Source organism: Streptosporangium sp. NPDC020072 (assembly GCF_040631445.1).
Classification (GTDB): Bacteria; Actinomycetota; Actinomycetes; order Streptosporangiales; family Streptosporangiaceae; genus Streptosporangium.
Genome location: NZ_JBEYAB010000016.1, coordinates 1 through 57,671 on the forward strand (window position 1 = coordinate 1; position 57,671 = coordinate 57,671).

Sequence of the window (57,671 nt, forward strand, 5' to 3'; positions counted from 1 at the left end):
GCGAACGCTTCCAGCCGCTGCCGGGTACGTGTGAGCTGTTCGGGGGTCACATCCGGAGCGAACCATCACACGGTGGCATTGACCAGTCACAACAGACTGACCTAACAAAGCACTACTAGGGGAGCCCGTCCCCCAAGGGCGGGACCTTCGTCCCTGATGGTCACGCCGTACGGCTCCGACAATGGAGGTGACGGCTTCGCGCCCGGAGAGCGGGCGCCGCCACCGTCACGAAGAACGGGGGTTCAGATCATGCGATCCAAGCAGTGGGACGTACGGGTCTCCATCACCGAGGACGGCGACGAGACCTTCGCCAGGGCGGTCCTGCCCATCGCGGGTGCCGGGGAACTGGCGGGGATCGGCCGGGCACGCCGCAACCCGTCCGACGATCCGGTAGCCGAGATCGGCGACGAGCTCGCCGCCGCCAGGGCGCTGGCCGACCTGTCCGGCAGGCTGATGAGCGTCACCTCGGCGGACATCGCCCAGCTGACCGGCCCTACCTCGTGGTGAGGGGGCCCCGCGCACGGACCGGCCCGCCCGCCGTCGCCCTCACGGACTCCGGCGGACGGGCCCCGGTTCACCGCCGGCCGTAGACCTGGTGGACGAACTCGGCGAGCTTGTCGTCGGGCAGGCCCTTGGCCAGGTCGGCCTCACTGATCATGCCGACGATGCGGTGGTTCTCGATCACGGGCAGACGCTTGATCCGGTGCCGTTCCATCATGGTCAGCGCCTCGTCGACGCTGCCTTCGACGTCGATCCAGATCAGCCCCTGGGCGAGCTCACTCGCCGTCGTCTCGTCGAGGTTCCCGCCCTCTGCGCAGCACTTGATCACGATGTCACGGTCGGTGATGATCCCCTTGAGCCGGTCGTCGTCCCCGCAGACCGGCAGCGCGCCCACATCCAGGTCGCGCATCATCCGCGCGGCCGTACGCAGACTGTCGTGTTCACCGACGCACCGCGCGTCCGGGTGCATCAGGTCCCGGACCGTCCTGCCTGTCTCCGTTCTCGTCATCGTCACCCCTCCTGACGGTAGGTTTGTGGGCCTCTATAGCCCTATGCCCGATAAATTCGGATTCAGTGGGGCGATTCTGGAGAGAAAGGCTGTGATCCACGATCACGGCCTTCTCGGCGGGCCACCCGGATGTCAGGATGTCGGGTGTGACCCTCGCGGCGTCGGCGCTTCGCGTGCCACGTGCCATCGTCTTCGCGACGCTGTGCACCGTGGTCTCCGCGGGCGGCCACGCCCTGGCCGGAGGCGGTCTCGTCCCGCCGTTCCTCGGGATTCTCGGCGTCGTCGTCTCCTTCTGCGTCGCCTACCCGCTCGGCGGTCGTGAACGCGGCCCCGAGGTGGTGCTCACGGCCACCGGTGGCGTGCAGCTCCTGCTGCACGAGCTGTTCAGCCGGGCCGCGCACGGGCCGCACACCACGATCCTCGGCGACCACGGCCATCCCACCTCCGGCATGACCGCGGTCCACCTGGCCGTCGCGCTGGGCACCGGCTGGTGGCTGTACCGCGGTGAGAGCGCGGTGTGGCTGATGATCCGCCTGTACGGCCGCCGCCTGCCGGTGATCCGGCTGCTCCTCACCGTCCCCACCGAGGTGGTCGCCCCCGTCCGGCGGCCGGTGACCACCCATGAGGCCACGCCGTACGGCGGGCGGGACGTCCTTCCCGCGTTACGGCGCCGCGGCCCGCCCCTGCCCGCCCCCACCGGCTGAGCCCCACACGGACCCCGGGTGTTCCGTCGCCCCTCCATGACCGGAGCACTCTCCGCTCCTTCGTGACCGGGCGTTCTCTCCGGTCTTCGTGACCGGTATTCCTCCGGCTCCTTCGGGAGCGGAGGTTCTCTCCGGTATTCCAGGACGCCCCTTCCCGGACCCTCCGTGGTCAGGCGCTCTCCCAGTCCCCGGTCGGGAGCTCTCCCCTGCCCGGTGACCGGGCGATCCTCCCGGAGCCAAGGGGCCGGCACCGCCTCCCGCCGAGCCCGTCCCTGGCCCGGCCAACCCGTCATGCCCGGACGTGCCCTACGTCTTCGCTGTGCTTCTTCACTGGGCCCCTTCCCTGGGCTCCTTCTCCATGCCCGAGCACCCCCCCGCAAGCCGTCGATCACCTGTCTGGCGGGCACCTTCCGATGCCCTCGGCCCGTCTTGACCAGCGCCGAAGGAACCCCTATGCCTCCTGTCACACCCATCCCGTCCACCCCCTCCTGGCTCTCCGACGAGCAGGTGACGGCGCTCGCGCTGGCCGCGCGTGCGGGGGCGCCCGACACCGTCGAGGCCTTCGCCCGCGCCGTCTACCCGGACGTACTGCGCTTCGTCGCCCACCTGGCCGGAACCCACGCGGCGGAGGACCTGACGCAGGAGACCTTCGTACGGGCCCTGCTCGCCCTGCCCCGTTTCGCGGGCCGCTCCTCCGCCCGGACCTGGCTGCTGTCCATCGCCCGGCGGGTCGTCATCGACCGCTTCCGGTCCGCGGCCCGCCGTCCGCTCCTCGCCGACCTCACGGACTGGCAGTCGGCGGCCGAACGCCGTCAGCCCCTCGGGCTTCCCGGACGCGAGGACGGAGTCGCCCTGGCCGACCTGCTGTCCAGGGTCCCGCGTGAACGCCGCGAGGCCTTCGTGCTGACCCAGCTGGCCGGGGTGCCGTACGGCGAGGCCGCCGAACTGATCGGCTGCCCGGTCGGCACCGTACGCTCCCGCGTTGCCCGCGCCAGATCCCAGCTGATCGCCTCCCTGACCGCCGCCGACCGGGCCGCCTGACCCCCGTCCCGAACGATCGTCATGCCCTGACCTGCGCGAGAAGGCCAGATCCCCGGATGCCGGCGGCGGGCTCACCGGGACCCGACCGGGCAGAACTCGGCCGACAGGACGTCGGCGAAGACGTTCAGCCCGCTCCAGTCGCCGTTGATCTCGGTGGCCAGCATGTGCCTGCCGTCTCGCCGCCCCATGGCGTACGTCCATGATCCGTAGGTGGCACCGGCGTTACCCCAGACCCACGTGCCGCACGACAGTCTCTGGGTGAAGACGCCGAGTCCGTAACGGGTGCCGGGGATCCAGGCGGGCCCGCCCTTGGTCTCGACGGTGGTGAACATCTCCCTCTGCTGGGCGGCGGGCAGTAATCGGCCGCCCAGCAGCGCGCCGAAGAACCGGTTGAGGTCACCGACCGTCGAGACCATCCCGCCGGCCGACCAGGCGGCGGACTGGTTCATGTCGCCGGCGTCGTAGACCGCCGGGTTGGGTTCCTGGGAGAACAGGGTGGAGTAGTGCACGGGGTGCGGACCTCGGATCCTCGCCTCCGTTCCGGGAAGGTATGTCCCGGTCAGGCGCAACGGCCGGATGATCCGCCGGGTCACCTCGTCACCGAAGGTCCTGCCTGTCGCCTTCTCCACGATCATGGCGGCCAGGATGTAGTTGGTGTTGGAGTAGGCGAAGCCCCCGCCGGGGGCGAAGTACGGTGGGTTGCGCAACGCGATCCCCACCAGCTCCTCCGGCGTGACGACGTCGTAGCGGTGCTCGAACCACGCGGCGCCCCGCCCCTTGGCGAAGAATTCGGGGTCGTTGCCGTAGTTGAAGATTCCGCTGGTGTGGTTGAGCAATTGCCGGACGGTGATCCTTCCGCCGTCGTATCCGTTGCCCCGCACCAGTCCGGGCAGCCAGTGCTGAATACGGTCGTCCAGGCTCAGCCTGCCCTCTCCGGCCAGTTGCAGTACCACGGCGGCGGTGAACGCCTTGGTGGCACTGCCGATTCTGAAACGCTCGTTCGGGCGGCGCCCGCGAGCCGTTTCGGTGTTTGAGAACCCCGCCGAACCGAACCACCGTTTGTTCCCCTCGCGTACCTCGGCGGCGATGCCGGGTGCCCCGTTTTCGGATACGGCCCGGTCAAGCGCGGGCTGTACCTGGGCGGGGCTCGCCACGAGCGCGGCGGCGAGAAGGAGGGATGCGATCACATCGAACTCCGATACACGAGACAGCGCGTGTTTTACAGACACAAAAGCTAGTTTGCATTCAGGGCGCCGTCAATAAAATCCGAGACATTCACCCGGCATTTTGCAATGACAATGAAGGTGAATGCAAAATCCCTACTTGCAATGAGCTGCCAGCGAATGCAATATTTGTTTTCAACGGGAGGAGGCGCAGCGCCGATGCCAGGCGGCAGACTGACATACGAGGAACGCCGGGAAATCGCCAGGGGACTGGCCGAAGGGCTCACCTACACCGAGATCGCCAAATGCCTCGGACGCCCGATCTCCACCGTCACCCGCGAGGTCATCCGCAACGGCGGGGCCGGCGGTTACCAGGCCGACCGGGCCCACCACGCGACCGGGATCCGGGCCCACCGCAACAGGTCCGCCGAGTCCCAGCCGGCGCCGGCGGTCAGAGACGGGCAGGGACGGAATCCGGAGACGATCAGGCAACTGGAAGACGACTTCAGCACCATGCTGGTGGACACCGGACTGCCCCGCATGACCGCTCGGGTGCTCGCCTGCCTCTACACCACCGACAGCGGCAGCCTCACCGCCGCCGAACTCGTCCAGCGGCTCCAGGTCAGCCCGGCCTCCGTCTCGAAGGCCGTCACCCAACTTGAGCAGCAGCGGTTGATCCGGCGCGAACGCGATTCCCGGCGGCGTCGTGACCGCTACGTCATCGACGGCGACATCTGGCACCGGTCGTGGCTGGCCAGCGCCCGCAGGAACGCCCGACTCGCCGAGGTCGCCGACGGCGGTGCCGAGGCCCTCGGTCCGGCCACCCCCGCCGGTGCCCGGCTGAAAACCATGGGCGCGATCCTCAACCGGCTCAGCGACGACATGATCCGCGCGGCCGAGCGCCTACGCGGCGCCGACGGCGATCAGTGAGCTCCGACCGCCGGCACCCGCCTCCTCCCCGCCGCCGCCCGAGGCGTCGACGGACCCGGTCGCGGCTGGGCCGGACCGGGTTCACGCGCGAGCGTCCGGCCCGGCCGAAGGGAAGGGACTCACCGCCGGCCGGTCACCGTTCCTCCTTCATGCCGTCCAGTCGAAGCAGAGCGCTCCGGCCGGTGCTCCGCCACCGCGCAGCCGCGCGTAGACGGACTCCGCGTCCACGGGGGACACCCGTTCGGAGATCATCGCGGCGGTCCTGAACGTTCCCGAGGCGAGACGGCGGAAGTACAGCTCGGTCACCGCGTCACGGTTGAGCGGGCCCGCTGACGGGTCGTCGGAGACGAGGTCGGCGTGCGCCCCGAGGATGGTCAGCGAGTTGCTGACCACGCCGGGACCGAGCGTCTGCCGGGACGGTGTGGGCGTGTCACCGAGCAGGACGACACGGCCCAGCGTGCGCGCCAGCCGTACCGCCTGGGAGAGCACGGCGGGGTTGCCGGTGACGTCGAAGACCACGTCGGCGAACCGGCCACCGGTCAGGTCGGCGACGGCGGCGAGGGCGTCGCCCGCGGTGGCCGCGAGCAGGTCGCTCGCCCCGCTCGCCCGCGCCAGGTCGAGCCGCCTGGCGTCGGTGTCGACGGCGACGACGCGGGAGGCTCCGTGCGCGACCGCGTACTGCACGACCAGCTGACCCACCGGGCCCAGGCCCAGGACCACGACGGTCTCGCCCATGGTGATCGCGGCTCTGGCGGCGCCCGCCGCCGCGGTCACGACGAGGGGGATCCACACCGCCTCCTCGTCCGTCACGCCGCCGGGCAGCGGCCGGGCCTCACGCTCGGTGAGGGTGACCAGCTCCTGGTGGGGCGCGTAGCTCTGCACGCGGTCACCGGGCCGCAACGTCGTGACGCCCTCGCCGACCGCCTCCACGACCCCGGCCATGCTGTAGCCGGGCCGGAACGGGTGACGCACCCACTCCTCCCAGTTGGTGCCCGGATCGAACTCCCCGCGCAGACAGGCCAGCTCGGTGCCGGGGCTGATCAGCGACAGTGTGGTACGGCACAGCACCTCGCCGGGGCCCGGAGGGGCGACGTCCTCATGCGCCACCCGCACCTCGCCCGGACCCGGGAACTCCACGAACAACGACCTCATCGGTCCCTCCCAAGATGTACGGTCCGCCCGTGGGCGGCGCTCTGGTACGCCGCTTCGATGATCCGCATCGAGGTGACGCCGTGCGACGCACCGGGGGTGGGGTCGGCCCCGGCCAGAGTGTCCAGGAACGCACGCATCTGGGCGTCGTATCTGCGCTGGAGCGCCGCTTCGGTGAGCTCGCCGGGAAAGGTCTCCGCGCCCGGCTGCCCGGCCCGTACCAGCGTGCCGGGGAAGGTCTGCGCGTACGCCTCGGTGCCGGACACGCGCACGCTCCCCGTCGGACCCGGCGTGTGCGGATGCCACCAGCCCGACTCCACGCCGGAGGTGACCCCGTTGTCCCAGACGATCGTGAGGATCGCGGTGTCGTCGACCGGCAGGTCGCGGTAGTGCGTCCCGCAGTGCGCGCTCACGCTGACGGGCTGGGGGTCGCCGAGGATGTGGCGGGTGACGTCGATGGCGTGGACGCCGAGGTCCATGAGCGCGCCGCCGCCCGCCAGCGCCGGGTCGGTGAACCAGCCCTCGGGGCCGAACCCGGCGTGGACGGCGTAGGCGGTGGTGTGGACGGGTCTGCCGAGTGTCCCGTCGCGCACCAGGTCGCGCAGCCAGCCGACCTGCTCGTCGAAACGCAGGCAGTGGGCGAGCATCACCCGGGCACGCGGGCCTTCCGCGGCGGCGATGGCCAGGGATTCGGCGACGCTCAGCGCCATCGGCTTCTCCAGCAGCACCGAGACCCCGGCCCGCAGCGCCTTGACCGCCTGCTCGGCGTGCAGGGAGTTGGGCGTGGCCACGATGAGGCCGTCCACGTCGCCGTCCGCCAGGAGACGGTCGAGGTCGAGGTAGCGGCGGGCGATGCCGTACCGCTGTGACAGGGCGTCGAGGGACTCCGGCCGGTGGTTGACCGCGGCGACCAGCACGGCGCCGGCGTCGGCGGCGGCGCGTGCGTGGTAGTCGGCGATGTAGCCGGTCCCGGCGATGGCCAGGCGCGGTGGGCGGTTCATGCGAGTTCGTCCATGCGAACGAGGCGGGCACCGGCGGCGCGCAGACCGTCGATGACCAGCGGCAGGGCACGGCCGGTGGCCTTGGTCCACGGATGGAGCAGCACCACGGCGCCGTCGCCGTGCGCGACGGCCTCCTCCACGACCAGGCGGGCGACGCCCGGCCCGGTGGCCTTGCCACGCCAGTCGAACGGGTCCACGTGCCAGCTCGTCTCCCGGTAGCCGAGCCGGTCCAGCGCGGACCGGATCGCCGGGTCATCGCTGCCGTCTCCGAACGGGCAGCGGAACCAGGGGCTCGGGTCGTGGCCGGTGGCGCGGCGGATGGCGCGTTCGGCGAGCCGTACGTCCTGGTCGAAGGCCTTGGGCGACAGCCAGCTCATCGGCGCGTGGTGGTGGGAGTGGTTGCCGATCAGGTGACCGTGGGCGGCAAGGTCCTTGGCCAGCGCGGGGTTCGCCTGGGCCCAGCGCCCCTGGATGAACATGGTCCCCACGGCCTCGCGCTCGGTGAGCGTCTCAAGCACGTGCCGGGTGCCGTCCGGGTGGGCGGGATGGTCTCCGTGCTCGACGTCGAAGGTCAGCGCCACTCGCCAGGGCGCCGGTTGGGTTCGGGGTGACTCCGTCACGCCTTCTACCTGCCTCTGATTCGGGGGGTGCCGCCTTGACAGAGGTAGCGGCCGTGATCAGTATTGCTGACAACATTATAAGCAATCAACCGCTCGGCAGATTTCGGAAGGAAGCGAACTCCCGATGGCCCGCTATCGGCTCGAAGCCGGTCCGATCCCCCTCCACCACCAGGTCTACCTGGACCTGAGCGCCGCGCTCGACGAGGGGGAATGGCAGGCGGGAGACCGTCTGCCGCCGGAGAGAGAGCTTGCCCGCCGCTACGGATGCAGCCTCATCCCGGTACGGCGGGCCCTGGCCGAGCTGGCCCGCGAGGGCCGTCTGGAGCGCACCCGCGGGCGCGGCACGTTCGTCCAGCACTCCCGGCTCGAAGTCGATCTGGGCACCAGCCAGAGCTTCGCCGACCTGATGAACATGCACGGCCTGGACCCGGACACCAGACTGGTCGCCTCCGGGATCGAGATGCCGGGAGAGATGGTCGCCGCCGCGCTGGCTCTGGCCCCCGGCGCGCAGGTCGTCTATCTCGAACGTCTGCGCATCGCCAACGGCGAGCCGTTGATCCTGGAGCAGGTCTACCTACCGGCCGGCCGCTTCGCCGGGCTGCTCGACCACGATCTTGAGCGCAACTCCCTCTACAGCCTGCTCGGCGCGCACTACGGCGCCAGGATCGTGCGCGCCCGCGAGGTCATCGAGCCGGTACGGCTGCGCGCCCACGAGGCGCGGCTGCTCGACCAGCCCGTGGAACGCCCCGCCATGCTCGTCGAGGGGGTCGCCTTCGGCCCCGGCGACGAGCCCATCGAGTTCACCCGCAGTTACGTGAGAGGCGACAGAGCCCGCCTCTCTTTTGAGCTCTCCATCACCCGCCCCCCGGACCCCCCAGCCTAGGGAGAGACACATGAATCGGTTATGGCACACCCTGGCCGCGATCTTATTGGCCACGACGCTGGCCGCCTGTGGAGCAGACGCCCCTCCCGGCGGTGACGACGCGGCTGTCGAGCTGCGCTGGTACTGCTGCCTCGGCACCGGTGAACAGGCCGAACAGGTCAAGGCGCAGCAGAAGGTGATCGAGAGGTTCAACGCCTCCCAGCGCCGGATCAAGGTCAAGCTGGAGGTCGTCACCTACGACTCCGCCCGCGACACGCTCGCCACCCAGATCGCCTCGGGCAACGTGCCCGACCTCGCCGGTCCCGTGGGGGTCGGCGGTGCGGCCGCCTTCCACGGCCAGTGGCTCGACCTGGCCCCGCTCATCAAGTCCAGCGGCTTCGACCTCAGCCCCTACGCCAAGGGCAGCGCCGACCTCTACCGGATCGGCTCCGTTCAGGAGGGCGTCCCGTTCGCGATCTACCCCTCGACCCTGTACTACAAGGCCGACATGTTCGAGGAGGCCGGCCTGGCCGAGCCGCCGCACAAGTACGGCGAGAAGTACACCTGGCCCGACGGCCGCCAGAGCGAGTGGAACTACGACACGCTCAGGGAACTGGCCCTCAAGCTCACCGTAGACAAGAACGGCAAGGACGCGACCCAGGAGGGCTTCGACCCCGGCCAGATCGTGCAGTACGGCTTCGAACCGGCCCGTGACGACCTGCGCTACCAGGGCGCCGCCTTCGCCGCCGGATCACTGGACACGGGCGACGGCAAGACCGTGAAGATCCCCGACGCCTGGGCCGACTCCTGGCGCTTCTTCTACGACGGCATGTGGAAGGACCGGTTCATCATGACCGGCCCCGTCTTCCAGACCGAGCAGTTCAACGGGGACGGCGCCGCCTTCTTCTCCGGGCACGTCGCGATGAGCGTCAACTTCCTGTGGTCCACCTACGGCGTGGCAGGCGCGGGCGACGACTGGGACCTGGCGGCGATGCCCTCCTACAAGGGCAGGACCACCTCACCCACCAGCGCGGACACCTTCCGGATCCTGGCCGGCAGCAAGCACCCCGCCGAGGCCTTCGAGTTCCTGAGCTACCTGGTCGGCCCGGCCTCCCAGGAACTGCTCTCCGCGTACGGCGCGATGCCCGCCCGCACCGCCGACCAGGACGCCTTCTTCGCCAAGCTGGCCGGGCAGTTCCCCAACAAGGTCGACTGGCAGGTCGCCAAGGACAGCGTGGCCTTCGCCGACAACCCCCACTCGGAGTCGTACACGCCCAAGTACAACCAGACGCTCACCATCCTCGGCACCTACAGGAGCCGCTGGATGACCCAGGGCGGGCTCGACATGAACGCCCAGCTCAAGGCGATGCGCGAGGAGATCCAGGACGTGTGGAACCGCTCATGAGGAGCGAGACCACATCCTGGGTGGCCCGCAGGGAGGCCCGGTACGGGCTCCTGTTCGTCCTTCCGTGGATCATCGGGTTCCTCGCGTTCACGGCGGTCCCGATGGCGGCCACGTTCGTCTTCACCTTCCTCAACATCTCGCTGACCGAGCGGGAGCCGCTCATGTTCGTCGGCCTGGCGAACTACCAGCGGCTCTTCGCCGACCAGCAGGCGTGGGCCTCGCTGTGGGTGACCGCCCGCTTCGCCCTGCTCTGGCTGCCGCTGGTCGTCGTCCTGCCGTTCCTGCTCGCGGTCGCGGTCAACAGCAGGTACGTGCGCGGCACCGGGCTGTTGCGGGTGCTGTTGTTCATGCCGTACGTCGTGCCGTTCGTGGCCAGCGCGCTGATCTGGCAGAACATGCTGGTCGACGACGGATGGATCAACACCGCGCTGCGTGTGCTCGGCGTCGGCGACGCGCCGAGCTGGCTGAGCGACCCCGGCTGGGTGATCCCCGGGCTCGTCATGATCGGCCTGTGGGGGCTCGGCTCGGGCATCATCATCAACCTGGCGGGGCTGCGCGGCATCCCCACCGAGTTGTACGACGCCGCGCGGCTCGACGGTGCCGGATGGTGGCGCCAGCTGTGGCACGTGACGGTCCCGATGATGTCGCCGGTGATCTTCTACACGATGATCCTCGCGGTCGTCGAGGTCATGCAGTACTTCCTCATCCCGCTGGTGCTCTTCGACGGCAGCGGCGACCCCGGCGGCGCGACCCGTTTCTTCAACCTCTACCTGTACCAGACCTTCTTCACCTATCAGGAGATGTCCTACGGCTCGACGCTGGCGTGGCTGCTGTTCGTCATCACCCTCGTCGTGACCCTGGTGCTGTTCCGGCTGTCCAGGCACTGGGTCCACTACACGAGTGAGAGGTGACCCGGTGACCCCGTACGCAGCCCGCCGCATCCGGACGGCGCTGATGACGATCGTGATGTTCGGCATCGTCGTGGCGTTCCTGTCGCCTCTCGTCCAGATGACGCTGTCGTCGCTGAAGAGCGAACGGCAGGTCAGCCAGGCGCACGCGCCGCTGCTGCCGTCCGACCCGCGCACCTTCACCCATGAGGGCCGGCAGTACGACGTGTACCGGGTGCCGCTCGACGGCGCGGTCCGCGAACTCGCCCTGGTGAAGAAGGGTCGCGCCGAGAGCGAGTTCCTCGACCCGGCGGCTCCCGAGAGGGGAACCGTCGTCTGGCGCGGCTCCTGGCGCACCCTGGAACCCAGCTGGGTCCTGGCGCCGCAGTGGTCGAACTACGCCGCGGTCTGGAGGCTGATCGACTTCCCCCGGCTGCTGCTCAACACCATCACGCTGGCGGTGATCAGCACGATCGGGACCGTCCTGTCGTGCACGCTGGTCGCCTACGGCTTCGCCCGGTTCCGCTTCCCCGGCCGCGGGCCGCTGTTCACCCTGCTCATCGCCACGATCTTCCTGCCCACCGCGGTGACGCTGATCCCGACATACACCATCTTCGTGCAGATCGGCTGGGTCGGCACCTGGCTGCCGCTGCTCGTACCGACCTTCTTCGCCAACGCCTACAGCGTCTTCCTGCTGAGGCAGTACTTCCTGACCATCCCGCGCGAGATGGACGAGGCGGCCTCGATCGACGGTGCCGGACCGCTGCGCACGCTGCGTTCGGTGATCGTGCCGCAGGCGTGGCCGGCGATCACCGCCGTCATCCTGTTCAACTTCGTCTACACCTGGAACGACTACTTCACCCCGCTCGTCTACCTTTCCGGGCGGCCCGAGCTCCAGCCGCTGCAGGTGGGCCTGGCCGCCTTCAACGGCCTGTACTCGACGAAACCCGCCTACATCCAGGCCGGCGCCATGATGACGATCGCCGTTCCGGTGATCCTCTTCATCTGTTTCCAGCGCACGTTCGTGCGCGGCATCATGAGCACCGGAGTGGAGAAGTGACCGTGGCGGCCGAGGGCCGGGGAGGCGGGTCGGCGGGGTTCAGCCGAGACGGCGGGCCACGTACAGGATCCGGTCGTGACTCTCCTCGTCGGCCGGTTCCCGCGCCGAGGTCTCCACCGGTCCCCGGGTGGCGACGACGCGCAGCCCGGCCCGTCCGGTCGGAGTGGTGCCGCCGCACGTGCCGCATCGAGACCCGCCGCCAGGTCGTCCCCGGCCGGACGCAGCGCGCCACCAGCCCGGTGGTGTCCGTCCCCGCGTTCAGCTCGTCGTAGCGGGGCGCGATGCCCTCGTACGCCGCCAGTGTCTCGTCCACGTGTGACACGCGCGCCTCCGGTGAGCCGGGCCGGGGGGCCGCGCCGGACCGTCGGGCCCGGCGCGGCCGGTGGGGGACCTACCAAACGCGCCACGCCTGCCGGTTGACCCGGCGGCCGGTGACCCGGCGCATCAGCTTCCTCATGGACTCACCTCCTCTTCTGGTGGCCGTCGGCGGTCAGGACCTGGTGGGGGTACGGCGCAGCCGGAATCCGGGAGGGGTGATGATGCCCGCGACGTGGGGACGTCCCCGGCCGCCGCGCACCTCAAGGCGGGCGCCGTCGGTCACGGCGGAGAGCAGGTCGACGGCCAGGGTCTGGGCGACGGAGGCCCCGGCGCAGGCGAACGGGCCGCTGCCGAAGGGCAGGTAGGGTCCGTGGGGGCCGGAGCCGTCCCAGCGGCCGGGCCGGAAACGGGTGGCCTGCGGCCAGTGCCGGTCGTCGCGGTGCAGCAGGTAGGAGCAGACCGACACGCTCTCCCCCGGCTCCAGGGGCACACCGCCGATCCGGTGGGCGCGGCGCACCGGGCGGCCCAGCAGCCACGCCACGGGCCACAGCCGCAGCGACTCCCGTACGGCCGACTCCGCGGGCACCTCCGCCAGGTCGACGCCCTCGGTCGCGGCCGCCAGCAGCGCCCAGGCGACGACGTGGCCGACCGGTGCCACCGAGGTCCGAAACAGCAGCAGGTAGACCTGGGCGACCTGGGTGGCGGGCGTGCCGGGCGGGGTGGCCCCGAGTACGGCGTCCAGCAGGTCGCCGGGCGGATCCGGCCGCCGCTCCGGCCGGGCCCGCCGGGCGCGCGCCTCGTCGGCGACCGCCCGCACCACGCGCGCCCACAGTGCCCGCTGCGCCGTACGTGCCAGCGGGCCGCCGAAGCGGATCAGGACGCCGCGCCGTACGACCCGCGTCATCAGTTCCCGCAGCGCCGCCGGGCTGTCCGGGCTCAGCAGCGCCTCGTCCAGGAACCGGTACGCGGCGACGCGCCCGGCCGAGGGCCACTCGCTGTCCTCCCCCAGCTCCGCCACGACGGCGGGCAGCCGTTCGCGGTTGGCGGTCAGGTGGGCGCGCAGCGTCGAGCGCGCCGCCCGCCCGATCGCGACCTGCGTCGCCCGTGGCCCCAACCGGCCGCCGCGGACGTGGAAGAAGTCGGACACCTCGTCGTAGTCGCCCTCGGGGTCGTGCAGAATTCGCCGGGCCTCGACCGGGTCGGCCACGCACAGCGACCCGTCGTCGGGAAGCCGGAACATCGGGCCCCGTTCGCGGGCCGCCCACTCGACGAACCCCAGCGGGTCCCGGCGGTACCACCGCGCCGCTCCGCCGGGCGGGCCCGGCGGCGGCCGTCTCCCGTCCTGGGCGGCCTGATCCGGTTCGCCGACCGTCGTCATTCCCACCTGCCCACGCCGTCCGTGATCTCGGATGTCCGCGCGGGTGGTGCCGTCCGCGCCCTGCCGGGAGAGCCGCGTCGCCTGCCATCTCACCGGATCCACCGAACACGGCAAAGATGGAAAGACAACACCAAACCAGGAACAGTCGCAGTTTATACCCATAGATCACCCATATTGGTTATTGAGTGAAAAATGAGAAATATCGATACTCGACGGAATGCCATGGCGGACATATCCCAGGAAAAGGTCACCCGATTCGAGCCGGAGAAAGACCCGGTGAGTCCAGGCCACGGGGCCCTTCCAGGGGTTTTCCGGCGACCGCCCGTCCCGGTCCGGCGCCGAGTGAACGAGTGGCTCAAGGATATGAGGCCGCGGATCGGACGCGTTTCCGTCGGCTCCCGGGAAACGCCGGGAAACCGGCCGTACGGGTGACTCCGGTGAGGGAGTGCCGGGCTTACCTGTACGGCCCGCGCTTCGGACCCCCAGCCCTGGCGCGGGCCGCACAGGAGACCCGGCGGTCAGCGTTTGCGCCAGCCGGAGACGAGGACCCAGACCAGGTAGACACCGCCGAGGGAGCCGGTCATCACCCCGACGGGAAGCTGGGTCGGGGCCAGCAGGCGCTGGGCGGCCATGTCACCGGCGACCAGCAGCAGCGCGCCCATGAGGCCCGACAGGACCAGGACGGGGGCGGCGGACCTGGCGAGTCTTCGGGCCAGCTGGGGGGCGGCGAGCGCGACGAACGGGATGGGCCCCGAGGCGACCGTCGCCACGGCGGTGAGGGCGACCCCGAGCAGCATGAGCCAGAGCCGGGAGCTCTCCACCCGCACGCCCAGGGCGGTCGCCAGTTCGTCGCCGAGTTCCATCAGCTTCAGCCGCCTGCCGAAGGCCAGCGTGACGGGGACGAGGACCAGGAGCGTGCCGACCAGCAGGTTCACATGACCCCAGCCGCGCCCGTTGAGGTTGCCGGTCATCCAGGTCGCCGCGACGTGGGCGTCGGCGAACTCGGCGCGGGCGATCAGGTAGATGTTGGTCGCCACCAGCCCCCCGTTGACGGCGATGCCGACCAGGATCAGCCGGTAGCCCTGTACCCCGTCCCGGAAGGCGAGGAGATACACGACGAGGGAGGTCAGCAGGCCCCCGGCCAGGGCGCCGCCCGCGACGGCGACCATCCCCCCGCCGAGCACGATGATCTGGATGAGCGCGCCGGTCGCGGCGCCCGTGGTGAAACCGACGATGTCGGGGCTGCCCAGCGGGTTGCGGGTGAGGCTCTGGAAGACCGCGCCCGCCAGGCCGAGGGCCGCGCCGACGAGCAGTCCGGTCAGCACGCGCGGCAGCCTGAGCGTCTCGACGACGAACATGTGGGCGCGCTGGCCGTTGCCCGCGAGGGCGCGCAGCACGTCTCCGGGGGCGATCGGGTACTGCCCGGTCCCGATGGCCAGGACGGTCAGCGTGGTCACGGCCGCCGCGAGCACGGCCCCGATCAGCACGACCCGGAGGCCGACGCGGAAGGAGGCGCGACGCCCGGGGAGGGTGACCGTGAACCCGGGGCGCTTCGTGGTGTTGAGCGCGTTCACAGCTGGGCGATCCTCCTGCGGCGGACGAGGGCGAGAAAGACCGGCATGCCGACGAAGGCGGTGACCACCCCGGCCTCCAGCTCCGCGGGCCACAGCACCAGACGGCCCACGATGTCGGACACCAGCAGCAGCACGGGGCCGAGCAGCACCGAGTACAGCAGCACCCAGCGGTTGTCCTGACCGACCGCCAGCCGGGCGGCCTGCGCCACGACCAGGCCGACGAACCCGATGGGCCCGACGGCCGCGGTCGCCGCGCCGCACAGCAGGGTGACGGCGATGACACCGAGCACCCGGGTACGGCCCGGCCGTACTCCCAGGGCGCGTCCCGCGTCGTCGCCGAGCGCGAGCGCGTTCAGGGAGTTGCCCAGCGACATCGCCACGATCAGGCCGCCGACCATGAAGGGGACCGTCCTGGTCACGACCGTCATGTCGTGGCCGCTGAGGGCTCCGGTCCCCCAGTAGCGGTACTGCTTGAAGGCCTCGGGGTCGGTCAGCGCGATCGCCTGGGTCGCCGAGGCCAGGGCGGCGCTGACCGCCGTCCCGGCCAGGGCGAGCCGTACGGGGGTGGCGCCGGAGCGCCCGCTTGAGCCGATGAGGTAGACGACGACCGCGGCGGCGGCCGAGCCCGCGAAGGAGAACCAGACGAGGCCCCCCAGGTCCTGCAGCCCGAACAGGCCGACGGCCGCCGCGATGGCGATGACCGCGCCCGCCTCGACGCCCAGGATGCCGGGGTCGGCCAGCGGGTTGCGGGTCAGCGCCTGCATGAGCGCGCCCGCCAGGGCCAGGGAGGCGCCCACCCCGATCCCGAGCAGGGTCCTGGGGACGCGCAGGTCGTGGATGACGTGGGCCGCGTCCGAGTTGTCCGGGTGCAGCAGGAGCCTGACGACGTCTCCGGCCGGGATGGCCTTCGAGCCGATGGCCAGGCTCGCGAGCACCGCCAGGACCAGCAGCAGGAAGGCCAGCAGCGCGCCCGCGGAGCGCAGCGCCGTGCCGCGCGCCCGGCCTCCCTTCGGCCTGACCGGCGGGGGCGCCAGGAGTCCGACGCCCTCCCCGGCGGTCATGACGGCGCCTTCGCGGACGCGGTGCGGGTCACCGACGGTAAGGGGAGGTCCACTCGGTCCTCTTCCTCCTTGTGAACGCTCCGGTGAACGTCCTTGTGAACTGACGGTCGCCTAGGCGAGCTTGGCGAGGATGGCTTCGAGCTGGCCGACGATCTCCAGGACGCCCTTGTAGCTGTACTGGTAGCCGTACTTGATCGGGTAGACGTGCCCCTCCTTCGCGGCGGGCAGCAGCTTCCACGATCCCTGGCCGAGCAGCTTCTGCGTCGCGGGGTCGACGCTGCCGTCGGGCTGCGCGCCGTACAGCAGGACGGAGGTGTCCTTGAAGCGGGAGATCTGCTCGTAGGAGAGCCGGACGCCTCGGTTGGCGCGCTCGTCGGTCGCGACCTTGGAGAACTTCAGGCCGGTCTCCTCCATGAACAGGCCGGGCCAGGAGACCGGGGAGTTGGCGACGAAGCCCTCGGGGCCACCCTCGACGTAGTCCCAGGTGGTCTTCTCCAGGACGGCGGAGTACTTGGACTTGATCTCGGCGATCTTCGCCTCGTACTCGGCGATCTTCCCGGCCATCGCGTCCTTCTTACCCAGCGCGTCGGCGATCTCGGGCAGGGCCTTGCGGACGTCGGCCGGGTTCTCCGTCACGAAGAAGGCGGTCGGCGCGATGGCGCTGAGCTTGTCGTAGCCGAAGTCCTCCTCCCTGCGCTGGGTGCTGACGATGAGGTCGGGCTGGAGCTGGGCGAGCTGCTCGTAGTTGATCGACGTCTCGTCGGTCCCGATGACGGGGATGGTCTTGACCTTCGCCCAGTCCTCGGGCGAGTAGTCGCTCTCGGCCTCCTGGAGGACCGCGATGGGGGTGATGCCCAGTTCGAGGACGGCCGCGGTGGTGTTGAGCAGGGAGACGACTCTCTTGGGCTCGGTGGGAACCTGGACGGCGCCGTGGACGGTCTGGACGGTCCTGGTGGCGGCGGCGGGTGCCCCCGAGGGGTCGCTCGCCGAGCCCGCGGAGGGGGCCGAGGAGGGACCGCACGCGGTGGTCAGGGCGACCAGCCCGGCGGTGAGGAGGCCGAGAACGGCCCTGGTGAGATGCATCCCGCGTCTCCTGGATCACTATTGTTAGGTAAGGCAAACCTAAGTAAAGAGTCAGGTTTCCTTCACGTCAAGTCGGGGCCGCCCGTCACCCGGGCACGGGCGGCCCCGGTCAGTTCTCGTACCGGGGGTCGAGCGCGCCCGCGCGCAGTCCCACCAGCCGTGGCAGCAGCTCGATGGTCGCGGGACGGTGGGCGATGACGATGAGCGCGCGCTCGTCGCGCAGCCGGGCGAGCGCCGTCTCCAGGCTGCGGGCCGTGACCGGGTCGACGTCGGCGGTCGCCTCGTCGAGGATGAGCACGGCCGGGTCGGCGAGCACGGCCCTGACCAGCCCGAGGATCTGCCTCTCCCCCGCCGACAGGTCCCCGGCGGGGGTGTCCAGCCCCCGGGGCAGCCCTCGGAGGAACGCGCCGATCCCCAGGGTCTCGAAGGCCGCCTCCATCTCGGCGCGTCCCGGCTCGCCCCTGGCGAGGGCGAGGTTGTCGGCGACCGAGCCGGAGACCATGTGGACCTCCTGCGGCACGAGCGCGATGCGTCTGCGCACCTCCTCCGGCGAGGCCTCCCCGAGATCGACGCCGCCGAAGGTGACCCGCCCCGAGTCGGGCCGGTAGAGGCCGCTGAGGAGCTTGGACAGGGTCGTCTTGCCCGATCCGGTCTCCCCGACGAGCCCGGCGTGGGCGTTCTCGGCGAAACGCACCGAGACCCCGCGCAGCACCTCGGTCTCGTCCTCGTAGCGGAAGGTGACCTCCTCGGCCAGCAGCTCTCCCCTGGCGGGCAGCGGCCGGTCCCCGCCCGGTTCCGGGGCACCCGCCGACAGCAGGTCGAGCAGCCGGGCCAGCCCGGCCCTCACGGTCTGCATCTCCCCCGCGAGCTGGGACAGGTCGCCGAACCCCTCGAACAGGTTGCGCCCGGCCAGCACGAAGACGACCGCGGTGGAGACGCTCAGATGCCCTCCGGCGGCCAGCCAGGCGCCGAAGCCCAGGAGCACGGCCATCGCCGCCCCCTCGACCAGGGTGATCGCGCCGATCCGGTTCTCCACCACGACCGTGCGGCGCTGGGTGAGGAGGGCGGCCAGGTTGTCCCGGTCGAAACGGGCCAGCCAGGCGGGCATGCCGCCCGCGGAGCGCAGCTCCTCACGCGCGTCGAGGGTCTCGGCGAAGGTGCCCGCCATGGTCGCCTCCGCCCCGGCGTGCGCGCCGAACGCGGAACCGGCGTCCTTGGCGAACCAGCGGGTGATCAGCAGCGCCGGGGGCAGGAAGACCGCGACAACCACGAGGGTCAGCGGCCAGGAGTAGCCGAGCAGCACGACGGCGGTGAAGGCCAGCGTCGCGGTGACGCCGAGCAGGTTCGGCAGCGCGGTGCGGACGAACATGGCCAGCTCGGCGATCTCCCCGGTGGCGCGCTGCAGCAGCGAGCCGTCGCGGTGCGCCTCGATGAAGCGCAGCGGCGCCCCGGCGAGCCGTTCCGCGGCGCGTTCGCGCAGCTCCCTGGCGACCCGCTCTCCCGCGTCGGCCAGGGTGGTCGCGGCGAACCTGGCCAGCAGCGCCTGCGCGACGACGAGCCCGGCCAGCAGCGCGACGGCCGTGAGCAGCCGGTCGCGGTCGCCTTCGGTCAGCGCCTCGACGGCCAGGCCGATGAACGGCGCCAGGGCGACCAGCGCGGCGCTCTCGGCCAGGCTGAGCAGCAGCGCGAGCAGGATCCTGCCCGAGTGCGGCCGCAGGTACGGCCAGGCGCGGCGCAGCAGCCTCCTGGTGGACGGCTCGTCGGACAGCATGGCGACCTCAGCCATGGGAGACCTCCGCTCCGGTGAGGTCGAGCACACGGTCGGCGGCGTCCGCGACCGCGGCCCTGTGGGTCACGAAGACGACGGCGGTCCGCGGCGACCAGCGGCGCAGCCGGTCCAGGACGTGCGCCTCCGTCGTCTCGTCGAGGGCGGAGGTGACGTCGTCGAGCAGCAGCACGGCCGGTCGGCCGAGCAGGGCGCGGGCGAGGGCGAGCCGTTTCACCTGGCCGCCGGACAGGGCCCCGCCGCGCTCGCCGACCTCCGCGTCGAGGGGCAGGTCGATGGCCGCGGTGTGGCAGGCGGCACGCAGGTCGTCCTCGTCCAGGTCACGGCCGAGCCTCAGGTTGTCGGCGACGGTCCCGGAGACCAGCACGGGCCGCTGGGAGACCAGGACCAGGCTCGCCGCCACCTCGTCGGGGTCGGCGGCGCGCAGGTCGAGGCCGCCGTAGGAGACGGTCCCCTCCGAGGGGTCGGCGCGACGGCACAGCAGCCGCAGCAGCGTCGACTTGCCCGAGCCGCTCGGCCCGGTCACGGCCAGCAGCTCCCCCGGCTTCACCGAAAGCGACAGCGGGCCGAGCACCCGCCGCCCGTCGCGGACGACCGTCACGTCCTCGCAGGCGAGGACGGCGTCCGCGGGCAGCGGGAGGGGGTCGGACGGCCGGTCGAGCGCCGGGCGCAGCGCGAGGACCTCGGCGATGCGGCGGGCGGCGACGACGGCCTGGCCCCGGTCGGCGAAGCGTTCGACGGCCACGCCGACGGCCAGGGTGAGTGTGACCATCCACGTGGTGAACGCGACGAGGCCGCCGACGGTGAGGTCTCCGGCGAGCACCGCCATGCCGCCGAAGCCGATCCCGGCGACCACCGCCAGGCGGGGGATCATCGGCCCGAGCGCCGACCAGGTCGCCGAGATCCGGGCGGCGCGCATGGTCGTCTCCGTGACGCGGGCGCTGTGCGCGCGGTGCCTGCCGAGCAGGACGTCGGCGCCGCCGAGGCCGCGCAGCGCGCCGCCGACGGTCAGCAGGTCCGCGACGGCGTCGGCGCGGGCGGCGTGCGCGTCGGACAGTTCGGCGAGCGCGGGCTCGAACCTGCGGGAGAACACCACGTTGACCAGGATCAGCGGCGGGATCATGGCGAGCGTCACGTAGAGCAGGACGGGTTCGAGCGTGGCCAGGGCGGGCAGCACGACCGCGAACGTGGTGGCGATGACCGCCCAGGTGGTCAGGCCGTGCACCCAGATGCGCACCAGGTCCACGTCCCGGGTCACGCTCATGGCCAGGTCGCCCCGGCCGCCCCGCCCGGCCAGGTCGTCGTCGCCGAGCGCGGCGACGTGCCGGACCAGGCGGTGCCGCAGGGTGACGCCCGCCCGGGCGTCGGCCAGGTTCGCCCACCACTGCCAGCCGGCGAGCCCGGCCCACTGGACCGCGGCGGCGGCCAGGACGGCCAGCGCCCAGGTGATCGTGGTACCGACGTCGGAGCGGGAGATGCCGTCGTCGACGGCGCGCTGCACGCACCAGGGGATGGCCAGCAGCGCGACCTGCCTGACGACGGCCGAGACGACGGCGGCGGCCAGGGTGCGCCGCTGCGCCAGCAGGCACTGGCGCAGCAGCGAGGAGGGCCGGGGTGGCCGGGGTGAGGAGGGATCGGAGAGCGGCAAGCTCAGCCGCCCATCTCGGCGACGAGGCTCTTCGGGCGCATGTCGGTCCAGTTGGCCTCGACGTAGGCCAGGCAGTCGGCGCGGGAGGCCGGGCCGTGGACGCTCTCCCAGCCGCCGGGCACGTCGGCGAAGGCGGGCCACAGCGAGTGCTGCCCCTCGGCGTTCACCAGCACCAGGTAGCGGGCGTCGGCGTCTTCGAAGGGATTGGTCATCGGGGGTTCTCCTGTGCTGGTCTCGTGGTCTGGATCTCGTTGAGCGCGCGGTTCACGATGGGGCCGATCACGGTGAGCGCCCTGGGGGTGAGCAGTTCCGCGTGGGTGAAGTCCACGTCGTGGTTGACGATCGCCCCGTCCACGTGGGCGGCCCACTGCAGGTGGTCACCGGTCTCCACCCGGTCCTTGGTGGCGGTGACGACGAGCAGGTCGCCGTCGTAGCGGGCGTAGTCCGCGCCAAGCAGCAGGTCCATGCAGGCGCGGTGGACGGTCGCGATGGCCCGCACCGTGGCGTCGTCGAAGTCGGCGAGCACACCCGCCGACTCGCGCAGCCCCTGCAGGAACTCCTCGGTCTCGGCCCGGCTGAGCTCGTCCAGTTCCTGCGGGGTGCGGCTCGGCTCCTCCTCGGCGTCCATCGGGAAGGTGTCGAGCACGCCGAGGAAGGCGACCTCCTGCCCCCTCTCGCGCAGCGCCGTGGCGATCGCGTAGGCGACCTGCCCGCCGAAGGACCAGCCGAACAGGTGGTACGGCCCGGCGGGCTGGACGGCGGCGATCCGGTCGGCGTAGGCCCGGCCCAGGTCGCGGATGGTCGCCGGGGCGAAGTCCTCCCCGGTCAGCTGGGGCGCCTGGATGCCGTACAGGGGCCTGCGCGGGTCGAGGTGGGGCAGCAGCCCGCCGTACAGCCAGGCGAACCCGGCGGGCGGGTGCGCGCAGAACAGCGGCGGCAGGTCGCCCGAGGCGCGCAGTGGCAGGATCACGTCGAATCCGCCCGGCGCTCCCCCGGCCAGCCGTACGGCCAGCTCCGCCGGGGTCGGGGCGGCCATGACGGTGGCCAGCTTGAGCGGCGTGCCGAGCTCCGTCCTGATCCTGGCGGCCAGCCGCATGGCCAGCAGCGAGTGGCCGCCGAGTTCGAAGAAGCTGTCGTCGACGCCGACCCTGGGCAGGCCGAGCACCTCGGCGAAGACCCGGCACAGGGCGGCCTCGCGTTCGTCGCGCGGCTCGCGGGAGGAGACGGCGGCGGCGAAGTCCGGGGCGGGCAGCGCCTTGCGGTCGAGCTTGCCGTTGATGGTCAGCGGCAGCTCGTCGAGGGTGACGAACGCCGAGGGCACCATGTAGCCGGGCAGCAGTTCCCGCAGGGACGCCGCCAGGTCGCCGGGGCCGTCCCCCGAGGGCACGACGTAGGCCACCAGGCGGGTGACCGGGCCCGGCTGGGCGACGACCGCCACCTGGCCGACGCCGGGTTCGGCGGCGATGACGGCCTCGATCTCGCCGGGTTCGACCCGGAATCCACGGATCTTCAGCTGGTCGTCGGCCCTGCCGAGGAAGTCGAGGTTGCCGTCGCCGCGCCAGCGCACGACGTCGCCGGTGCGGTACATGCGCTCGCCGTCCTGGAAGGGGTCGGCGACGAAGCGCTCCGCGGTGAGGCCGGGCCGGTTCAGGTAGCCGCGGGCCAGGCCGATCCCGGAGACGTACAGCTCGCCCGCGACGCCGACGGGGACCGGGCGCAGCCGGTCGTCCAGCACGTAGACGCGGGTGTTCCAGATCGGGCGGCCGACGATGGGGGTGACGCTGTCGCCGGTGCCGCCGCCGAGGGTGTTGATGGTGTACTCGGTCGGGCCGTACAGGTTGTAGCCGAGTGTCCCCTCCGTGGTGCGCAGCGTCTCCCACAGGGCGTGGCCGACGGCCTCGCCGCCGAGCAGCACCAGCGGCGGGACGTGCCCTTCGAGCAGGCCGTGTTCGACGAGCTGCTGGGCGTAGGAGGGGGTGACGTTGACGACGTCGACGAGGTGCTCGGCGCAGTAGGCGGTGAGCGACTGCGCGTCGCGGCGCATCTCCTCGTCCAGGACGTGCACCTCGTGCCCCTCGACGAGCCACAGCAGCTCCTCCCACGACATGTCGAAGGAGAAGGAGACGGTGTGCGCGATCCGCAGCCGCCGTCCCGCCGAGGCCACGACCGGGTCGAAGATCTCGCTGCGGTGGTTGAACTGCATGTTGGTCAGGCCCGCGTACGGCACGACGACGCCCTTCGGCCTCCCCGTCGAGCCCGAGGTGTAGATGACGTACGCCGGGTGGCTCAGCGGGAACTCCAGGCCCAGGTCGTCGCCGGGCAGCCCGTCCAGGCCGTCCAGGTCCCCGGGGCGCAGCACGCACACCGGCCCGGCGTCGTCGATCATGTGCTCGATCCGGTCGGCCGGGTAGTCCAGGTCGAGCGGCAGGTAGGCGGCGCCGGTCTTGAGCACCGCGAACAGCGCGGCGACCATGTCGGCCGAGCGCGGCAGCGCGAGCCCGACGATCCGCTCCGGTCCGGCGCCCCTGCCGACCAGCATCCTGGCGATGCGGTTGGCGCGGGCGTTGAGCTCGGCGTAGGTGTGGCGTTCCCTGCCGAAGACCAGCGCGACGGCGCCGGGGGTGCGCGCGGCCTGTTCCTCCAGGAGGCGGGCGACGGTCTTGTCCGGCAGCGGGTGATCGGTGGCGTTCCATTCCTGGAGCACCAGCCGTCGTTCGTCCGGCCCGAGCGGGTCGAGGCGGCCGACGGGTGTCGTCAGGTCCCCGGCGATCTGTTCGAGCAGGCGGGTGAAGCGGGCGAGCATCGCCTCGGCGAGCGGCCGGTCGAACACGTCGGGCCGGTAGGCCAGCGACACCTTGAGCCGTTCGTCCGGGGTGACGACAAGGGTCAGCGGGTAGTGGGTGCCGTCCACGCTGTCCATCTCGGCGATGCCGTAGGAGGCGGTGACGCGCAGGCGTTCCTCCTCGTCGTCGCCGAAGTTGCGCAGCACGTACAGGGTGTCGAAGAGCTGGCCGAGTCCCGCCGCCCGCTGGATCTCGCCGAGCCCGAGGTGTTCGTGGGCCAGTACGGCGGAGCGGCCGCGCTGCAGGCGGGTGAGCAGGCCCAGGAGGGACTCGTCGGCGTCGAGGGTGATCCGCACGGGGACGGTGTTGAGGAACAGGCCGATGGTCGACTCGACGCCGGGGATCTCGGCGGGCCGTCCTGAGACGGTGCTGCCGAACACGACGTCGGAGCGGCCGGTGACCCCGGCCAGGACCATGCCCCAGGCGGCGGTCAGCAGGGTGCTGAGCGTCAGGCCGTGCCGTCTGGCCTGGGCGACCAGGCTCGGGCCGAACCCGTCGGGCAGTTCGGCCAGCACGGCGTCGGGTACGACCGCGGTCAGCTCGCCCCCGGTGGGGGCCAGCAGCGTCGGCTCGGCGAGCCCGGCCAGGGCCTGCTTCCAGGCCTCGAACGCGGCGCCGGTGTCCTGCCGCGACAGCCAGGCCAGATAGTCCCGGTAGGGGGTGACCCGCTCGGGCTCGCGCCCGTCGTACAGGTCGAACAGCTCCCGCAGGAACAGCCCCTCCGACCAGCCGTCCCACAGGATGTGGTGGTGGATCATGACCAGCAGGTGGTGGTCGGGGGCCAGCCTGACCAGGGTGAAGCGCACCAGCGGCGGCCTGGTCAGGTCGAAGCGCCTGGCGCGGTCCTCGGTCAGGATCCGCGCGACCGCGTCCCGCTGCGCCGGGTCGGTGAGGAAGCCGAGGTCGATGCCCTCCGCCCGCGCCTCCTGCCCGGTGAGGGGCCGCCCGGTGAGGCCGGTCAGGTCGATCTCGGTCAGCGGCAGCTCCGCCGTCCTGGGCACGAACTGGACGGCCCGGTCGAGGCCGTCGTACCGGAACCCGGCCAGCAGGTTGGGGTGGCGGGCGGTCAGCCGCCGCCAGGCCTCGCGCAGCCGTCCGGCGTCCATCGGGCGGCGCAGTTCGAGGAAGTTCTGCACGGTGTAGACGTCGAGCGCGCCCTCGTCCACGGTGGCGTGGAAGAGCAGGCCCTCCTGCAGCGGCGCGAGCGGCAGCACCTCGGCCGTGCCGGGGGGCAGCTCGTCGATCTGCGTCTGGGTGAGGGAGACCAGCGGCAGGTCGGAGGGGGTCAGCGCGTCGTCGAGGGCGCCGGGGGCGCCGAGTTCGGCCAGCGCCGCCTCCCAGCGCCCGGCCAGACCGGCCAGTTCCGCGCCGTCGAGGACGGCCGAGGTCCAGGTGACCCGCAGCGTCGGTCCCTCGGGCCTGTCCTGGGTGACGGCGTCCACCTCAAGCCCGTACGGCGAGGCGCCGGTCCCGATCTCGGGGAGCGTCTCGTCGGCGATGCCCCAGTCCTCGGCGCCGCCGACGCCGAACCTGCCCAGGTAGTTGAACAGGATCTCCGGGCGGGGCGCGGCGGCGAGCACGGCGGCCGTCTGCGGGTTGAGGTGACGCAGAAGGCCGTAGCCGAGGCCGCCGTCGGGCACCGCGGCCAGCTGTTCCCTGATCCGCTTGAACGCCGCGACCGTGCCGATTGTGCCGCCGGGGGTCCTGGGGTCGAGACGTACCGGGTGGACGGCGGTGAGCCAGCCCGCGGTGCGCGACAGGTCGAGTTCGGCGTGTTCGCGGCCGTGGCCCTCCAGCTCGACCAGGGCCGGGCCGTCGCCGGGCAGGGCCAGGGCGAGCGCGGTGAGCAGCAGCGCGTTCATCCCGCCCCTGGCCGAAAGCAGGCTCCGGGTGAGCGCGGTGTCCAGGACGGTCTCGTGCGTGGCGGGCGCCGTAGCGGACACCGGGGACGCCTGGGGCGTCACCGCCAGGCGGGTGGCGCCGGGGGCCACGGCCGCCAGCCAGTGGTCGAGTTCGGCGAGCCGCCCGGGGGTGTGCGCCTCCTCGCTCAGCCGCCGTGACCAGCGGCGCAGGGAGACGGGGACGGGGGCGGGGTCGCGGCCCTCGACGGCGGCTGCCAGGTCGGGCAGCAGGAAGCGCCAGGAGACGCCGTCCACCACGAGGTGGTGGGCGACGACGAGCAGGCGTCCCGGCTCCTCGCCGAGGTCGAACCAGACGACCTGGACGACCGCGCCGGTCGCCGGGTCGAGCCGTCCGACGGCGGCGCGGTACTCGGCTTCGAGACCGGCCAGGCCGGTGACCCGGCGCACCTCGAAGGGGGCCGCCTCAGGGGTGATCTCCGCCGACCAGATCGCGGGGTGCGGCCTGGCCAGGCGCAGCCGCAGCGCGTCGTGGCGGCGGGCGAGGACGTCGAAGGCGGCGGTGATCCGCTCGACGCCGAGCGCGGGCGGCACCCGCAGCAGCCTGGCCTGGTGCACGTCCTCGACCGGGACGCCCTGTTCGCGCAGCCAGTGCATGACGGGCAGCAGCGGCAGCGGGCCGCCCGCCTCCTCCTCGGGTTCCGCGGGCGTCGCGGCGACGGGCTCCGCCGCCGTGGCGACGGCCGCGAGCCCGGCGACGGTCGGGTGCTCGAAGACGTCCTTGGCGGTGATCGTCAGCCCGGCGGCGCGGGCTCTGGCGACCAGGGTGATGGACATGATGCTGTCGCCGCCGAGGCCGAAGAAGTCGTCGTCGACGCCGACCGCGCCCAGGCCGAGCACCTCGGCGAAGGCGGCGGCCATGGCCTCCTCGCCGGGCCTGGCGGGCTTCGCGGCGGCGGGCGCCTCGGGCGCGGCGGGGACGGGCAGCGCGCGGCGGTCGAGCTTGCCGTTGACGGAGAGCGGCAGCGCGTCGATCGGCACGATCACCGAGGGCACGAGCTGGCCGGGGACACACGAGGCCAGTTCGGCGCGGAGCGCCGCCGGGTCGAGCGCACCGTCGGGGGCACCGTCTGAAGCACCGACGACGTAGCCGATCAGGCGGCCTTCGACGGCGGCCGCGGCGGCCTGCCGTACGCCGGGAAGGGCGCGCAGCGCGGCCTCGACCTCGCCCAGCTCGATCCGCTGCCCGCGGATCTTCACCTGGTCGTCGGTGCGGCCGAGGAACTCGACGGTGCCGTCGGGGCGCCGGCGGGCCAGGTCCCCGGTGCGGTACATGCGCTCGCCGTGCCCGGACGGGTCGGCGACGAACCGTTCGGCGGTCAGGCCCGGCCGGTTGAGGTAGCCGCGGGCGAGCTGGACGCCTGACAGGTACAGCTCGCCGGGGACGCCGACCGGCACCGGGCGCAGCGCGGCGTCCAGCACGTGGACGCCGGTGTTCCACACCGGGCGGCCGATCGGGACCGTGGCGGCTCCGGGGTCACCGGTGTACTCCTGGTAGGTGACGTCCACGGCGGCCTCGGTCGGGCCGTACAGGTTGTGCAGCCCGGCGCCGAGCGCCCTCCTGAAGTCGGCGGCCAGGTCGGCGGGCAGCGCCTCGCCGGAGCAGACGACGTGGCGCAGGCTCACACAGCCGGGCACGCCGGGGTCGGTCAGGAAGGCCCGCAGCATGGACGGCACGAAGTGGGCGACCGTGACGGACCGCTCCCGGATGAGCCGGACGAGCCTGGCGGGGTCGCGGTGGTCGCCGGGCGCGGCCAGGACCACGGCGGCGCCCTCGCAGAGCGCCCAGAAGAACTCCCACACCGACACGTCGAACCCGGCGGGGGTCTTCTGCAGCACCCGGTCGTCCGGGGTGAGGCCGTACTCGGCCTGCATCCAGGCCAGGCGGTTGACGATCGCCCGGTGCTCGACCACCACGCCCTTCGGCCGTCCCGTCGAGCCGGAGGTGTAGATCACGTAGGCCGGGCCGCCGGGGGCCGAGGCGTCGGGGAAGGGCCGGTCCCCGCCCTCACGGGGGACGTCGGCGGCCGTCAGCAGCCGGACGGGGCGGGCGTCGTCGAGCATCAGCTCACGCCGCTGCGCCGGATAGTCGGGGTCGATCGGCAGGTAGGCCGCCCCGGTCTTCAGCACGGCCAGCAGCGCGACCATCAGCTCCGCCGAGCGGGGGACGGAGACCGCGACGATCGTCTCGGGCCCGGCGCCGCCCTCGGCGAGTTCCCAGGCCAGCCGGTCGGCGCGCCGTTCCAGCTCCGCGTAGGTCAGCTCAAGCCAGGTCCTCCCCTCAGGCCCCTCGGGTGCGGCCACGGCCAGGGCGTCCGGGGTACGGCGGGCCTGGGCGGTGATGCGGCGGCTGAGCGTGCCGGAGGGCACCTCGCGGGCGGTGTCGTTCCACTCGCCGGTGATCCGGCCGCGTTCGGCGGGGGACAGCACGTCGACCGCGCCGACGGTCAGCGCCGGGTCGGCCAGCACCTGGCGCAGCACGTGGACGAGCCGGTCGCCGAGCAGGTGGGCGGTCGCGTCGTCGAACAGGTCGCGGGCGTAGATGATCGACAGGTGCGTGGCCTCGCCGTCGTCCACGGCGTTGAAGGCCAGGTCGAAGCGGGCGTGGACGCTCAGGTCGGGTTCGAGCTCGCCGAGGGCGATGGCTGGTTCCGCCCGGTGGTACTGGGTCATGACCTGGAACAGCGGGTGCCTGGCCAGTGACCTGGTGGGGGCGACGATGTCGACGAGCCGCTCGAACGGCAGGTCCTGGTGGGCGAGCGCGGCCAGTTCCGTCTGGCGCACCCGGCCGAGCAGCGTGTCGAACGACGGATCGCCCGACAGGTCGGCGCGCAGCACGAGCGTGTTGACGAACAGGCCCATGACGTCGTCGAGGGCCTCGTCGGGGCGGCCCGCCACGGGTACGCCGAGCGGGATGTCGTCCCCGCCGCCGAGCCTGCCCAGCAGGAGGGCGACGGCGGCCTGCAGCACCATGAAGGGGGTCGCGCCGCCGCGCCCGGCCAGCGCCGCGACGCCCCGGTGGACGTCGTCGGGCAGGCGGAGCCGTACGGTCGCGCCCCGGTGGGTCGGGGTGTGCGGCCTGGGCCGGTCGTAGGGCAGCGCCAGCTCGTCGGGGATGCCCGCCAGCGCCTCCCGCCAGTGGCGTTCGTCCTCCTCGGTGGGGACGTCCCGGCGCCAGAGGGTGTGGTCGGCGTACTGCAGGACGTCGGGCCACTCCGGTTCCCGCCCGGCCAGCCTTGCCTCGTAGGCACTCGCCAGGTCGCGCAGGAACACCCCCTCCGACCACTGGTCGCTGGCGATGTGGTGGAAGACGGCCGACAGGACGAGCCGTCCCTCGCCGAGGGTGAACAGCGTCCCGCGCAGCGGCGGCTCTGCGGGCAGGTCGAAGCCGTACTCCTCGGCCTCGGCGAGGTCGTCCGCCAGCCGCTCCGCCGTGCTCGCCACGGTCGTCAGCGGCGGCCGGACGTCCAGGACCACCTGGTACGGCGTGCCTTCGGCGTCCGGGTAGACGGTGCGCAGGATCTCGTGGCGGCCGGTCACGTCGTGCCAGGCGGCGCGCAGCGCGGCGGCGTCGGCGCCCGGCGTCAGGTGCAGGCGCAGCGGGATGTTGTAGACCGGGCTCGGGCCTTCGAGGTGGTGCAGGAACCACAGGCGGCGCTGGGCGGCCGAGAGCGGCACCCGTTCCGGGCGCGGCATGCGGGTGAGCGGCGCGCGGGCGGCGCCGCCGAGCCTGGGCATGAGCCTGGCGACGGTGCGCGCCTCGAACAGGTCCCTGATCGCCAGGCCGGTGCCCAGGGCGCGCCGGATGCGGTTGACGGCGCGGGCGGCCAGCAGCGAGTGGCCGCCGAGGGCGAAGAAGTCGTCGTCGGCGCCGATCGCGGGCACGCCGAGCAGGTCGGCGAGCACGCCGCGGACGAGTTCCTCCCGTTCGTCCCTGGCCGCGCGGCCCGCCGTACGACTCACCCCGGGGGCGGGCAGGGCGGCGCGGTCGAGCTTGCCGTGGACGTTCATCGGCAGCGCGTCGAGGGTGACGACGGCGGGGACCATGTAGGCGGGCAGGCCGAGCGCGCCGGGGTCGACCGGCCCGTCGGCGACGACGTAGGCGACGAGCCGGTCGTCCCTGACGATCACGGCGGCGCGGGAGACCCCGGGCTGTGCGGTGAGCGCGGCCTCGACCTCGCCCAGCTCGATCCGGTAGCCGCGTACCTTCACCTGGTCGTCGGTGCGGCCGAGGAACTCCAGGGTGCCGTCGGGCCGCCAGCGGGCCAGGTCCCCGGTGCGGTACATGCGCTCGCCGTACCTGAGGGGGTCGGCGACGAACCGTTCGGCGGTCAGGCCCGGCCGGTTCAGGTAGCCGCGGGCCAGACCGGCCCCGGCGATGTACAGCTCGCCGGGGACGCCCGGCGGCACCGGGCGCAGTCTGCGGTCGAGCACGTAGACGCGGGTGTTGGCGATGGGCCGTCCGACGACCGGGGTGGGGCTGTCGGCGAGGTCGGCGCCGAGGGTGTCCACGGTGTCCTCGGTCGGGCCGTAGTAGTTGTGCGCGAGCACGCCGGGGGTCTCACGCAGGCGGCGCCACAGCGCGTCGGGCACGGCCTCGCCGCCGAGCAGCACGAGCACGGGCCGGTGCTCACCGTCGAGCAGGCCGCAGTCGAGCAGCTGCTCGGCGAAGGTCGGGGTGACGTCGAGGGTGTCGATGCGCCGTTCGGCGACCAGCGCGACGGTCGCCTCGGCGTCGCGGCGGGTCTCCTCGTCGAAGACGTGCAGCTCGTGGCCGCACAGCAGCCACAGCAGCTGCTCCCAGGAGGAGTCGAAGGAGAAGGACGCGGTGTGCGCGGCGCGCAGCCGCCGCCCGCCCGCCGCCTCGACCGCCCTGGCGAAGACGGTGTCGCGGTGGTCGCGGTAGAGGTTCATCAGGCCGTGGTGGGCGATCTGCACGCCCTTGGGGCGTCCGGTCGAGCCGGAGGTGTAGATGACGAAGGCCTGCTGCGCGGGGTCGCGTTCGACGACGGGGTCGGTCTCCGGGCCGTCGTCGGTCTCCGGGAGCTTGGTCAGGACGAGCACGGGGCGGGCGTCGGCGAGCATGAGCCGCCGCCGTTCCTCCGGGTAGTCGAGGTCGATCGGCAGGTAGGCGGCCCCGGTCTTCAGCACGGCCAGCAGCGCGACGACCAGGTCGGCCGAGCGGGGCAGCGCGAGCGCGACCAGCGTCTCCCGCCCGGCGCCGAGCCCGGTCAGGGCGTGCGCGAGCCGGTTGACGCGCCGGTTGAGCTGGTCGAAGGTCAGGGCGGTCGTGCCGGAGACCACCGCGGTCGCGTCCGGGGTCGCGGCGACCTGCGCCTCGAAGACGTCCACGACGGTGCCTGCGGGGATCTCCGCCTCGGTGGCGATCCAGTCGCCGAGGACGCTCTCGCGTTCGATCAGCACGTCGATCTCGCCGACGGCGACCTCCGCGGTGAGCTGCGCGAGCACCCGGGCGAAGCGGGCGGCCACGACCCGGGCCTCGTCGTCGCCGAACGCGTCCGGCCGGTACTCCAGGACGAAACGGGGCCCGCCGCCGTCGGGGCCGAGCACCGGGTTGCCCGAGGGAAGCACGAGCAGCGTCAGCGGGTAGTGCGTGTGGCCCCGGTTGCCTGCGCCGGTCACGGTGACCTCACCGCCGGGCACGCCCTGCCCGGCCGGGTAGTTCTCGAAGACGAGCAGCGTGTCGAAGAGCGTCCCGGCCCCGGCGAGGGCCTGGATCTCGGCCAGGCCGAGGTACTGGTGGTCGAGCAGCCTGGCCTGTTCCGCCTGGAGCCTGGTGAGCGCGGCGAGCGCCGCCTCCTCCGGGTCGAGCCGCACCCGGACGGGGACGGTGTTGCTGAACAGGCCGATCATGTTCTCCACGCCGTCGAGGTCGGCGGGACGGCCGGAGACGGTCGCGCCGAAGACGACGTCGTCGCGTCCGGTGAGCACGCCGAGCAGGATCGCCCAGGCCCCCTGGACGACGGTGTTGAGGGTCAGGCCGTGCCGCCTGGCGAACACGCCGAGCCGCTCCCCCACGGCGGCGGGCAGCTCGACGGCCACCTCACGCGGCGGGACGGGGGTTCGCGCGGCTTCTGCGCCTCCGACCAGGGTCGGTTCGACCGGCCCGGCCAGCGCCTCGCGCCAGGCCGCGGCGTCGGCCTCGGTGTCCCTGCGGCCCAGCCAGGCCAGGTAGTCCCGGTACGGCGGCGCCGGTTCGGCGGTTCCCGAGACCAGTTCGCGCACGATGAGCGGGGTCGACCAGCCGTCGGCGACGATGTGGTGGCCGGTCAGCAGCAGCCGGTGGCGGTCAGGGCCGAGCCGTACGAGCAGGCAGCGCAGCAGCGGCGAGCGGGTGAGGTCGAAGCGGTGGGCCAGTTCGGCGCGTTCGACCTCGTCGAGGCGTTCCGGCTCGCCGGACAGGTCGAGTTCCCGCCAGGACAGTTCCGCCCGGGCCGGGATGACCTGGACGGGCCGGTCGAAGCCGTCGGACAGGAAGACCGCGCGCAGGCTGTCGTGCCGGGCGAGCAGCCGTTCCATCCGCCCGCGCAGCCCGTCGACCGGCCCTTCGAGATCAAGGTGGGTCAGCGAGGTGTAGACGTCGAGTTCGTCGGCGCTGGCGTGGAAGAGCAGGCCCTCCTGCAGCGGCGAGAGCGGCAGCACGTCGGCGGCGTCCCCGGGCAGGCGGTCGACCTCCCGCTGGGTGAGGGCGACCAGCGGCAGGTCGGACGGGACCAGCGCGTCGGACGTCGCGGCCAGTTCGTCGAGGGCGGTGTCCCAGCGCGCGCCGAGGTCGTCCAGGTCGAGCACGCCGGGCGGGCTCGACAGGTGGACGGCCAGCGAGGGTCCCTGCGGCGTCTCGTGCAGGAAGGCGTTGACCTCAAGGGCGTACGGCGTGGGCATGGCGGGGTCGTCGGAGGCGGTGAAGGCGGCGCCCGCGGCGAAACGGCCGAGGTAGTTGAACAGGATCTGCGGCTGCGGCAGCCCGTCGAGCAGTCCGCGCAGGTGGCGCAGGACGCCGTAGCCGAGTCCGCCGCCGGGCACCGACCTGACGGCCTCCTTCACCCTCCTGAGGGTGCCGGCCGGGGTCGTGGCTCCGTCGAGACGGACGCGGACGGGGTGTTCGACGGTGAACCAGCCGACGGTGCGCGACAGGTCGAGGTCGTCGATCAGGTCACGGCCGTGCCCCTCGGTCTGCACCAGCAGTTCGTCCCCGCCGACGGCCCTGGCCAGGACGGCCAGCAGCAGCTCGTCCATCCCGGCGCGGCAGCGGGCCGCGGCGGCCAGCAGCGGCGCCGTACGACCCGGCGGCACGGTGACGACGGAGCGCACGGCGGTGCCGACGCTGTCGCCGGGTCCTGGCCTGCGCGCGCCGAGCCTCGGTCCCGGCCGGTCGAGAACCCCGGTCCAGTAGGGCAGTTCGCCGGAGACGTCCAGGTCGGCCACGGTGGCCGCCCAGGTGCGCAGCGAGGTGCCGACCGGTTCGAGCGGCCGTCCTTCGAGGGCGGCCCGCAGGTCGGGCAGCAGGACACGCCAGGAGACGCCGTCCACGACGAGGTGGTGGACGGCGACGGTGAGCCGTCCCGGTTCGTGGGTGAAGGCGACCATGCGGCCCGCCGCCGGGTCGAGGTCCTCCCCGGGGCCGGCGGTCGTACCGACGACGTCGGCGGCGGCGACCGCGCCGGGGGGCCGGACGTCGAGGGTCCAGTCGGGGTTGAGACGGGCGCGCAGCGCGTCGTGGTGGTCGAGCAGGGTCTGCACCGCCTGAAGCACCCGCTCGCCGGTGACCCCCTCGGGAAGGTCCACGGAGGCGGTGTGCCGGAACGCCGTGACCGAGCCGCCGAGGTCGCGCAGCCAGGCGACGATGGGCGTGAGCGGGACGGTCCCCACGCCGTCGTCGGGGCGGGCCTGCCGTACGGCTCCCGCGACGGCGGCCAGACCGGCGACGGTCCTCAGCTCGAAGACCTGGCGGGGCGTCACCGCGAGCCCGGCCTTGCGGGCGCGCCCGCAGACCTGGATGGAGGTGATGCTGTCGCCGCCCAGCTCGAAGAAGTTGTCGTCGATGCCGATCTCGGGCAGGCCGAGGACCTCGGCGAAGATCCCGCAGAGCGTCTCCTCCGTCGCGTCGCGCGGCGGGCGGCCCGTGGCGGTGAACTCGGGGGCGGGCAGGGCGCGCCGGTCGAGCTTGCCGTGCCCGGTCAGCGGCAGGGCGGCGAGCACGACGACGGCGGCGGGCACCATGTAGCCGGGCAGCCGGGCGGCCAGCGTGCCCCGCACCCGGGCGGCCTCCAGGCCGTCGCCGACGACGTAGCCGGTCAGCAGCCCGCCGCGCACGGCGGCCGCGGCCTGGGTGACACCGGGCACGGCCGCCAGCGCGGCCTCGACCTCGCCCAGCTCGACGCGGTGGCCGCGGATCTTGATCTGGTCGTCGGTGCGGCCGTGGAACTCCAGGGTCCCGTCGGTGCGCCAGCGGGCCATGTCGCCGGTGCGGTACATCCGCCCGCCCGGCTGGAAGGGGTCGGCGACGAACCGTTCCGCGGTCAGGCCGGGCCGGTTCAGGTAGCCGCGGGCCAGGCCGCCGCCCGCGACGTACAGCTCCCCGGTCACGCCGGGCGGCACCGGGGCCAGGCGCGCGTCGAGCACGTAGGCCCTGGCCCCGCCGACGGGACGGCCGACGACCGGCTCCTCACTGTCGTCGAGCCAGGCCCACAGGGCGTCCACGGTGAACTCGGTCGGGCCGTACAGGTTGTGCGCGCGCACGCCGGGGGTCTCGCGCAGCCGCCGCCACAGCGCGGGCGGCACGGCCTCCCCGCCGAGCAGCACGAGCCCGGGGTGTCCCGGCCGGTCGAGCATGTCGGCGTCGGCCAGTTGCAGGCAGAACGACGGGGAGACGTCGATGACGTCGAGCCCGGTGAAGGAGGCGGGGTCACGCCGTTCGTGCTCGTCGAGGACGACCAGTTCGTGCCCGGAGACCATCCACAGGAACGGCCCCCACGCCGAGTCGAAGGAGAAGGCGTAGGAGTGCGCGACCTTCCTGCGGGGTCCGGCGTGCAGGGTGACGCGGTGGTGCTCCCACAGGTTGGCGAGGGTGGCGTGGGTGACGGCGACGGCCTTGGGCAGGCCGGTCGAGCCGGAGGTGTAGAGCACGTACGCCAGCGAGGCGGGCCGTACGGTCACCTCGGGGAGGGTCTTCGCCCCCGCTTCGGTTTCGGCTTCGGCGAGCGTCTCCGGGGTGACCACGAGCACCGGGCCGGCGTCGGCCAGCAGGAAGGCGCGCCGTTCCTCCGGCAGGTCGGTGGGGAGCACCAGGTGGGCGGCGCCGGACTTGAGGGCGGCGAGCTGGGCGACGATCATGCCGGTGCCGCGGGGCAGTTCGAGGGCGACGGTCCGCTCGGGGGCCGCTCCCCTGCCGAGCAGCAGCGCGGCCAGCCGGTCGGAGCGGGCGTCGAGCTCGGCGAAGCTGAGACCGCTCCCGGTGCCGGACAGGTCGCGGACCGCGACCGCCTCCGGCGTCCTGCGGGCCTGGGCGCGGAACGCCTCGGCGAGGGTCGCGCCGGTGACGGGCGTCCCGGTGGCGTTCCAGCCGTCGACGACGAGGTCGCGTTCCGCCGGGGTGATCAGCGGCAGTTCCGCGACCGGCGTTCCCGGCGCCGCGGCCATGGCGTCGGCGAAGGCGAGGAAGCGCCGCAGGTGCGCCCTGAGGGTCTCGGGCGTGCACCTGCCGGGGTTGCCGTCGAGTTCGACGACCAGGACGTCGTCGGGGGTCTTGTAGAAGGAGAACTCCAGGTCGTCGACCGGGCCCGCGGCGAGGTTGCGGGTGACGCCGTCGACCCCGGCGAAGGAGAGCTCGTAGTCGAAGGCCTTGACGTTGACCGAGGGGCCGTACAGCCTGCGTCCCGAGCCGACCAGGTCGAGGTCGCGCTGCAGGTCCTCGCCCCGGTAGTGCTGGTGGGCCCGGACGGCGACGATCTCGGCGGCGGCCTGGCGGACGAGGCCGGTGAGCGTCGTCTCCGCCTCGTGGAGGAGCCTGACCGGCAGGACGTTGACCGTCATGCCCGGCACGCGCATCGACGCCACGCCGAACCGTCCGGCGAACGGCATGCCCAGGACGACGTCCGCGGCGCCGGTCATCCGCCAGGTGTAGGCGGCGGTGACGGCGGTCACCGCGTCGGCCCAGGTCCCGCCCGCCTCCTTGGCGACGGCGAGCAGTGCCTGGCCGGGGAACTCGGCCCGCTCGCGCAGGAAGCCGTACGTGGAGGTCCCCGAGGTGATCTCCGCGACCTCCGGCCGGTCGGCGAGGTGCTCGCGCCACCAGTCGCGGTCCTGCTCGCGCCCGCCGGAGGTCCGGTAGTCGACCTCCTGGCCGACGACCGCCCCCAGCCGCCCGAACGGGCTGTCCCCGTACGGCCTGCCCGCGGCCAGCGCCGTGTAGATCTGCGCGACCCGCCCGGCCAGCAGGGCGAAGCTGTAGCCGTCCATGAGGATGTGGTGGAAACGCTGGTACCAGAGGTAGCGCTGGGGGCCGACCTCGTAGAGGGTCTCGGCGACCAGCGGCCCGGTCAGGATGTCGACCGGGGTCGCGAGGTCGGCCCGCATGGCGCGCAGCGCCTCCTCGGGGTCGCAGCGGACGACGCCGAAGTCCCAGTCCGCGGCCTCGCCGATCACCTGCCACGGCCCGTCGGGGCCGTCCACGATCCGCACGTTCAGGGCCTGCGTCTCACCGACCCCGATCCGTACGGCCTCGCCGAACAGGTCCAGGTCGAGGGGTCCGCACAGCTCGACGTACTGGCCGACGTTGAAGCTCGGGTCGGCGGGGTCGAGGCGCTGGGCGTACCAGACGCCCAGCTGCGCGCCGGTCAGCGCGAGCACGTCCGCGGGCAAGGGGAACCTCTTTCTCGGATCTCGTCTTCCATGGCGGATCCCGGGCGCCTGCGGCCCGGCCCGCCGAACGTGGTTCAGGCGCCGTCGGCCCGGCTCACCGGCCGCCGTCCTCCATGCGGTCGCTGATGAGCCGCCACCAGGCGGCGACGGTCGGCTGCTCGGCCAGTTCGATGAAGGTGGTGCTGACGCCCGCCGCGCGCCAGCGTTCGACGAGGCTCATCACGCGGATCGAGTCGAGTCCGCGGTCGAGGAGGTTCTCGTCGTCGGAGATCTCGGCCGGCTGCTCGGACAGGACGTCGGCGACGTCCTCCCGGACGCGCTCGTGGCTCAGCGACATGGGGTGACCGTTGCTTTCTCGTCGGGTGGTCGGGGGGCGGGCTGTCTAGCCGAGGGCGGCCACGGACGCGGAGTCCACGCCGGGCAGGCCGCTCGCGCGGGGGCCGCCCGCGATCGAGCGGACGATGTCCCCCGCCCTGACGGCCACGTTGGACAGCAGGGAGGACGACAGGCCGTGGGCGTACTCGGTGCCGCCCTGCAGGTAGATCCCGGCCTTGACGGACGGGTCGGTGAGCACGCGGTAGTCGGCGCCGACCAGCAGCCGTCCCTCGTCGTCGAGGCGGCAGTGCCCGGCCAGGTCACCGAGCAGTTCGGCCGGGTCGACGGGGCGGTAGCCGGTGGCGAAGACCACGGCGTCGCAGTCGAGGACGGTGCTCGTGCCGGTCGCCAGGTGGTCGACGTGCACGCGCACGCCGTCGGTGACCTCGTCCAGGCCCGCGACGCGGGAGACGTTGAGGATGCGCAGCCGTTCCCGGCCGACGACCTTCTCCTGGTAGGCGCGCCGGTAGAGCTCCTCGATGAGTTCGAGGTCGACGACCGAGTAGTTGGTGTTGGCGTGGTAGTCCAGCAGGGATCGCCGGACGTCCTCGGGGGCGGCGTGGAACTCGTCCACGGCCTCGGCGTCGAAGATCCGGTTGGCGAACGGGCTGTCGTCCGCGGGGCTGTAGCCGTACCGGGTGAAGATCGAGCAGACCTCGGCCTCCGGGTAGGTCCGGTGCAGGTGGTCGGTGACCTCCGCGGCGCTCTGTCCCGCGCCGACGACGGCGAAGCGCCGCCGGGTGAGCGGAGGCAGCCCGGCCAGCCGGGTCAGCAGGTCGGCGTTGTGCCAGACGCGCTCGGACAGGCGAACGCCCTTGGGCAGCCGGGGCCGCAGGCCGGGGGCGAGCACCAGGTTGCGGGTGCGGCCGAGGACCTGGCCGTCGTCGCCGAGGACCTCGATCCGCCCGGCGTCGCCGTGGGCGTCCCACACGGGCCGGGCGCCGCGCACCGTGGTGCCGTAGGTGACCTGGTGGGCGAACAGCGCGGCGACCCACTCCAGGTAGTCGTTGAACTCGACGCGGGTCGGGAACAGCGTCTTGTGGTTGACGAAGTCGGCGAGCCTGCCCTTGGCGTGCAGGTAGAACAGGAAGCCGTACTCGCTGGCGGGGTTGCGGAGGGTCGCGAGGTCCTTGAGGAAGGAGACCTGCAGCGTCGCCCCTTCGATGAGCATTCCCGGGTGCCAGCCGAATCGCTCACGGCGCTCGAAGAACGCCGCCTCCAGAGCCGTTCCCGTCGTGCCGTGCTCTCTCAACGCCACGGCCAGGGCGAGGTTGGCCGGACCGAATCCGACGCCGACCAGGTCGAGTGGCCGCCGAGACCGTGATCTCTCCGCGGGGGGTTCCGACATTCCGCTCCTCGTGTCTGGGCATGGCTGAGCCCCCCTCAGAAAAAGGGCATGCGTAATGGAAGGGCCCAAAATCCACCTAAAGCACTTAGGTAAGTCTTACCTAAGATCTATCCCGTCAAGACGGACGTCAAGGGGCAATCCAGTGTGAACCAGATCACATCAGCCGATCTCTTGACAGATCTTGTTGAGACGTGGAAGGTAAAGTTAGGCTTACCTAAGTTTAGGCTTACCTAAGTTGACCAGTGAGGGCAGAGCGATGAACGAGCCCGGCCTCTCGGGTGCCGTAGCACTCGTGACGGGTGCCGCACGAGGTATCGGAGCGGCCGTGACGACCGCGCTCGCCCGCGCGGGGGCCGCCGTCGCCGGGGTCGACCTCCTTCCCGAACCCTGGGAGGACCGGGACGAGAAGGTGACCCGGCTGGTCGCCGACGTCACCGACCCCGCACGGATGGAGACGGTCGTCGCGGAGGTCGAGGACCTCCTCGGCCCGATCGGTGTCCTGGTCAACGTGGCGGGCATCCTGCGCACCGGCGCGGTGACGGACTTCGGCGAGGACGACTGGAACCGGGTGTTCGCGGTGAACGCCTCGGGCGTCTTCCACGTCTCAAGGGCCGTCGCGCGCAGGATGGTTCCTCGCCGTTCCGGGACCATCATCACCGTGGCGTCGAACGCGGGCGGCGTGCCCCGGATGGGGATGGCGGCCTACGCCGCCTCCAAGGCCGCCTCCGCCATGTTCACCCGCTGCCTCGGGCTCGAACTCGCCGAGCACGGCATCCGCTGCAACGTGGTCTCCCCCGGTTCGACGGAGACCGTGATGCAGGCCGGGCTCGACCGGCGCTCCGTGCTTGAGGGCGATCCCGCGACCTTCAGGGTCGGCATCCCGCTCGGCCGGGTCGCCGACCCCGCCGACATCGCGGACGCCGTGACCTTCCTCGCCTCCGACCGTGCGCGGCACATCACCATGCAGGACCTGTACGTGGACGGCGGCGCCACGCTGCGAGCCTGACTTCTGTAGGAAAGGCTAGTTTTGAGCATCGCATACGAGGCGGTCACCGCCTCCGAGCTGCTGCACGGGTACCGTCCCGGGCTCTCCTCCCTCTTCTCCTCCCCCCAGCACACGCTGCTGGGCCAGGGGTGCGCCGACGTGGTGCCCCCCGCGGCGACGCTGCGCGAGCTGGCGGGCCGCGTGCGGGAGCGGGCGGGTCTCGTCATGGGCGCCATCCCGTTCGACGAGCCGGGTGCGGCGCACCTCGTCGCGCCGGAGCGGGCCCGGTGGGCCGACCCCTTCGTCCCCTGCGACCCGCCGGAGGCCGAACCGGGGCAGCCGTGGCGGATCGTCGCGGTCCCCAGCCCGGCCGACCACCGCAAGGGGGTACGGCGCGCCCTGGACCTGCTGGAACGGGGCGCCCTGGACAAGATCGTCCTGGCCCGGTCCCTGGAGCTGACCCGCCCCGAACCGGTGGACGTCGTGACGATGGTGCGCCGCCTGGCGGGCCGCGACCCGCACGGCCACATCTTCGCGGTGCCGCTGCCCGGTGACAGGACCCTGGTCGGCGCGAGTCCCGAGCTGCTGGTCTCCCGTACCGGACCGGCCGTGGTGGCCAACCCCCTGGCGGGGTCGGCGCCGCGCAGCGCCGACCCGCAGGAGGACCGCCGCCGCGCGGCGGCCCTGCTCTGCTCCGCCAAGGACCAGCGGGAGCACGCCGTCGTCGTCGAGGCGGTCGCCGACGCGCTCGCCCCGCACTGCCGCGCGCTCAGCGTGCCCGCCGAGCCCTCACTCGTCTGCACGGCCACCATGTGGCACCTGTCGACCAGGGTCACCGGCCGCCTGAACGACCCGGCGACGACCTCACTCGACCTGGCCGTCGCGCTGCATCCGACCCCGGCCGTCTGCGGCACGCCCACCGGGGCGGCCCGCGCCGCCATCGCCGACATCGAGCCGTTCGACCGCGGCTTCTACACCGGCATGGTCGGCTGGTGCGACGCCTCGGGCGACGGCGAGTGGGCCGTCACCATCCGCTGCGCCGAGGTGTCGCGGACCGGGGTCCGCCTGTTCGCGGGCGGCGGCATCGTCGCGGGCTCGGTCCCCGAGGCCGAACTCGACGAGACCTCCGCGAAGTTCCGCACCCTCCTGCACGCCCTCGGTCTCGGCGCGCAGGCCTCAACCCACGATTGACGGGAACCACGATGAGCGTTGTGCCGTACCCGCCGGAGTTCGCCGAGCGGTACCGCGCCGCCGGATACTGGCGCGGCGAGACATTCGGCGGTCTGCTCCGCGAACGGGCCGCGGCGCACGGCGACCGCGTCGCCCTGGTCGGCGGCGGCGAGCGGGTGACCTACCGCGAGCTGGACGAACGCGCCGACGGGCTGGCGACCGGCATGCTCGGGCTCGGGATCGGCCCCGGTGACCGGGTCGTCGTCCAGCTCCCCAACCGGATCTCCTTCTACGAGGTCTGCTTCGCGCTGTTCCGGATCGGGGCGCTGCCGGTGTTCGCGCTCCCGGCCCACCGGTCCTCGGAGATCTCCTACTTCTGCGAGTTCACCGAGGCCGCGGCGTACGTCATCCCCGACGTCCACGACGGCTTCGACCACCGGCGGCTCGCCGAGGGGCTGAAGGTGCCGCACGTGATCGTGGACGGTGACCCCGGTGGGCACGTCGCCCTGGACTCCCTGCGCGCGGACGGCGCGGGCCCCACGGACATCCCCGGCCCGGTCCCCTCCGACGTGGCCTTCCTGCAGCTGTCCGGCGGCAGCACCGGGCTGCCCAAGCTCATTCCCCGCACCCACGACGACTACATCTACAGCTTCCGCGCCAGCGCCGAGATCTGCGGGCTCGACGAGGCGAGCGTCTACCTGTGCGCGCTGCCCGCCGGGCACAACTTCCCGATGAGCTCCCCCGGCGTCTTCGGCACCCTGTACGCCGGGGGGCGCGCGGTGCTGGCCCCCCACCCTGGGCCGGACACCTGCTTCCCGCTGATCGAGGCGGAGGGTGTGACGATCACCGGGCTGGTGCCGCCGCTGGCGCTGCTGTGGGTCGAGGCCGCCCGACGCGCCGAGCACGACCTGTCGAGCCTGCGCGTGCTGCAGGTCGGCGGGGCGAAGCTGAGCGAGGAGGCGGCGCGCAGGGTGAGCCCCGCCCTCGGCTGCGCCCTGCAGCAGGTCTTCGGGATGGCCGAGGGACTGGTCAACTACACCCGCTTCGACGACCCCGAGGAGATCGTCGTCACCACGCAGGGCAGGCCGATCTCACCCGACGACGAGATCCTGATCGTTGACGACTCCGGCTCCCCGGTCGCCCCCGGGGAGACCGGTCACCTGCTCACCCGCGGGCCGTACACGATCCGCGGCTACTACCGCGCCGAGGAGCACAACGCGACCGCCTTCACCCCCGACGGCTTCTACCGGACCGGCGACATCGTACGGCGGACGCCGACCGGCCACCTCGTCGTCGAGGGACGGGCGAAGGACCAGATCAACCGGGGCGGCGAGAAGATCGCGGCCGAGGAGGTCGAGAACCACCTGCTCGCCCACCCGGCCGTGCACGACGTGTCGGTCGTGGCGATCCCCGACGCCTATCTCGGCGAACGGTCCTGCGCCCACGTCGTGACCCGATCCCCCGTCGGCGTGCCCGAGCTGAAGGCCTTCCTGCGGGAGCGGGGTCTCGCCGACTACAAGATCCCCGATCGGATCGAGTTCACCGAGACGCTGCCGACGACCGCCGTCGGCAAGGTCAGCAAGGTCAGGCTCAGAACCCGTTGACGACCGAAGAAAGGAACGACGTGGCCATTCCCGCCATCGCCCCCTATCCCATGCCGGGAGAGGAGGGGCTGCCCGAGAACCGGGTGGAGTGGACGCCGGACCCACGGCGTGCGCTGCTGCTTGTGCACGACATGCAGAACTACTTCGTCAGCGCGTTCACCCAGGGGGCGTCGCCGATGTCCGACCTGGTGGCGAACGTCTCCGCGCTCCGCGAGACCGCCGGGCGGCTCGGTGTCCCCGTCGTCTACTCGGCCCAGCCCGGCGGGCAGACCCGCACGCAGCGCGGCCTGCTGCAGGACTTCTGGGGGGCGGGGATCGGCCCCGAGCCCGGCGCCCAGGAGATCATCCCGGCCCTGGCCCCGGGTCCCGGCGACGTCCACCTCGTGAAGTGGCGCTACAGCGCCTTCCACCGCACCCGCCTGCGCGAGCTGATGACGGAGACCGGCAGGGACCAGCTGGTCGTCACCGGGATCTACGCCCACATCGGCTGCCTGATGACCGCCTGCGACGCGTTCATGAGTGACACGCAGGTCTTCTTCGTCGCCGACGCCGTCGCCGACTTCTCCGCCGAGCACCACGCGATGGCCCTGACCTACGCCGCCGAGCGGTGCGCGATGGTCCTGACCACCCGGCGTCTGAACGAGCGGCTCACCACCGCGGCCACCGTGGTGGCCCGCTGATCCCGTACGGCGTCGTCACCAGGGTGTCCCGGCGTGGGGACGCCCTGGTGACCCCGTCCTCGCAGGGGCCCGGCCGCCTCAGGCGTCTCCCCTGAGGCGGGCCAGGACGATCGGGTCGATCCTGCCCTCGACCAGCCTGCCCTCCAGGTTCTCGACCCCGGCCCACTGGTCGAGTGTGTCGTGTCCCAGCTCCTTCAGGCGGGCCTCGATCTCCTCGGCCAGCTCTCCCCGGATCTCCAGCAGGCTCTCCGGGTCGGGCCTGCCGAACAGCAGCTCGTGGACGTCCAGCAGCCTGCGCAGTTCGGTCACCGGGTCGGGGTGGTCGTCGACGCGCAGGTCGCAGGCGACGTCGCCCGAGCCCGCGTAGCCCGCGCCCGCCTCGACCACGTAGACCGCCGCGCTCTGCCTGCCCCTGCTGTCGCCGCCGGCGGCGTCGCCCGCGGCCAGCGCGGCCACCAGCCGTTCGGCGAGGGGCAGTTCCGCGGCGGCCAGCCAGGCCGCCTCCATCTCCCGGACCACCTCGGGGCCGGTGAGGATGTTGCCCTGGATGGCGTAGCCGTCACCGCTGACCCCGCCCGCCCAGGCGGGGCACTCCTGCCCGGTGAAGGTGGCGCCCGCGCCGTCGGCTCCGACCACGCCGAGCTGACGCTGGTCCCGCCCGGGGTCGGAGGCGATCAGCCCGGCCACCGCGTCCTCGGCCCGCGTCCCGGTACGCAGCAGCGCCAGTCCCTGCGGCCGGAAGGCGACGTTGGCCCACGCCTGGGTCGCCAGCGCTCCGGCGCCCGCCTCCGCGGCGGGCACGATCGCCCCGGCCGCCAGGAACTTGCTCGCCACGGCGACCCCGTAGGCGTCACCGGCCCTTGCCACGATCGAAAACGTCACGCGCCGACCGTACCCGGACAAAACGGCGAGGTCCATATCACCCCTGCACGGCCCCGTCTCCACAGGAGGTCCGTCGTCCTGGCACGGTCCATCCGCGAACTCAACGCTTGATCGCGATCAGGGCCTTCACCAGACCGGCCATCCACTCGTAGTGGAGCTCCGAGTCCGGGAAGTAGTGCCGCATCTCGGTCTTGCTGAGCAGTTCGATCTCGGCCACCGAGCGCACCGCGCTCGCCCGGTCCGCCGGGCGGGTGTGCACCAGGGGCCAGCGCCGCACGGTCGCCGCCCGCACCGCCATCGGCATGAACTGCAACCCGGGGAAGACGTAGTGCGGCTCGACGGGGAAGTAGCGGTAGGGCGTCTGCACCCAGTGCCGGTCGGCCAGGTCGTAGACGGCCTCGGCGAAGCTCTCCCGCCTGGCGTGGCCGCCGACGTGCTCGATGACCGCGTTCGAGAAGACCAGGTCGTAGCGGCCGTGGGTGGCGGCGCGCAGATCACAGGCGTCGCCGTTCTCCACGGTCACCCACGGGGGCAGCTCGGCGGGCGGGGTGGAGAGGTTGACGATGTGCACACGTGCGGGCTTGACCGGCGAGCGGAGCCAGGCGCTGGCCGTACCGCCCAGGTCGATGACCGTCATGTCGCCCACGTCGGGGAAGACCCGCGCCAGCCACTGCCAGCGGCGCGCGCGGGCCTTGGCACCCAGGGAGTCAGGAGCGTCCACGAACCTGCTACGCAGGGCGGTCAAACGGCTCATCGGGCATCCATTCTCGGAGTCGAGCAATACACCGGACAGCAGGGTCAGATTTCCTGAACGTTCGCGATGCCTCGCCGTCGTCAGCCGACGGCCCCCGATTCCCCGTTCGCGAGACAGCAGGGAGATACCCCTTGATTCTCATGAACTTCAGGAAGTTTTCCATAGCGGGGATATCCGTCGTTAGTGCATCGTTATAGTGCGCGATCAGGTGACACACGCGACTCATGAGGCATATAGCGAAATATCACATTTGACCGGATTTACCTGCTGGACATCTCGCCCAAAAATACCAATCGCCCCCTCCTTGCCATCCCGAACAGAAACTTCCTTCCAGGCGCCACCCCCTCTCTCAATTCGCAAAATTTACGACTATTCGGCCGGTTCTTAATGAGAAACCAGGAACGGTCCAAAAACCATGACCAATGCCATACGGATCACGCCCCTCGTAATACCTCTAAGCATCACGAATAGGCAGCGACCACGCCGACGACGAGACCGGCCAGAGAGACGGCCGTGAGCAGGCATCCGACGGCCACGGCCGGGCGCCGGCCACGCCGTACCCGCAGGACGTACAGCAGCGCGTACGGCAGGAAGCCCAGCACCCCGACACCGAGGAAGGGCAGGGTGAGGGCGGCCAGCACACCCGAGGTGCCGGCCGGGACCGCGCGGTCGCCCTCCGGGGTGAGCCGGGCGCGCCTGACGTCGCCGACCGTCGAGTCGGGCGAGGCGGCGACCTGCACCGTCTCACCGGTGCGGTCCAGGACGAAGCTGCCCCGGCAGTCGTAACGTCCCTGCCCCAGAGGCGCGCACGAGACGACCGTCAGGGTTCCCGGGGAGCCGGTCCTCCCCGTGGCGAGCTTGAGATCCTCGACCGCGAAGACGAAGGGCGCCAGGCCGAGCGCCGCCCAGAGGATCATCAGCACGGCCATCCCCACCGGCCCGGGAGTACGCCCCGGCCCCGGCGACGGGGCGGGCTGGAAGGCTTCGGCGAGGTTGTCGAACACGTCATTCATGGGATCAGCGTGGACCACACCGCTTGTGGCCCACCTGACACCGGCTTGCGGACCTTCCGGGCTCGCGGGGCGGGCCTCAGGACAGGTCGTCGCCCTGTCTCGCCTGCGCCTCCGCGGCGTCCAGCTTGGCGGCCTCCTCCGGAGTCGGGGCGCCGCCACCGAGGTGGCTGGGCTGCCACCACGCGCCCGGCGGGATCTCCGGATAGGTCCGCTGCGCCCGGTCGAGCAGCTCGGCCATCCTCCTGCGCAACTCGGCGGTGACCGCGTCGTAGTCGTCACCGCGCTTGGGCTCCAGCGGTTCGCCGACCAGGACCGTGATCGGCACGTGCCGCTGCAGCAGCCTCCTGGGCCGCCCCTTGGTCCACAGCCGCTGGGTGCCCCACAGGGCCATCGGGATCAGCGGCACCTTCGCGCCGACGGCCATCCTGACCGCGCCGTTCTTGATCTCCTTGACCGTGAAGGACCGGCTGATCGTGGCCTCGGCGAACACCCCGACGACCTCACCCGACTTGAGCGCCTTCAGCGACGCGCCGAACGCGGCGGCACCCGCGGCCCTGTCCACCGGGATGTGGTGCATGCCGCGCATCAGCGGACCCGAGATCCGGTGGTCGAAGACATCCTTCTTCGCCATGAAGCGGACCAGACGCTCGGCGGGCAGGGCCGCCAGGCCCGCGAAGATGAAGTCCAGATAGCTGATGTGGTTGCTGGCGAGCACCGCGCCGCCGGTCCGCGGAATCCGCTCCGCGCCCTCGACATGGATCTTGAGGTCCAGCGCGCGGAACAGGGTCTTCGCCAGCGCGATGACCGGGGGGTACACGATCTCAGCCATGGCTGAACCGTACCTCAGTCCTCCCCCTCCCCCGGTACCCCCGCCCCGCCGAGAGTTCCGCCCCGCCGTGCTTGCCACGACACGGGAGCGGGAAGAGCTAAGGAATGTGAAGAAGCTCATCAACAGCGCCGAAACGGTCGTCACGGACGCGCTGCGCGGGCTGACGGCCGCCCACCCCGACCTGAGGGTCGACCCCGGCGGCCGGATCGTCTCCCGTGCCTGCGGTCCCACCCCGGGCAAGGTCGGGCTGGTCTCCGGCGGCGGCTCCGGCCACGAGCCGCTGCACGCGGGCTTCGTCGGGTACGGCATGCTCGACGCGGCCTGTCCCGGCGAGATCTTCACCTCCCCGGTGCCCGACCAGATGGTCACCGCGACCGCCGCCGCGAACGGCGGCGCGGGCGTGCTCCACGTCGTGAAGAACTACACCGGCGACGTCCTGAACTTCGAACTGGCCGCCGACCTGTGCGCCGAGGAGGGCGTCGAGATCGCCCGTGTGCTCGTCGACGACGACGTGGCCGTGCGCGACTCCCCGGACACCGCGGGCCGCAGGGGCACCGGCGCGACCGTCTTCGTGGAGAAGATCGCCGGAGCCGCCGCGGAGGGCGGCGCGCCGCTGGCCGAGGTCGCGCGGGTGGCCCGGGAGGTCAACGCCAGGAGCCGCTCCTTCGGCATCGCGCTGGAGGCCTGCACGACTCCCGTCTCGGGCAGGCCGACCTTCGAACTGGGCGAGACCGAGATCGAGCTGGGTGTCGGCATCCACGGCGAGCCCGGACGGTCACGCGCCGCCATGCGCGACGCCCGGGAACTGGCCGCCGTCGCGCTCGACGCCGTCAATGAGGACATGCCGCTCTCCGGCGACGTCCTGGTCATGGTGAACGGCCTGGGCGGCACGCCGCTCATCGAACTCCACATCGTCTTCGCCGAGATCGCCGAGCGGTTGTCCGGCAGGGGCGCGCGGGTGGCGCGCAGCCTGGTCGGCGACTACGTCACCAGCCTCGACATGCGGGGCTTCTCCGTCACGGCCTGTCTGCTGAGCGAGGACCTCGCCCGCCTGTGGGACGCCCCGGTCCAGACCCCCGCCCTGCGCTGGGGCCGCTGATGGACACCGCCCTCCTCACCCGGTGGATCACCGGGATCGCCGAGACGGTGCGCGCGAACCGGGAACGGCTCACCGAACTGGACGCCGCGATCGGCGACGCCGACCACGGCGTCAATCTCGACCGGGGCTTCGGCGCCGCCGTACAGGCGCTGGCCGAGGAGCCACCGGTCAGCCCCGGCGCCCTGCTCCGTCTGGTGGGCGGCACGCTGATCCGCAGGGTCGGCGGCGCCTCCGGCCCCCTGTACGGCACGGCGTTCCGGGAGGCGGGCAGGCACCTCGGCTCTCTCGGCGACTCTCCCGAGGTGTCCCCCGCCGAACTGGCCCGCGCGCTCAGGGCCGGCCTCGACGGCGTCACGCGGCTGGGGTCGGCGGCGGAGGGCGACAAGACCATGGTGGACGCGCTCGCCCCGGCCGTCAGGGCGCTTGAGTCGGCCACCGCGTCACCCGCCGCCGCCCGAGCCGTCGCCGGAGAGCGGGAGGCGTTCGAGGCGGCGGCCTCGGCCGCCCTCGCGGGAGCGGAGGCCACGATCCCGATGGTGGCCCGTAAGGGCAGGGCCAGCTATCTCGGCCCTCGCAGCGCGGGTCACGAGGACCCCGGCGCCGCCTCCTGCGCGCTCGTGTTCGCCGCCCTGCTCTCGGCCGTGAACGATCCCGGGCAGGGGTAGGGCGCCGATGGTCGGCATCGTCCTCATCTCCCACAGCGGGCCGCTCGCCTCGGAGGTCGCGGCGCTGGCCGCCCAGATCTGCGGCGTCGCCGTACCCCTGGCTCCCGCGGGGGGCGCGTCCGACGGCGGCCTGGGCAACAGCGCCGACCTGGTGGCCGCGGCGATCTCCCGGGTCGACCAGGGGGACGGGGTGATCCTGATCCCCGACCTCGGCGGCTCGGTCCTGACGGCCCGCCTCTTCGAGGCCCCCGGGATCGTGGTCGCCGACGTGCCGTTCGTCGAGGGCGCCGTCGCGGCGGTCGTCTCAGCGAGCACGGGGGCGTCCCTGCGGGCCGTACTGGCCTCGGCGGAGGAGTCCAGGACCTTCCGCAAGCTCTGAGGCCGGGCTCCGGGCGGCGGCCGGCCGAGGCGTCGGGCCCGGCCGTCCGGTGAGGACCCAGGTGGGGGGTCGGGACCTCACCGGACGCGCCTCGCGGGCCCGCCGGACTACTTGACGAGCTTGCCGAGTGCCCCTTCGTACTCCTGGGCGTCCATCGGCATCAGCTCCTTCGAGACCCGCACCACGACCGGGCCCTTCACGTAGCTGTACTCGGCGAGTGTCGGGACCTTCTGCGCGCTCTCCTTCAGGAGGTTGGCGCGCACCTCCGCGTCTCCGGCCGTGGCGAAGACCTCGACGCTGCCGCCGAGGCCCACGTCACCCTGCTTGGCTCCGGGGACCTTGGTGGCGTCGACCCGCTGGTCGGTGAAGGAGGCCTTGGAGGTGTAACCGTTCGGCTTCCCGAGCAACTTGTTCGGGTCGTTGGAGGCGGTGTAGGTCACCGTGAGGGACACGGGCAGTCCCTGTTTGGCCAGCGCCTCGACCATCTGGGTGGCGTTCATGGTGGTGGTCGGAGCGCTCGCGCAACCCGCGAGGGTGAAGATCAGCAACCCGGCGGAAACCGCCGTGCCCGTTCGTCGCTTCTGGGGGGTTTTGAACATACCCCCTTCTTCGTTTGGAGCGCTCTCCTCATTACACGAACGACATCATCGGTTCCATACCGTGTCCTTCCGCGGGAGAGAGCCCCGTCCCGGGGCCGTCCGGGAGAGCGCTCCCCGGCTCGTGACTCACCCGGCCTTCCCGAGGTTCCTGCGGTACTCCTTGGTCAGTTCGAGGAACTCGGCTTCGGAGGCGGCGAACTTCGTGACACCCCTCTTCGGGTCGGTCGTCACGAAGTAGAGCCAGGGCCCGGCGGCCGGCTTCAGGGCGGCCGCGATGGCGTCGGCGCCCGGGTTGCAGATGGGCCCGGGCGGCAGGCCCCGGCGCGCGTAGGTGTTGTACGGCGAGCGGCTCCTGAGATCCTCCTGCGAGGCCTTGGCGCCGTACTTGCCCAGGCCGTACAGGACGGTGCTGTCCAGTTGCAGTCTCAGTCCGGGCGTGTGGTCCAGCCGGTTGTGGACGACCCGCGCGATCTTCGGCATGTCGCGTTTGTCGGCCGACTCGGCCTGGACGATGCTGGCGATGATCAGGATCTCCAGTGGCGTACGGCCGGCGCGCCTGGCGCCGGCCACCAGATCGCCGTCCCCGGCCACGCGGTTGAAGCGCGTCACCATCGCGGCGAGGATCTCGCCGGGGCTCGACGTGGATGGGACCTCGTAGGTTCCGGGGAAGGCGAATCCCTCCAGCGCGCCCCTGGCGTAGGGCGGCAGGCCGAGCGCCCCGCCGTCCTTGGCGGCCCGCCCGAACTCTGCCTGCGGTCTTCCGGTGGCGGCCGACAGCCGCTCCAGGACCTGTGAGAGCCGTAGCCCCTCCCGCACGGTCAGGGTGATCCGTCCCCGCCCGGTCTCCACAGACGCCGTGCCCGGACCCTGCCCGGCGGCGTCCCGGGATGAGGACAGGCCCTGGGACACGAGCGTGGACCCCACCGCCATCGCGGTCACGGCCGCCGCCGCGACCAGGGCGAGTCCGCGCCCGCGGGGGCGCCCCCGCCTGACCTGGACGAACCGGTCCGGTGGGGGCGGCTGCTCCTCGTGGGCCATGTCGGAAAGGGTCTCGCGCAGCAGATCCTCGATGTTCATCCGAACTCCCTCACCGTGCTCAGTTCGGGCGCGGCCGCCCTCAGACGTTCCAGCGACCGGTGGATCTGGCTGCGCACCGACCCCACCCTGACGCCGAGCAGTCGTGCGATCTCGGTCTCGGACAGGTCCTCGAAGTAGCGCAGCACGAGGATGGTCCGCTGCCGGGGGGTCAGCCGGGCGAGGGCCTCGCGCATCACCAGGCGGAGATCCGCCGCCTCGGCGTGCCCGTCGCCGATCCGTTCGGGCAGCCATCCGGTGGGCACCTCCGCGATGCGGGAACGGCGCCGCCACCGGCTCACCTGCTCGTGGTACATGACGCGGCGGACATAACCCTCAATGGCCGCGGTGTCCCGCAGACCCCGCCATTTCGCCGCCGTTTTCGCCAGCGCCGACTGCACCAGGTCCTCAGCGGCGTGCCGGTCGCCGGTCAGCAGGTAGGCGGTGCGGAACAGCGCCCCCGATCGATCGATGACGAACTCCCTGAGGTCCGCCTCAAATCCTGGATCCACCCGTCCTCCTCTCGATGTCACCGGACAAGGACGCGGACGGGGCGCCGATCTATGCCGGTGGGACCGGATCGCCCGGTCTAGGCGTCGTCCGAGGTGGTCAGGCGGCGGCTCCGGCGAAGGTGGGCGTGGACGCGCAGGAGGCTGGGGACGAGGGCGTACACCACGGCGGGGACCACGATCGCGGTGAGCGCCAGGGTGCGCAACGGCAGCGGCAGCGGCGCGAGGACGGGCCCGATCACGACCTGGACCAGCATGATCATCACGTAGACCGACAGCCAGGTGATCACGGCGCGGTGGTGCACGGAGGGGACAGCGGACATGTCGGTGCCTTTCGCTACACATTTCCAACTCGCTGGTTGGATATTGTCACGACAGACTCCAACTGTCCAGTTGGAATTTCGGCTATGCTGGCCACCATGGCGTGGAACACGGAGAGGACGCGGCAGCTCCTGCTGGACGCGGCCGTACAGGAGTTCGCCCAGCACGGCCCCGAGGCCGCCCGGCTGGATCGGGTCGCCGCCGCCGCGGGCGTCAACAAGGAACGCATCTACCAGTACTTCGGCAACAAGGAGCAGCTGTTCGCCGCCGTGCTGACCTCGGCACTGGAACGGCTGGCCGAGGCCGTGCCACTGGACGAGCACCTGGCCGGCGACCTGCCGGAGTACGCCGGGCGCGTCTACGACTACCACCGTGAGCATCCACAGCTCATCCGCCTGCTGCACTGGGAGGGCCTGCACCGCGGCGACGGGCCCATCGCGGCCGAGGAGCGGCGCGGTGCCCACTACGCCGCGAAGCTGGCCACGCTGACCGCCGCCCAGAAGGCGGGCACCCTGAACCCGGACCTCGCGGCCAGGGAACTGCTCTACGCCGTGGTCGCCCTGGCCGGATGGTGGTACGCCACCCCGCAGCTCGCCCGCATGATCATGGCGGAGGGCACGGAGACCGCCCGGGACACCCTCGTCCGCCTGGTCGCCAGGCTGGCCGGCTGAGGCGGACGTCGTCCTCCCGATCTCCGAGTCGTTCGCGGGTCTCGCAGCGCTTGGCGGCCCGCCGTGGATCTGCCCCGTCGGTCTCCTCAGGCGAGAGGCCTGCCACCCACAGCGACGACCAACGGTTCGCCGAAACCCACAGAGAACCGATTCACCGGACATCCCGAATCTCGACGCCGCGCCGAGGGCACCCGGCGCGGCGGGGCGCCCGTGGCGCTCAAGCAGGGGCGGCCCTGGTTCGAAGCCGACGAGGACGGCAGGGATGTGCGTGACCCGCCGCGCGACGAGGAGTCCGTTCTTCGGCACCCCTCTCAGGGAGCCGCGCCCTGCGCGCGCGGGAGTACGGCCTTCTTGTGGGACGCCGGTGCCTCAGTTGGTGCCTCAGAACGCGAAAAAGGTGCCTCTCATGTGAGAGACACCCTCGCTGACCAGCGAAAACCTGGTCGGGACGACAGGATTTGAACCTGCGACCCCTTGACCCCCAGTCAAGTGCGCTACCAAGCTGCGCTACGTCCCGGTTGTCCTTCGGACACCGTGAACCTTAGCGTAGATCAGCAGCGTGTGCACACGAGCGAGCCGGTGGCCGACGTCGACGGAATAACCGGGATGTGTAATATCCCGGTTATGTTGATGGGTGAGGGCGTCGAGTGGGGTCTGCACTGCTGTCTGGCCCTGGCGTGGCTGGGAGATCAGGCGCCGGTGTCGACGGGACGGCTGGCCGAGGTGTTCGAGCTGCCGCCCGAGTACCTGAAGAAGCGTCTCCAGCCACTGGTGCGTGCGGGAATCCTGTCCTCCTCGCCGGGGCCGCGCGGCGGCTACTCGCTGGCGCGGACGCCTGAGGAGATCAGCCTCATGGACGTGGTGGCCGCGATCGAGGGACGGCAGGACGCGTTCCGCTGCACCGAGATCCGGCAGCGCGGCGCCGGAGCCGAGGCCGCGGGCTCCGAGTTCGCCCGTCCGTGCGGGGTCGCGCAGGCGATGCGCAGGGCGGAGCTCGCGTGGCGGCGGGAACTGGCCGCGCAGACCCTGGCGGATCTCATCGCGGTGAGTCCCGCGGCGGCCCCGGCGCGGGTGCGCCGGTTCTGCCAGACCCTTTCCTGACCCCGGTCCTCCGGCACGAGGAGATCCATCGCGCCCGGCCGGTCGGCCGGGCCTCATTGAAAGGTAAATCGGGATGTCAAGTGTCTCGATATCGCGACCGGCCGCCCTCGGCGGCCTGGGCCGGACGTGGGTGCTGGCTCTGGGAACGTTCGCGGTGGGCACGGACGCGTTCGTCCTGGCCGGGTTCCTGCCGGACGTCGCCGCCTCGCTGCGCTCCTCGACGGCGGGCGCGGGGCAGGCGGTGACGGTGTTCGCCGCGGCCTACGCGCTCTCGGCGCCGGTGGTCGCGACCGTGACCGCGCGGCTGCCGCGCCGGGCGCTGCTGGTGGCGGCGCTGGTGCTGCTGGCGGTGGCGAACGCGGGCTCCGCGCTGGCGCCGGATCTGCCGTCGCTGCTGGTCACCCGGGTGCTCGCGGCGGTCGGCGCGGCGGCCTACACCCCGACCGCCGGGGCGGTCTCGGCGGCGTTGGTCCGTCCCGAGCTGCGGGCCAGGGCGCTGGCCGTGGTCGTCGGCGGCCTGACGGTGGCGACCGCGCTGGGCGTGCCGCTCGGCGGCGCGATCGGCGCGGTGATGGGCTGGCGGGCCGCCCTGGGCCTGGTGGCGGCGTTGTGCCTGGTGACCGCGCTGGCCGCGGGCGCGTTGACGCCGCCCCTTCCCGGAGGCGTCCCGGTGCCGCTGCGGACCAGGCTGGCGGCGCTGCGCCGGCCCGGGGTCGCCGTGGTGCTGCCGCTGACGGCCCTGGGCATGGCCGCCGCCTACACCGCCTACGCCTTCGCCGTCCCGGCGCTGGGCGCCCTGGGCGTCACCGGCTCCGGCGCCGTGTGGGCACTGTCCGCCTACGGCCTCGGCGCCGTCGCGGGGAACCTGGCCGCCGGTTTCGCCGCCGACCGGATCGGCCCGGTCAGGACGCTGGCCACCGGCTACACGCTGATGGCCGTGACCATGGCCGCCTTCACGCTGCTGGCCGTGACGGGCGTGCGGGCGCCCGCCGCGGTCGCCCTGCTGGCCGTCACGTGGGGCGCGGCGAGCTGGTGCCAGACCCCGCCGCAGCAGTACCGGCTGATCGAGGCCGCGACGGCTCAGGCGCCGCTGCTGGTGGCGCTGAACTCATCGGCGATCTATCTCGGCATCAGCACGGGCACGGCGGTCGGCGGGCTGACGATGCCGGCCGGGACGGGGACGACGTTCGCCGTCGCGACGGCGCTGGCGCTGGCCGCGCTCGCCTGGCTGTCCGTGACCGCCGGGGTCACCCGTCGGTGAGGAACGCGAGCCGATCCGGATCTGTCGGCTTCGGGCGCCCGCTCCTCGCCTCGGTCCGTGTCCCGCCGCCTCGCCGTCGAACACCCCCGGCCTGGCGCGGCACCCGAACACGAACCGGACAGAGCCCACGAGAGCAAACGCCCGCTCAGAGGACGGCGGTCATGTGCGCCGGTACGGTGGCGGCCTCCGCGAGGCAGGCCTCCTCGCCCGCCTCACGGACGGCGCGCAGGTACCAGGCCAGCAGGGCGTCCAGGGCTCGGGCGCGCTCGGGTTCTGGGTCCTCGGCCCAGGCGCGTTCGAGGGCGTACTCGCGGACCAGGTCGTGGAGGGCGTAGCGGCCCGGTTCGGTCTCCTCGACGAGCCCCGCGGCGGCGAGGCCGTACAGCAGGCGGTCGGCCTCGCCCGGGGGCGTGCCCGCGAGCGCGGCGGCCGCCTCGGCGGTGAAGACGGGCCCCGGGACCATGCCGAGCAGCCGGAACAGACGCCGGGCGGGCGGGTCGAGGTGGCGGTAGGAGCTGTCGAGCGCGCCGCGCGCGATCTCACGCGCCTCCCCGGCGGCGGGCACGGAAAGCCTGGCGCCGGCGAGCCTGCGGGCCCGGCCCGCCGTCTCCCCCACGGGCCCGCCCGCGACGTCGGCCGCGGCGACGCGCAGCGCCAGCGGCAGGTAACCGCAGGCCCTGGCCAGTTCCCCGGCCGCCTCGGGTTCCGCCGACAACCGTTCGCCGCCCGGGAGTTTGCCGAACAGGGTGACCGCCTCGTCCGAGGCGAGCACGCCGAGCGGGACCGGGACCGCGCCGTCCCTGGCGACGAGGCCCGCCAGATGTTCCCTGCTGGTGACCACCGTGGCGCAGCGCCTGCCGCCGGGCAGGAGGGGACGGACCTGCTCCACACTGCCCGCGTTGTCCAGCACGACCAGCACCCTGCGGTCGGCGAGCAGGCTGCGGTAGACCGCGCCCGCCTCCTCCACGGTGCCGGGCACGCGCTCGGCGGGAACGCCCAGCGCGCGCAGGAACCGTCCGAGAACCTCGATCGGGCGCAGCGGCCGTCGCGGTGAGTGACCGTGCAGGTCGACGTAGAGCTGCCCGTCGGGGAAGCGGGAGCGGGTCCGGTGCGCCCAGTGGACGGCCAGGGCGGTCTTGCCGACGCCGCTCGTGCCGGTCACCAGCGAGATCGCCACCGTGTCGTCACCGGTCACGACCGAGTCCAGCAGGGTCAGTTCGGCGGCGCGGCCGGTGAACTGGCCGGGTTCCGCGGGCAGCTGGGCGGGGACCGCGTCCGCCTCGGCGGACGGCAGAAGAACGGTCCCGGTCCCGCGTACGGTGCCGCGCAGGATTGTCTGGTGCAGTTGCCGCAGCTCAGGGCCGGGGTCGAGGCCGAGTTCCTCGACGAGACGGCGCCGGGTGCGTTCGTATCGCTCCAAGGCGTCGGCCCTGCGGCCCGCCCGGCACAGGGCCAGCATGAGCAGGCCGACCAGTCCCTCCCTGAAGGGGTGCTCGGCCACGAGCGCGATCAGTTCGGGGATCAGCACCGTGGCGTGGCCCGCGCGCGCCTCGGCGTTCAGGCACTCCTCGGTGGCGGCCAGCCGTTCCTCGGTGAGGGTCTCGCGCAGCCCGTCGAGCAGCTCACCTCCGGAGACTCCGGTCAGGGGTTCCCCCCGCCACAACGCGATGGCGCGCCGCAGGGCGACGGCCTGCGCCTCGTCGGTGTCGAGAGAGCGTGCCCTGGTGACCGAAATCCGGAACTCGTGGACGTCCACCTGTTCGGCCGCGAGTTCGAGGAGGTAGCCCTGCGGCGCGTAGGCGATCGTGACGCCCATCCCGGCGAGGGCCGGCCGCAGCCGCGAGACGTATCCCTGGACCAGGCCCCTCGCCCCCGCCGGTGCCCGCTCCCCCCATAAACCTCTGATCAGCCGTTCCATCGGGACCGTACGGCCCGCCTCCAGTGCGAGCAGGGCCAGCACCGCTCGCTGCCGAGGCGGGCCGAGGGGGACCTCCCGGCATTCGCAACGCGCCTGGACCGCTCCGAGCAGCCCGATTTTCAGAACGTGCCCCAGGCACCTTTCTGACATTTCGCTCTCCGTCTGTCACATCGTTGTCACAGGCAGCCATGCGAGAAACACGAGATGTAGTCCAGCCGAAATCCAGGCCGCATCAAGTCCACATCCAGCGCTCCTCGACAGCATGAACGCGATCCCCCGAATTCACTGCAAAACACCATTTGGCGTGTTAACTCAGAAAGAGGCAAGAGTGCCTTATTCGCATCCCGACGTGATAAGGGCGTTCGCGGACGCGGCCGAACGGTATCCGGAACGGCTCGCGACGGCGGACAACGGTCACCCCCTCACCTACGCCGAGTTCGCCGCGTGGGTCCGCGCGACGGCCGGGCGGCTCGGCCCCCGCCCCGGGACGGTCGGGGTGGTCGCCTCGCACTCGGCGGCGACCGTGGCCGCCCTGCTCGGCGTCCTGGCCGCGGGCGGCACGTACTGCCCCGTCGACCCGGCGCACCCGGAGCCCAGGCGGCGGGCGCTGCTGGCGGCGAGCGGGTGCCGCCTGCTGCTCACCCCCGACCCGGACGCGCCCGCACCGCCGGGAGTGCGCGCGCTCGCCCTTCCCTCCCCCGGTGAGGCCGTACCGGGGGAGGCCCTACCGGGGGCCGTGCCCGGGACGGGGGACACCGCAGACGCCGACGACCCGGCGTACGTCCTGTTCACCTCCGGCTCAACGGGGGCGCCGAAGCCCGTGGTGACCCCGCGCGGGGCCGTCTCCACCGTGACCGGTGAGCTGCGGACCCTGTTCGGGCTGACCCCCGAGGACCGGGTGCTGCAGTTCGCGTCGCCGAACTGGGACACCTGCCTGGAGGAGATCCTGCCCGCGCTCACCACGGGGGCGGCGCTGGTCTTCGACGAGCGGGCCCACTCGGGCTCCTTCCCCCGGCTGCTACGGATGATCGAGACCGAGCGGATCACCCTGCTCGACCTCCCCTCGGCGTTCTGGCACGAGCTGGTGCGCCACCTGACCGAGGAGGGGGCCGTGCTGCCGGCCTGCGTGCGGACGGTCGTCATCGGCGGGGAGGCCGTCAGCCCCGTACGGCTCGCCGACTGGTGCGCGCTCGGCACCGACGGGATCCGGCTGGTCAACACCTACGGATGCACGGAGACCACGCTCATCACCCACGCCGTCGACCTGCACGGCCCGCTCGCCCCCCGCAGGGACCGGCCGTGGACGGCGGGGGAACGGGTCCCGATCGGGCGCCCCCTGCCCCATGTCCGCCAGCACGTCACCGGGGACGGCGAACTGCTCGTCGGCGGCCCCTCGCTGGCGCTCGGCTACCGCGACCTGCCCGAGGCGACCGCGGAACGGTTCGCCGAGGCGGACCTGGGCGAGGGCCCCGAGCGCTGCTTCCACACCGGCGACCGGGTGAGCCGGACCGAAGACGGGACGCTCGTCCACGAGGGACGGCTCGACCACGAGCTCAAGGTCCGTGGTGTCCGGGTCGATCCGGGCGAGGTGGAGGCCCAGATCTCCGGCCACCCGAGGGTGGGCGCGGTGGCGGTCGCGGGCGCGACCGTCGCCGACCACACGACGCTCGCCGCCTACGTCGTGCCCCGCTCGCCCGCCGACGCCCCGACGCTCGCCGGAGACGTCCTGGACTATCTGCGCGACCGGGTGCCCGGTCATCTGGTGCCCAGCCGGATCACCGTCGTTCCCGAACTCGCCTATACGGCCAGCGGAAAGGTCGATCGAGCGGGTTCGCACCGGCGATACGCGTCCTCAGCCAATTGAAGGAGCAATGCATTCCATGAACGTAGACGCCATCTCCGACATATTCCGGCGTGTGCTGGAAAATGACGATGTAAGGGCCGATTCTGACTTTTTCGTCATGGGTGGAGACTCGCTACTCGCCACCCGTGTGCTGAGCGCGGTCGCCCGGTCCTGGGGGGTCGAGCTGGACTTCGACGACTTCATGACCGCCCCGACGCCGGACGCCCTGGCCAAGAAGATCGCGAGCATGGCATGAGCGTCGTCGTGGT

At 72.4% G+C, this 57,671-nt stretch carries 45 protein-coding genes and 1 tRNA gene (1 of these 46 running past the window's edge); 21 read left to right on the top strand and 25 right to left on the bottom strand.

What is annotated here, in order from left to right; all coding sequences use genetic code 11:
• The first annotated feature begins 249 nt into the window (after positions 1–249).
• Positions 250–507, top strand: a complete 258-nt coding sequence (locus ABZ470_RS33100; protein WP_352009171.1) for a dsRBD fold-containing protein — start codon at positions 250–252, stop codon at positions 505–507.
• A gap of 67 nt (positions 508–574) precedes the next feature.
• Here ABZ470_RS33100 and ABZ470_RS33105 read toward each other — a convergent pair whose 3' ends face one another.
• The gene (locus ABZ470_RS33105; RefSeq protein ID WP_352009170.1) at positions 575–1,009 is read right to left on the bottom strand and encodes a CBS domain-containing protein; all 435 of its coding nucleotides are present in this window, start codon (positions 1,007–1,009) and stop codon (positions 575–577) included.
• A 146-nt stretch (positions 1,010–1,155) separates the two neighbouring features.
• Between ABZ470_RS33105 and ABZ470_RS33110 the strand changes: the two genes are divergently transcribed.
• Positions 1,156–1,713 (top strand): hypothetical protein, encoded by a 558-nt coding sequence (locus ABZ470_RS33110; protein WP_352009169.1) that lies wholly within the window; start codon positions 1,156–1,158, stop codon positions 1,711–1,713.
• Between the two features lie 453 nt (positions 1,714–2,166).
• Positions 2,167–2,754, top strand: a complete 588-nt coding sequence (locus ABZ470_RS33115) for a sigma-70 family RNA polymerase sigma factor (RefSeq protein WP_362916362.1) — start codon at positions 2,167–2,169, stop codon at positions 2,752–2,754.
• Between the two features lie 71 nt (positions 2,755–2,825).
• Here ABZ470_RS33115 and ABZ470_RS33120 read toward each other — a convergent pair whose 3' ends face one another.
• Positions 2,826–3,941, bottom strand: a complete 1,116-nt coding sequence (locus tag ABZ470_RS33120; RefSeq protein WP_362916364.1) for a serine hydrolase domain-containing protein — start codon at positions 3,939–3,941, stop codon at positions 2,826–2,828.
• 195 nt (positions 3,942–4,136) lie between these two features.
• Here ABZ470_RS33120 and ABZ470_RS33125 point away from each other — a divergent pair, with 195 nt between their 5' ends.
• The gene (locus ABZ470_RS33125) at positions 4,137–4,847 is read left to right on the top strand and encodes a MarR family transcriptional regulator (RefSeq protein WP_362916366.1); all 711 of its coding nucleotides are present in this window, start codon (positions 4,137–4,139) and stop codon (positions 4,845–4,847) included.
• Positions 4,848–4,994: 147 nt separating this feature from the next.
• Here ABZ470_RS33125 and ABZ470_RS33130 read toward each other — a convergent pair whose 3' ends face one another.
• Genes ABZ470_RS33130 through ABZ470_RS33140 form a run of 3 tightly spaced genes read right to left on the bottom strand, consistent with a single transcriptional unit; the run spans position 4,995 to position 7,617 of the window.
• A complete protein-coding gene (locus ABZ470_RS33130; RefSeq protein WP_362916368.1) occupies positions 4,995–5,999 on the bottom strand; it encodes a zinc-binding dehydrogenase in 1,005 nt (334 codons plus the stop codon).
• On the bottom strand, positions 5,996–6,997 hold the full coding sequence (locus ABZ470_RS33135; protein WP_362916370.1) for a Gfo/Idh/MocA family oxidoreductase: 1,002 nt from the start codon (positions 6,995–6,997) through the stop codon (positions 5,996–5,998). Before ABZ470_RS33135 ends, ABZ470_RS33130 begins: the two co-directional genes overlap by 4 nt.
• Entirely contained in the window at positions 6,994–7,617 is a 624-nt protein-coding gene (locus ABZ470_RS33140) for a polysaccharide deacetylase family protein (protein ID WP_362771679.1), read from the bottom strand. The genes ABZ470_RS33135 and ABZ470_RS33140 overlap by 4 nt, the downstream gene beginning before the upstream one ends.
• Before the next feature lie 124 nt (positions 7,618–7,741).
• On the opposite strand from ABZ470_RS33140, the gene ABZ470_RS33145 reads away from it, so the two are divergent.
• Genes ABZ470_RS33145 through ABZ470_RS33160 form a run of 4 tightly spaced genes read left to right on the top strand, consistent with a single transcriptional unit; the run spans position 7,742 to position 11,831 of the window.
• Positions 7,742–8,500, top strand: a complete 759-nt coding sequence (locus ABZ470_RS33145) for a GntR family transcriptional regulator (protein WP_352009162.1) — start codon at positions 7,742–7,744, stop codon at positions 8,498–8,500.
• A gap of 10 nt (positions 8,501–8,510) precedes the next feature.
• The gene (locus ABZ470_RS33150; RefSeq protein WP_352009161.1) at positions 8,511–9,884 is read left to right on the top strand and encodes an extracellular solute-binding protein; all 1,374 of its coding nucleotides are present in this window, start codon (positions 8,511–8,513) and stop codon (positions 9,882–9,884) included.
• Positions 9,881–10,795 carry a sugar ABC transporter permease gene (locus tag ABZ470_RS33155; protein ID WP_362916373.1) on the top strand — a complete coding sequence of 305 codons (915 nt, stop codon included), beginning with the start codon at positions 9,881–9,883 and terminating at the stop codon, positions 10,793–10,795. The genes ABZ470_RS33150 and ABZ470_RS33155 overlap by 4 nt, the downstream gene beginning before the upstream one ends.
• 4 nt (positions 10,796–10,799) lie before the next feature.
• Entirely contained in the window at positions 10,800–11,831 is a 1,032-nt protein-coding gene (locus tag ABZ470_RS33160) for a carbohydrate ABC transporter permease (RefSeq protein ID WP_362771673.1), read from the top strand.
• A gap of 490 nt (positions 11,832–12,321) precedes the next feature.
• On the opposite strand, the gene ABZ470_RS33165 is transcribed toward ABZ470_RS33160, so the two are convergent.
• From ABZ470_RS33165 to ABZ470_RS33210, 10 genes are all read right to left on the bottom strand, one after another.
• A complete protein-coding gene (locus ABZ470_RS33165) occupies positions 12,322–13,620 on the bottom strand; it encodes a cytochrome P450 (RefSeq protein WP_362916375.1) in 1,299 nt (432 codons plus the stop codon).
• A 425-nt stretch (positions 13,621–14,045) separates the two neighbouring features.
• Positions 14,046–15,101, bottom strand: coding sequence for an iron chelate uptake ABC transporter family permease subunit (locus ABZ470_RS33170; RefSeq protein ID WP_362916377.1), 1,056 nt, complete (start codon positions 15,099–15,101; stop codon positions 14,046–14,048).
• The gene (locus tag ABZ470_RS33175) at positions 15,098–16,162 is read right to left on the bottom strand and encodes an iron ABC transporter permease (protein ID WP_362916379.1); all 1,065 of its coding nucleotides are present in this window, start codon (positions 16,160–16,162) and stop codon (positions 15,098–15,100) included. Before ABZ470_RS33175 ends, ABZ470_RS33170 begins: the two co-directional genes overlap by 4 nt.
• 111 nt (positions 16,163–16,273) lie before the next feature.
• Entirely contained in the window at positions 16,274–17,245 is a 972-nt protein-coding gene (locus ABZ470_RS33180; RefSeq protein WP_362916381.1) for an ABC transporter substrate-binding protein, read from the bottom strand.
• A gap of 109 nt (positions 17,246–17,354) precedes the next feature.
• Complete coding sequence (locus ABZ470_RS33185) at positions 17,355–19,031, bottom strand: ABC transporter ATP-binding protein (protein WP_362916383.1); 1,677 nt, start codon at positions 19,029–19,031, stop codon at positions 17,355–17,357.
• Positions 19,024–20,679, bottom strand: a complete 1,656-nt coding sequence (locus tag ABZ470_RS33190; protein ID WP_352009152.1) for an ABC transporter ATP-binding protein — start codon at positions 20,677–20,679, stop codon at positions 19,024–19,026. The genes ABZ470_RS33185 and ABZ470_RS33190 overlap by 8 nt, the downstream gene beginning before the upstream one ends.
• 2 nt (positions 20,680–20,681) lie before the next feature.
• Entirely contained in the window at positions 20,682–20,891 is a 210-nt protein-coding gene (locus ABZ470_RS33195) for an MbtH family protein (RefSeq protein WP_352009151.1), read from the bottom strand.
• The gene (locus ABZ470_RS33200) at positions 20,888–36,322 is read right to left on the bottom strand and encodes an amino acid adenylation domain-containing protein (protein WP_362916385.1); all 15,435 of its coding nucleotides are present in this window, start codon (positions 36,320–36,322) and stop codon (positions 20,888–20,890) included. Before ABZ470_RS33200 ends, ABZ470_RS33195 begins: the two co-directional genes overlap by 4 nt.
• A gap of 94 nt (positions 36,323–36,416) precedes the next feature.
• Complete coding sequence (locus ABZ470_RS33205) at positions 36,417–36,659, bottom strand: phosphopantetheine-binding protein (protein WP_352009149.1); 243 nt, start codon at positions 36,657–36,659, stop codon at positions 36,417–36,419.
• A gap of 45 nt (positions 36,660–36,704) precedes the next feature.
• Positions 36,705–38,045, bottom strand: coding sequence for a lysine N(6)-hydroxylase/L-ornithine N(5)-oxygenase family protein (locus ABZ470_RS33210; protein ID WP_362916387.1), 1,341 nt, complete (start codon positions 38,043–38,045; stop codon positions 36,705–36,707).
• A gap of 256 nt (positions 38,046–38,301) precedes the next feature.
• Between ABZ470_RS33210 and ABZ470_RS33215 the strand changes: the two genes are divergently transcribed.
• The 4 genes from ABZ470_RS33215 to ABZ470_RS33230 are packed head-to-tail and all read left to right on the top strand — an operon-like array spanning position 38,302 to position 42,484.
• The gene (locus ABZ470_RS33215) at positions 38,302–39,051 is read left to right on the top strand and encodes a 2,3-dihydro-2,3-dihydroxybenzoate dehydrogenase (protein WP_362916389.1); all 750 of its coding nucleotides are present in this window, start codon (positions 38,302–38,304) and stop codon (positions 39,049–39,051) included.
• Positions 39,052–39,072: 21 nt separating this feature from the next.
• Positions 39,073–40,221, top strand: a complete 1,149-nt coding sequence (locus tag ABZ470_RS33220; protein ID WP_362771656.1) for an isochorismate synthase — start codon at positions 39,073–39,075, stop codon at positions 40,219–40,221.
• Positions 40,222–40,232: 11 nt separating this feature from the next.
• The gene (locus ABZ470_RS33225; protein WP_362916391.1) at positions 40,233–41,804 is read left to right on the top strand and encodes a (2,3-dihydroxybenzoyl)adenylate synthase; all 1,572 of its coding nucleotides are present in this window, start codon (positions 40,233–40,235) and stop codon (positions 41,802–41,804) included.
• A 20-nt stretch (positions 41,805–41,824) separates the two neighbouring features.
• Entirely contained in the window at positions 41,825–42,484 is a 660-nt protein-coding gene (locus ABZ470_RS33230) for an isochorismatase family protein (protein ID WP_362916393.1), read from the top strand.
• A gap of 78 nt (positions 42,485–42,562) precedes the next feature.
• Here ABZ470_RS33230 and ABZ470_RS33235 read toward each other — a convergent pair whose 3' ends face one another.
• From ABZ470_RS33235 to ABZ470_RS33250, 4 genes are all read right to left on the bottom strand, one after another.
• Complete coding sequence (locus ABZ470_RS33235) at positions 42,563–43,366, bottom strand: DUF1028 domain-containing protein (protein ID WP_352009143.1); 804 nt, start codon at positions 43,364–43,366, stop codon at positions 42,563–42,565.
• A 100-nt stretch (positions 43,367–43,466) separates the two neighbouring features.
• Positions 43,467–44,120 (bottom strand): class I SAM-dependent methyltransferase, encoded by a 654-nt coding sequence (locus ABZ470_RS33240; RefSeq protein WP_352009142.1) that lies wholly within the window; start codon positions 44,118–44,120, stop codon positions 43,467–43,469.
• A 461-nt stretch (positions 44,121–44,581) separates the two neighbouring features.
• Entirely contained in the window at positions 44,582–45,133 is a 552-nt protein-coding gene (locus ABZ470_RS33245) for a hypothetical protein (RefSeq protein WP_352009141.1), read from the bottom strand.
• A gap of 76 nt (positions 45,134–45,209) precedes the next feature.
• Positions 45,210–45,962, bottom strand: coding sequence for a lysophospholipid acyltransferase family protein (locus tag ABZ470_RS33250; RefSeq protein WP_362771649.1), 753 nt, complete (start codon positions 45,960–45,962; stop codon positions 45,210–45,212).
• A gap of 106 nt (positions 45,963–46,068) precedes the next feature.
• Between ABZ470_RS33250 and dhaK the strand changes: the two genes are divergently transcribed.
• From dhaK to ABZ470_RS33265, 3 genes are read left to right on the top strand one after another with little or no spacing between them, the layout of a single operon-like run.
• Positions 46,069–47,061, top strand: a complete 993-nt coding sequence (gene dhaK / locus ABZ470_RS33255; protein WP_362916395.1) for a dihydroxyacetone kinase subunit DhaK — start codon at positions 46,069–46,071, stop codon at positions 47,059–47,061.
• Positions 47,061–47,726 (top strand): dihydroxyacetone kinase subunit DhaL, encoded by a 666-nt coding sequence (gene dhaL, locus ABZ470_RS33260; RefSeq protein WP_362916397.1) that lies wholly within the window; start codon positions 47,061–47,063, stop codon positions 47,724–47,726. The genes dhaK and dhaL overlap by 1 nt, the downstream gene beginning before the upstream one ends.
• A gap of 7 nt (positions 47,727–47,733) precedes the next feature.
• Positions 47,734–48,105 carry a phosphoenolpyruvate--protein phosphotransferase gene (locus tag ABZ470_RS33265; RefSeq protein ID WP_362916399.1) on the top strand — a complete coding sequence of 124 codons (372 nt, stop codon included), beginning with the start codon at positions 47,734–47,736 and terminating at the stop codon, positions 48,103–48,105.
• Positions 48,106–48,212: 107 nt separating this feature from the next.
• Here the strand turns inward: ABZ470_RS33265 and ABZ470_RS33270 are convergent, their stop codons facing one another.
• The 4 genes from ABZ470_RS33270 to ABZ470_RS33285 form a co-directional block, all read right to left on the bottom strand.
• Positions 48,213–48,704, bottom strand: a complete 492-nt coding sequence (locus ABZ470_RS33270; RefSeq protein WP_362771644.1) for a hypothetical protein — start codon at positions 48,702–48,704, stop codon at positions 48,213–48,215.
• Between the two features lie 126 nt (positions 48,705–48,830).
• Positions 48,831–49,781: an endolytic transglycosylase MltG gene (gene mltG / locus ABZ470_RS33275; protein ID WP_362916401.1), complete on the bottom strand. Its 951-nt coding sequence runs from the start codon at positions 49,779–49,781 to the stop codon at positions 48,831–48,833.
• Positions 49,778–50,290, bottom strand: a complete 513-nt coding sequence (locus tag ABZ470_RS33280; protein ID WP_352009134.1) for a SigE family RNA polymerase sigma factor — start codon at positions 50,288–50,290, stop codon at positions 49,778–49,780. The genes mltG and ABZ470_RS33280 overlap by 4 nt, the downstream gene beginning before the upstream one ends.
• Positions 50,291–50,367: 77 nt before the next feature.
• Positions 50,368–50,610 (bottom strand): hypothetical protein, encoded by a 243-nt coding sequence (locus ABZ470_RS33285; RefSeq protein WP_362916403.1) that lies wholly within the window; start codon positions 50,608–50,610, stop codon positions 50,368–50,370.
• A 96-nt stretch (positions 50,611–50,706) separates the two neighbouring features.
• Here ABZ470_RS33285 and ABZ470_RS33290 point away from each other — a divergent pair, with 96 nt between their 5' ends.
• The gene (locus tag ABZ470_RS33290) at positions 50,707–51,279 is read left to right on the top strand and encodes a TetR family transcriptional regulator (protein WP_362916405.1); all 573 of its coding nucleotides are present in this window, start codon (positions 50,707–50,709) and stop codon (positions 51,277–51,279) included.
• 440 nt (positions 51,280–51,719) lie between these two features.
• On the opposite strand, the gene ABZ470_RS33295 is transcribed toward ABZ470_RS33290, so the two are convergent.
• A tRNA-Pro gene (locus ABZ470_RS33295) sits at positions 51,720–51,796 on the bottom strand.
• A gap of 107 nt (positions 51,797–51,903) precedes the next feature.
• Here ABZ470_RS33295 and ABZ470_RS33300 point away from each other — a divergent pair.
• The gene (locus tag ABZ470_RS33300) at positions 51,904–52,380 is read left to right on the top strand and encodes an Rrf2 family transcriptional regulator (protein WP_362771639.1); all 477 of its coding nucleotides are present in this window, start codon (positions 51,904–51,906) and stop codon (positions 52,378–52,380) included.
• 73 nt (positions 52,381–52,453) lie between these two features.
• Positions 52,454–53,641, top strand: a complete 1,188-nt coding sequence (locus tag ABZ470_RS33305; protein ID WP_362916407.1) for an MFS transporter — start codon at positions 52,454–52,456, stop codon at positions 53,639–53,641.
• A 145-nt stretch (positions 53,642–53,786) separates the two neighbouring features.
• Here the strand turns inward: ABZ470_RS33305 and ABZ470_RS33310 are convergent, their stop codons facing one another.
• Complete coding sequence (locus ABZ470_RS33310) at positions 53,787–55,709, bottom strand: AfsR/SARP family transcriptional regulator (protein WP_362916409.1); 1,923 nt, start codon at positions 55,707–55,709, stop codon at positions 53,787–53,789.
• Between the two features lie 178 nt (positions 55,710–55,887).
• Between ABZ470_RS33310 and ABZ470_RS33315 the strand changes: the two genes are divergently transcribed.
• The 3 genes in view from ABZ470_RS33315 to ABZ470_RS33325 are tightly spaced (at most 16 nt apart) and all read left to right on the top strand, a layout consistent with a single transcriptional unit that may run on beyond the window.
• Entirely contained in the window at positions 55,888–57,423 is a 1,536-nt protein-coding gene (locus ABZ470_RS33315) for an amino acid adenylation domain-containing protein (protein WP_362916411.1), read from the top strand.
• Between the two features lie 16 nt (positions 57,424–57,439).
• Positions 57,440–57,658: a phosphopantetheine-binding protein gene (locus ABZ470_RS33320; RefSeq protein ID WP_362916413.1), complete on the top strand. Its 219-nt coding sequence runs from the start codon at positions 57,440–57,442 to the stop codon at positions 57,656–57,658.
• Positions 57,655–57,671, top strand: the start of a protein-coding gene (locus tag ABZ470_RS33325) for an FAD-dependent oxidoreductase (protein ID WP_362916415.1). It continues 1,330 nt past the right edge of the window; the window shows 17 of its 1,347 coding nt (coding positions 1–17); its start codon is at positions 57,655–57,657; its stop codon lies off the right edge, out of view. Before ABZ470_RS33320 ends, ABZ470_RS33325 begins: the two co-directional genes overlap by 4 nt.

Excerpts from the sequence above, each read along its gene's own strand:
- ABZ470_RS33150 (WP_352009161.1), top strand. The coding sequence starts at position 8,511 with ATGAATCGGTTATGGCACACCCTGGCCGCGATCTTATTGGCCACGACG.
- ABZ470_RS33125 (WP_362916366.1), top strand. The coding sequence starts at position 4,137 with ATGCCAGGCGGCAGACTGACATACGAGGAACGCCGGGAAATCGCCAGG.
- ABZ470_RS33130 (WP_362916368.1), bottom strand. The coding sequence starts at position 5,999 with ATGAGGTCGTTGTTCGTGGAGTTCCCGGGTCCGGGCGAGGTGCGGGTG.
- ABZ470_RS33270 (WP_362771644.1), bottom strand. The coding sequence starts at position 48,704 with ATGTTCAAAACCCCCCAGAAGCGACGAACGGGCACGGCGGTTTCCGCC.
- ABZ470_RS33305 (WP_362916407.1), top strand. The coding sequence starts at position 52,454 with ATGTCAAGTGTCTCGATATCGCGACCGGCCGCCCTCGGCGGCCTGGGC.
- ABZ470_RS33135 (WP_362916370.1), bottom strand. The coding sequence starts at position 6,997 with ATGAACCGCCCACCGCGCCTGGCCATCGCCGGGACCGGCTACATCGCC.
- ABZ470_RS33105 (WP_352009170.1), bottom strand. The coding sequence starts at position 1,009 with ATGACGAGAACGGAGACAGGCAGGACGGTCCGGGACCTGATGCACCCG.
- ABZ470_RS33155 (WP_362916373.1), top strand. The coding sequence starts at position 9,881 with ATGAGGAGCGAGACCACATCCTGGGTGGCCCGCAGGGAGGCCCGGTAC.
- dhaL (WP_362916397.1), top strand. The coding sequence starts at position 47,061 with ATGGACACCGCCCTCCTCACCCGGTGGATCACCGGGATCGCCGAGACG.
- mltG (WP_362916401.1), bottom strand. The coding sequence starts at position 49,781 with ATGAACATCGAGGATCTGCTGCGCGAGACCCTTTCCGACATGGCCCAC.
- ABZ470_RS33195 (WP_352009151.1), bottom strand. The coding sequence starts at position 20,891 with ATGACCAATCCCTTCGAAGACGCCGACGCCCGCTACCTGGTGCTGGTG.
- ABZ470_RS33145 (WP_352009162.1), top strand. The coding sequence starts at position 7,742 with ATGGCCCGCTATCGGCTCGAAGCCGGTCCGATCCCCCTCCACCACCAG.
- ABZ470_RS33310 (WP_362916409.1), bottom strand. The coding sequence starts at position 55,709 with ATGTCAGAAAGGTGCCTGGGGCACGTTCTGAAAATCGGGCTGCTCGGA.
- ABZ470_RS33285 (WP_362916403.1), bottom strand. The coding sequence starts at position 50,610 with ATGTCCGCTGTCCCCTCCGTGCACCACCGCGCCGTGATCACCTGGCTG.
- ABZ470_RS33245 (WP_352009141.1), bottom strand. The coding sequence starts at position 45,133 with ATGAATGACGTGTTCGACAACCTCGCCGAAGCCTTCCAGCCCGCCCCG.
- ABZ470_RS33240 (WP_352009142.1), bottom strand. The coding sequence starts at position 44,120 with ATGAGCCGTTTGACCGCCCTGCGTAGCAGGTTCGTGGACGCTCCTGAC.
- ABZ470_RS33215 (WP_362916389.1), top strand. The coding sequence starts at position 38,302 with ATGAACGAGCCCGGCCTCTCGGGTGCCGTAGCACTCGTGACGGGTGCC.
- ABZ470_RS33265 (WP_362916399.1), top strand. The coding sequence starts at position 47,734 with ATGGTCGGCATCGTCCTCATCTCCCACAGCGGGCCGCTCGCCTCGGAG.
- ABZ470_RS33115 (WP_362916362.1), top strand. The coding sequence starts at position 2,167 with ATGCCTCCTGTCACACCCATCCCGTCCACCCCCTCCTGGCTCTCCGAC.
- ABZ470_RS33185 (WP_362916383.1), bottom strand. The coding sequence starts at position 19,031 with ATGGCTGAGGTCGCCATGCTGTCCGACGAGCCGTCCACCAGGAGGCTG.
- ABZ470_RS33300 (WP_362771639.1), top strand. The coding sequence starts at position 51,904 with ATGTTGATGGGTGAGGGCGTCGAGTGGGGTCTGCACTGCTGTCTGGCC.
- ABZ470_RS33175 (WP_362916379.1), bottom strand. The coding sequence starts at position 16,162 with ATGACCGCCGGGGAGGGCGTCGGACTCCTGGCGCCCCCGCCGGTCAGG.
- ABZ470_RS33290 (WP_362916405.1), top strand. The coding sequence starts at position 50,707 with ATGGCGTGGAACACGGAGAGGACGCGGCAGCTCCTGCTGGACGCGGCC.
- ABZ470_RS33210 (WP_362916387.1), bottom strand. The coding sequence starts at position 38,045 with ATGTCGGAACCCCCCGCGGAGAGATCACGGTCTCGGCGGCCACTCGAC.
- ABZ470_RS33100 (WP_352009171.1), top strand. The coding sequence starts at position 250 with ATGCGATCCAAGCAGTGGGACGTACGGGTCTCCATCACCGAGGACGGC.
- ABZ470_RS33180 (WP_362916381.1), bottom strand. The coding sequence starts at position 17,245 with ATGCATCTCACCAGGGCCGTTCTCGGCCTCCTCACCGCCGGGCTGGTC.
- ABZ470_RS33225 (WP_362916391.1), top strand. The coding sequence starts at position 40,233 with ATGAGCGTTGTGCCGTACCCGCCGGAGTTCGCCGAGCGGTACCGCGCC.
- ABZ470_RS33205 (WP_352009149.1), bottom strand. The coding sequence starts at position 36,659 with ATGTCGCTGAGCCACGAGCGCGTCCGGGAGGACGTCGCCGACGTCCTG.
- ABZ470_RS33320 (WP_362916413.1), top strand. The coding sequence starts at position 57,440 with ATGAACGTAGACGCCATCTCCGACATATTCCGGCGTGTGCTGGAAAAT.
- ABZ470_RS33250 (WP_362771649.1), bottom strand. The coding sequence starts at position 45,962 with ATGGCTGAGATCGTGTACCCCCCGGTCATCGCGCTGGCGAAGACCCTG.